Origin of the sequence: Lactococcus sp. (genome assembly GCF_036648155.1) — a bacterium.
Classification (GTDB): domain Bacteria; phylum Bacillota; class Bacilli; order Lactobacillales; family Streptococcaceae; genus Lactococcus; species Lactococcus cremoris.
Map to the genome: position 1 here is coordinate 57,672 of NZ_JAVXIY010000009.1, position 57,671 is coordinate 115,342.

Below are 57,671 nucleotides of genomic sequence, written 5' to 3' on the forward strand. Positions count from 1 at the left end.
ACCATTTAAATCAAGAATCGGTAAAATCGCCCCGTCATTTTTAGGATTAATGAATTTGATTGAGTGCCAACTGGTCATCAATGGACCAGTTTCTGCTTCTCCATCCCCAACAACAGCAAAAGCAATTTGTTCAGGTTGGTCAAGAATCGCACCCGTTGCATGAGAAAGAACATAGCCCAATTCCCCACCTTCATGGAGTGAACCAGGTGTTTGTGCGGTCATGTGTGAGCCAATTCCTCCGGGAAATGAGAAACGTTTAAACAAACGTGACATTCCTTCCAAGTCTTGCGTAATCTCTGGATAGGCTTCTGTATAAGAACCATCAAGATAAGATGGAACAACCATGGCTTGTCCACCATGACCGGGACCACCCATATAAAACATCTTTTGATTATACTTGTTAATCAGACGATTAGCATGAGCGTAGAGGAAAGTTTGTCCTGAAACTGTTCCCCAGTGCCCAATAGGATTTGCTTTAAGATTTTCTGCTTTAATTGGTGTTCCTGTCACAGAGAATAAAGGATTTTCTTTCAAGAAAATCATTCCTGCTCCAAGATAAGTGGCTGCACGCCACCATTTGTCAAGCTTTTGTAAATAAGCTTCTGAATTATATTCTGTCATTTTTTCCTCCTGATTTTCCTTCATTATAGGTCAATTGTGCTTGATATTCTAATTATTTGTTCATATATTCACTGGGAAACATTGCTACTCTTTTTCTAAATGATGGACCCGATGAACCAATTCTGCTTCGATTTGTTCCAGCGTTTTACCTTTTGTTTCGATGACTTTTTTACTGGTAAACCAAATCGAAAGAAAACAGCAAGCGGCGTAAATCAGGAAGATTTTCCCCGTCCCAAAGAATGACAGTAATGGTAAGAAAGTCAATGACACCACCCAGTTAGCCGCCCAATTGACCGCAGCACCAAATGAATTCCCTAAACCACGGATTTTAAGTGGAAAAGATTCACCAATCATGACCCACATGACTGGACCCCATGTTGCTGAGAAGAAGGCAATATAAACCGTTAAAGCAATAACCGCCAAATATTTACCAAAACCAATATGAGCATTTTCCGCTAAAATCATGCCGACAGACATCAAAACAAGTGAAATTCCCATTCCCCAAGCCCCAAAATTGAGCATCCAACGGCGATTGACTTTATCCATGACTCGCATGGCAATATAGGTCACAATCACATTGAAAATCCCAATCCCGATATGGGCTAAGAGTGCTGCGCTCGCTCCGAAACCGACTGAAACGAAGATTGATGGGGCAAAATATAATACTGTATTACAACCCATGACTTGTTGGAAAACCGCAAGTCCGATTGCCATAATCAAAACCGGACGTGACATTTTACCAAAAAGCTCTTGCAAGCCTCCTTGTTTTTCTTCTTTGGCCATCAGTTGAATATCAGAAATTTCGGCTTCAATTGAAGTTGGATCATCATTAATCATTCCCAAGATTTCACGAGCGCCTTTTTCATCATCATGACGTAGAAGAAAACGAGGAGATTCTGGTAAAAATAGGCCACCAATAAATAATAAAGCCGCTGGAACAGTCGCTAAACCAAGCATCCAATGCCAATTTCCTGAAACACCTTTTAAAGCATAATTTGAGATATAAGCGAGCAAAATCCCAGTCATAATCATCAATTGGAACATGGTTGATACGCCACCACGAATTTTTGCTGGCGAAAGTTCTGACAGATAAGTTGGAACTAAGGCCGAAGCCGACCCAACGGCCATCCCCAAAATAATACGTGAAATAATAAGAAATTCGGCACTGTTTGAAAGTCCAGAACCTAAAGCTCCGATGAAAAAGATAATTGCTGACAAGAGCAAGAGACGTTTCCGACCGAAACGGTCACTCATTGGGCCAATGACCACGGCACCGATTACTGCACCAATCAAAACGGCTGCTGTAATCCAACCTTCCATCCAAGCCCAAGAGCTGACCTGCCAGCTCTCTTTTTCAATGAAAAGCAAAGCACCTGAGATGACCCCAGTGTCATAGCCAAATAATAATCCACCTAAAGCACCAAAAAAGTAGATGAAAGTGGGAGAAAGTTTTCTCATGATAGTAACTCCTTAATTTTTATTTGCAAGTTATCCTTGCTTGTTATCACCTATAAATGATAGCGCTTCCTGGCTTCTTTTTCTTGTAATGCTTGATATTTTAAAAAGGAAATGTTGCTTATTTTAAAATAAAAAATACTCCTGATTAGGAGTATTTTCACTGACAGATTTATTTTTTCAAAAGACGCGCAGGATTTCCTGCAATCATAGAATGACTGGGAAATGATTTGGTCACAACGCTGCCAGCGCCAACGACAACATCATCCCCCAAAGTAACACCGGGCAAAATAATCACTGACCCACCTAACCAACAATCGTCACCGATTGTGATTGGAGCATCATATTGCCAAGCCGCACGCCTAAGCAACTTGTCTGTGCTGTGATGATTGACCGTAAATAATTGACAGTTCGGCCCAATAAAGCAATGCTTGCCAATCGTAATTTTTCCAGCACTGATGACCTGTAAGCCAGAATTAACAAAGCTGTCAGTACCAATTGAAAAATATTCTGGATATTCTAAACTCGTGATTGGAAAATAAATTTCTGTACTTGCTGACAGATTTGGTAAAAACTCTGTCAGTAATTTTCTGGCCTCATCAAAATTTTCTTTTGCTTTGTCATTAATTTCAGAGATTTTTTGACTACTTCTTTTAACAATTTCTTGTAATTGCTTTTCTTTGCTAAATTGGTACCAATCGCCATTTTTCACTTTGTCAAAAATAGACAATTGGCCAAGTCTTGAAATTTCTTCGTCAGTTAATTCTTTGTTCATTTTCCCTCCAAAAATTTGTTGTCGTTTTTACCATCTGTCAGCAGAATAATTTTCATCAGGCGCACCCATGACGCGTTCGCCTCTTTGTAATAAGTCAATCAACTGCTCATCTCTTGCCGTCAGCGCCCAATCAAATAGATTAATATTTTGCTTTTGCCGATTCGTATTCGTCGATTTGGGAATCGTTGCCACTCCTTTTTGATAGAGCCAGCGCAGAATGATTTGCCCCGTTGATTTATCATATTTTTCAGCTAAATTTTTGATAACTGGGTCAGTCAATTCTTGACCACCATGACCGAGCGGACTCCAAGCCTGATGCTGAATTCCCAACTTTTCAAGATAATCATGCGTGATATGATTTGAGAAATAAGGGTGTGTTTCCAATTGGTCGACTGCTGGCATGATTTTTGCTTTCGTCAGTAAACGGTCCAGATGATTGGCCTCAAAATTTGATAGACCAATGGCTCGTACCATGCCCTCATCATATAAGTGTTCCAAGGCTTTCCAAGTTTCAAAAAAAGGCTTTTCCTTTGGCCAATGGATTAAGTACAAATCCAAATAATCCGTTTGCAATTCTGTCAGTGTTTTTTGAAATGCTGACAGCGTTTTTCCGTAGCCTTGTTCAGATTGGGCCACTTTTCCAGTCAGAAAATATTCTTTTCGAGGATGGTCATAATTTTTCAGCCATTTTCCAAGAGCTATTTGGTTGCCATAACTGGCGGCCGTATCAAAAAGTCGGTAGCCTGCAGACCATGCATTTTCATAGACTTCCTCAAAATTTGCCACATCACTTTCAAGCACTGAGCCAAATCCAACCGCAGGAATTTCCAGTCCATTATTCAATGTAAAATACTTCATCATTCCTCCTAAAAATCCTGTCATGGCAGTCATAACAGGATTTATATTATTTAGTCAAATCTTGATTCGCTGGCTTTCCAAGTGTAAGAACCGTCTGACAAAAGTTTGTCGCCCAATTCTTTGTACTCAAAATCATAAAATTCAGCTTGTTTATCATATCCAGAATAATCTACGGCAGCAAGTCCTACAAAGGCTCCAGTGAAGAATCCACCATAAGTTTGTAGCACATAATCATCTGAAAGGACTGCTGCGTCTAGGACTACAGGAATTTCTATAAATTTTTTGCCGTCAAAACTATATTCATAAGAATATGATTCTTTACGGACTTTGGTGCGGAACCAGACATATTCAGTCCCGTCAGGAATTTTAATGGCCTTATCTTTCAAATAAGACGTGTAATTGCCGCGATTGTTTTCGCCCACTTCAATGACTGCGCCATTGATTTCATTCCAAGTGATAAAGGCAAAGCTCCAATGACGGTCATTATAATAGTTGGTCAAACCAGCCATTTGTTGATAAGAAAATGGGTCAAATTTGACTTTGACTTGAGCATCAAAGTAGAAGGCTTGCCAGCGTCGCGCAATCAATGATAAATCAAAATTATTTGCCAATGAACCCTGACCAATCAATGTTAACTTGCCATTTCCAACCGAGCCCATTTTTTCAGTAAATGGTACCCGTAAAGTATTCCAGTTGATATCCAAAGTCGAACTTGCAAAATCATCTTTTTGACTGTGGTCAGCAGGTGCAAGCGTTTTAATCGCGTCTTTTGGTCCTTCAACAAAAGTTGTTCCACCATGTCCTCCGACAATACGAGGCCAGCCAGCTTCGTCCCATTCCACTTTTTGGATAGAGGTTTCACGTCCTAAAGAACTCCAACCACGAGGGTCTGTGCTTGATTCATTTTCATGATTCCAAGGGCGGGCACACAATGAAGCATAATACCATTCACCATGAGGTGTTGATACTAGACCACCATGGCCTTGTTTTTGAATGTAATTATCAGGCGTGTCGAAGTTTGTAATAAATGGGTCACCGGGTTCAGTTTCAAAGGACAAAGTATCCAACGTTTTCGAGCGAGCCACAACTTCTTGGTGGGTAAAGACTGTCCCACCTTGTGCGGCAAAAAGGTAATAATAATCATTAATTTGATAAAGATGTGGTCCTTCAACCAATTTGACATTTGTACCATTGTAAATCGTTTTAGCTGTTTTAGGTTGTAACTTCATTGTTGTCACATCAAACTCAGTCAATGTGATCCCGTCAAATGGGTGTTTGTATTCACGGTGATCCCATGTTTGTTGAACTAAATATTTACGACCATTTTTATCATGGAAAAGCGAGGCATCAAATCCGACACCGTTGAGTTTAAGTGGGTCTGACCAAGGTCCATTGATATCAGTTGCTGTAGTCAGATAATTGGTCATATCCTTGAAAGCACCATTGACCACCTTAACATCTGTATAAACAAGCCAAAATTTACCGTCAGCATAAGATAAATCAGGCGCCCAGATTCCACCTGAAGCTGAGTTTCCTCTCATATCCAACAAAGTGGTTGTTGACAACGGACTTGGAAGTAGGTTCCAATGTTCTAAATCTTTTGATTCATGTAAGCGAACACCGGGGAACCATTCAAAAGTTGAATTTGCAATGTAATAAGTATCATCTACACGAATAATACTTGGGTCGGCATTAAAGCCGGGTAAGACAGGATTTTGAATTTTTGACATTTTATTTTTTCTCCTTATTTAGAAATTATTGAGCTTCTTTAAGTTGAACACGTTTTTCATCAAGTTGGCGATTAATATCATTAACATCTTTATCAGAAATTGGATAAAGTTGCATGATAATCATTGAGACAATGGCAAGAACTGCAGGAATCCAGATGGCTGTGAGATTAATTCCAGATAAAGCACTGGCGCCTTGAGTGGTTGCTTTTTCGTTGAAGCCGTAAAGTGCAAGGAAAAGTGCGGGTACAGCTCCACCAATAGTAAAACCAATTTTGAAGAATAGACCCATGATAGCATTGATAATAGCTGCATTACGGCGGCCAGATTTCAACTCACCCCAAGAAACGACTTCGGGAACAAGGGCCCACATGAATCCTGTTGCAGAGGTCAAGCCCCATTGTTTAAGGAAAGTGGCAATGTAGGCAAGCGCCAAATTATCATGCATGCCATTCATTGACCAAACCCAAGTCAAAAGTTCGCCCACAACAAACATTCCCAGAAAGAAATGGAAGAAGCCTTTTTTACCAAAAATTTTCTTTAAACGAGGCCAAAAGATTGGAAAGACAATCCCAGGAATTGAGGATACAAGACCGATAGCACCCATCCAAGGCGAATGTTGAACAACAAATTGGTTGAAGAAACCATTAACTGTATTCATGAAGAACATAAATGTAAAAGCCAACATGAAAAAGAGTCCTAAAATAACCAATGGGCGGTTATTTTTAAGTTCTACAAAGATATCTGTTGTCTTAACTTGTGCTGTTTGTTCGGCCGTGGCTACCACACGTTCTTTGGTAAATCGATAACAAAGAAAGAAGGCAATCGCACCTAATACGGCATAGACAAGATAGACAGAAAACCAAGCATTTCGTGCTGATGAGTCTGTATAAGTTCCCAAACTCAACTTCAAACCGAAAAGTCCAGTGTCTTGCAGATGATTGTCTTTTGGTGAAGCCATTTGGACAAACATTGGAAAGAGGGTATAGACAAGTAAGTTTGCCCCATTAGCAAGCATCATACGCGTTGAAGTTAATTTATCAACAGATTCTGCATCGCGGGTCAATGAAGCGTTGAGAGAGCCATAAGGAATATTGACCACCGAGTAAGTCAAGTCCATGACGAAATAAATGATAAAGGCCCAAGCCACATTTCCTTTAACAAATGGGAAAGGGGCAAAGAGTAAAAGGGCAAAAATCATGAGCGGAATTCCTGCTCGCAGTATCCAAGGACGATATTTACCAGATTTTGATGTATGTTTATCGATAAATGTTCCAACCATAGGGTCCCAAATGACATTGATAATCCGAACAACGGCGAAAATGACAGAAGCAATCCCAAGACCAATCGCATTGACCGTGGTCATATAAAGAAGTAAAAATCCTCCTACGGTTCCAAAAGTTAGGTTATTGGCAAAATCGCCAAAACCGTAAGAAACTCGCTCCCATAAGGTCAGTTTGTGATACTCCTCTTGCTGGAGCGCGTGTTGTGTATTGTCATTCATTGACAATTACCTCCCTTTTATTTTTATAAAAATAAATACATTTTTACTGACAAATCTGTCAGTAAATTTTTAATCAATTGTAAATAAATATTCTGTTTTGAAAACTTTTTTCTGACCAGCTCTAAGCTCAATTGTTCCCCATTCAGGATGATGAACAAGATCAGGAATTTCTTGAAATTCTATAGCAATTCCACGATTCTTCGACATGGTTCGACCATTGATAATCGAATTTCTTTCGGGATTTGTCGCCGTATAAATGACGACAGCTTGTCGGTCAGTTTTTGCGATTAATTTGCGACCTGACAGCGGATCAAAAAGTGTCAGACTCTGATGACCCTCAGGATTGAAAACAAAACAGTCGTCCAATCCTTGCGGATATTGCTTGAGCAAATCGCCAATCAAAATGTTTTCTTTGAGCGGATAAAAGTCATCATCAACACTCAGCAGACGACCAGTTGGAATATTTTCTAGATTGGTTTCGACAATCTGGTCAACATCAGCTTGTAAAATATGACCTTCAGTTGTCGTTACTTCTGCTGACAGATTAAAATAAGGATGCCAAGCAGGATTGAAAACTGTATCAGTTGCTGACAGGCCTGATAGAATGACTTCTAGCTTGCTGTCAGTCAATTTATAAGTGACTTCTGCTTGAATTTGACCCGGAAATCCTGATTCTCTGTCAGTCAGACTCAATCTAATGCCGGCAGATGATTCATTTTCAAAAGTTTCGTAATCCCAAAACTGTCTTTCCCAACCATGACTTCCTGAATGTAAAGTGTTCTTTCCTTCATTTGCCTCTAAGCTGACAGAATCATAAGTAGCGCCTGAAATACGCCCGGCTACTGGGCCACAAATTACACCGTAATATCCTCCGTCATTTACATAGGTTTCGGAATTGTCTTTAGATAAAAGGATATTTTCAAACTTTCCATTTTTATCAGGAGCGTAAAGTTGATGGACACGCGCCCCAAAATCATGGACAACGATGGTGAGTCGTTCATTTGATAATGTAATCTGACTGATTGATTTGTCAGCGCTAAAAGGCAAAGATTTTTTGGAAATAGTAAATGTCATTATCAGCCTTCGTCATTGAATTCTACTAATTGATGAGAAAGTCCTGCTGTCGTTTGATAGGCTTCTTTCCAAATTTGATAAATTTGCTCATAACGTGCTACATTTTTCGGATTGGGTAAGAAAGTCGCTTCTTTATAATGAACAAAAGCCTTAGTGACGGCTTCTAAACTATCATAAAGTCCACAGCCAAAAGCAGCAATCATACAAGCGCCAAGTCCCGGTCCTTGCTCAACAGTCAAACGAATCATTTCTGAATTAAAAACATCTGCTTGCATTTGCATAATGTCGGGATTTTGAGCACCACCGCCTACGGAAATTAAACGTTTAAACTTCTTGTTTTTCGTTTTTTCCATGATATCTTTAGAATCACGCAATGAAAAAGTAATTCCTTCAAGAACCGCTCTTGAAAAATGTTTTTGTTCATGATGAGCAGAAATCCCTAAGAAACTCCCGCGAATTTTTGAGTCAAAATGCGGCGTTCTTTCGCCCACAATATATGGTGTAAAGAGCAATCCTTCTGAACCAGGAGAAACCGTGTAAACTTCTGACAAAAGTTCATTAAAACTCAAGCCTTTTCCAAAAGTTTCCTTGTACCAGTTCAAAGAATTTCCGGCAGCCAAGGTTACACCCATTGAGTAATAAGCGCCCGGAACCGTGTGATTAAAGAAATGGAGTTTTCCTTTGTAATCCGCAATCTTTGGCTCGAAAGCTGACACGACTCCTGAGGTTCCCATTGAAATCAAGCCGACTTCTTCATTAATCAAGCCGACACCCAGAGCCGCTGCTGCATTATCGGCTCCGCCAGCAAATACTTTAACTTCATTTGCCAGTTTGTAGCGTTCGGCTATTTCTGCTTTGACCAATCCTGTTTGAGCAGTTGATTCAAGTAAGTCAGGTAAGATAGCCATGTCAATATCGAAAGTTTGAGCAATTTCTTTTGACCATTGTTTTTTCTCAATGTCCAAAAGCAAAGTTCCTGCTGCGTCAGAAAATTCGGTATAAATATTTCCTGTCAACCAGAAGCTCAAGTAATCTTTTGGCAACATGATTTTTTTAACTCGTGACCACACTTCAGGTTCATTTTCTTGGAGCCAAAGAATTTTTGGTAAAGTAAATCCTTCAAGAGCAATGTTTTTTGTAATCTCTAAGAGACGATTCCCAAGTCTGTCAGTAATTTCTTGACACTGTTTACTTGTTCTAACATCATTCCAAAGAATGGCTGGATAAACTGGCGTATTATTTTCATCTAAAACGACTAATGAATGCATCTGACCAGAAAAACTGATGCCTGCAAGTTGCTGACCAAAATCCGAAACTTCTACTGACAAACCTGTCAGTACTGATTCAAGGGCCACAACCCAATATTCTGGACGTTGTTCAGAATAGCCTTGTTTTGGCGTATCAATTTGGTATTCAGCAGATTTTGTCGTAATTAAATTACCAGCTTCGTCCATCAAAATTCCTTTAAGGCTTGATGTTCCTAAGTCAATTCCTAACACATAAGTCATATCTTTTTCCTATTTCTTATATTTTTTAATCAATGGTGAACTTCTATAATAAAATTTTAGAGTTACCTGTCATTTTTAATTTTTTGTAAATTTTAGATAAGTACAATCCAACCAACCAGATTCACCACTGCTTTCAACTAGAAAACTATTTTCTGTAACCTTTCCAATTGCTAGACCCATTTTTTGCCACTGAGCAAAATGCTGTGAAATAGAAAGGGTTCCTTTTTGTCTTGGACTTTGTCTAATCGCAAAATATTGAGTAAAAGTTTGATTTCCGTCAATAGAGGGCTGGTCTTCTCTAACATTTTTAATGACTTGATAAGTCGCTCCATCAAGTTGATATGTCCCAAGCACATTACCTTGCGTTGTAGCGGTTGTAATCGGAGTTTTTTCCGACTGAGCTCCATTACCAAACCAATCATCGACAATATAATACTCGACAAGCTTTTCATTAGGGTCAGTCGCAGTTTCATTACGAATCCAGCCATAAATCCCTATATAGTTATAATTTCCTGCTGTTCCTTCTCCAGATTTTTTATAACTAAACTGACAAGAAATATTTCCAATATTTTTAATGTCTTCTCCAGCATTCGTCCAACTATAGCCAACACGTGCTAAAAAATCATCCGAATCTGACCAAGTCGCCTTAAAAGCTGCACCACCTCTTTGTGATGCCCCATACCAAGAAAGCGTATGTTTTACCCCTCCCTGATACCATAAAGTATAGTCATAGGGGCTTGTGCCTAATGTTTGTGGACCATTACTTTGTGCTTGAAAAGTTTGTACCGTTGGATTTTTTTCATTTTTATCTAGTAATTTTTTATTTTTACAAGCTTGCAAGCCTAATAGAGCAAAGATGATTAGACTTATTAGAGTGAATTTTTTAGTTCCTCTTCTCATTGTTTTTCCTCAAACTTTACGGATTTTGTAAAGCTATTTCATAACAACAAAAAAATAAGTTATCTCGCAAGTTTGATAAAACCTCACGAGATAACTTTATCAAAGTTTAAACAAGATAGTCATTCAATACTGATTTGATATATTCTAAGTGGTTAGAATCAAGTTCGATGTCTTCCCCATGCTCAAGAGCATAAGCAGCAAGACTTTCAAAAGTTGCTGTTCCATTTTCGATAGATTGACCAACTTCTGTCTTCTTGTATGAACTATAACGTTCTTCAACAATATCAGACAAGAATTTGTCTTCAATGATGGCTGCTGCACCTTTAAGCGCACGTGCATAAGTATCCATCCCTGCAATATGAGCCAAAATCAAATCTTCTGCTTTGAAACTTGTACGACGGACTTTGGCATCAAAGTTAATTCCGCCTTTACCAAGCCCACCGTTCAAAAGAATTTGGTGCATAGCAAGCGTGATATCAATGACAAGTGTTGGAAATTCATCAGTATCCCAGCCGAGCAAATAATTTCCTTGATTGGCATCGATTGAACCTAAGGCACCAAAAGTACGTGCAGTATTTAATTCGTGTTCAAAAGTATGACCAGCCAACCAAGCATGGTTTGTTTCAAGATTGAGTTTGAAATATTTGTCCAAATCATATTTTTGCAAGAAAGCAAGAGCTGTCGCTGCATCAAAGTCATATTGGTGAGTCATTGGTTCTTTTGGTTTTGGTTCAATCAAGAAAATAGGCAAATGGTTAATTGATTTTGCATAATCAATCGCCAAATGGAAGAATTTTGCCATGTGATCCATTTCAAGACCCATGTCTGTGTTCAAAAGTGATTCGTAACCTTCACGGCCACCCCAGAAGACATAGTTTTCACCACCAAGTTTTTTAGAAAGTTCAAGTCCTTTTTTGACTTGAGCAGCACCATAAGCAAAAACTTCAGCACGGTTTGATGTCGAAACCCCATTCATATAACGTGGGTTTGAGAACATATTTGCCGTATTCCAGAGGAGTTTAATGCCTGTTTCTTTTTGTTTTTCAAGAAGATGGTCAGTAATTTCATCTAAGTTTGCATAAAATTCTTTCAAAGAATTTCCTGTAGGCGCGATGTCAATATCATGGAAACAATAATATTTAACACCCAATTTTTCGGCAATTTCAAAGAAAGCATCTACTCGACGATGAGCACGGTCAAGTTCAGAGCCACCTTCCAAATCCCAAGGACGTTCCATTGTGGCACTACCAAATGGGTCAGCCCCGTCCATCGTAATTGTATGCCAAAAAGCAAGGGCGAAATGAAGCTGTTCTTCCATTGTTTTCCCAGCAACCACTTCTTCTGGGTTATAATGGCGGAAGGCAAACATGTTTTTAGTTTTTGTACCTTCGTATTTGATAGGTGCGATGTCGTTAAAGTAAGCCATTTTTATAGCTCCTCCTCTTTATGATATTAATATTATTTTCAAACTCGAAATTACTACTATACATTTGTTGTAATGTATGTCATAATAATAGTGATTAGGAGAGAATGAACATGAAAAACGAATTAGAGAATATTTATCACTCAAAAATAAATAATCTTAATTTTTTACTTGTTGATATTACTTACCGTAAACCTCATCTTCATTTTGACATTGAATTAGCTTTTGTCTTAGAAGGGGTCGGTACTGTAACCACTCAAGAAAATTTCTTTGAAATCACTGCTGGACAAGCTATTATTTTTAATAGTTGTCAGGTTCATGAGCTTTCATCAAGTGACTCTATGAAACTGTTAATTCTGCAATTTTCATCAGAAATTTTTAAAATTATCTTCCCTCAACTTGATAAAATTTATTTTGAAAGTCACCCTTTCAATCTAGAAAATCAACCTGAAACCTTGAAATTACTCTTGCAAGCAGCCTTAAGTTATTTTGCTGATGATAAGAATAATTCTTTACGAACTCACGGCTATACTTCACTTTTACTAGACCGTTTGTTAAGTATTTCTGAGTACAGTATTTTAAGCAGCTCTGAACAAAATAAATTGATGGACCTGCAAGAGCGAATGGAGCGGATTTCTTCCTACATCCATGAGAACTACGACCACAAAATTTCTCTGGAAATGATTGCCTCACATGAAGGATTGTCCCGAACTTATTTTTCTCATTTCTTTAAAAGTAATTTTGGGATAAATTTTAATGAATATTTAAATAAAATCCGTTCAGAAAAAGCAAGAACACTCCTTTCTTCTTCCAAAGATAATTTACTAAACATCGCTTATATGTGTGGCTTTTCGGATATCCGAACACTCAATACTGCTTTTGTCAAATCCTATGGCGTTTTGCCAAAAGATTTTCGGAAAAACAATGTTCTCTTCCCCAATCTGAACTATATGACTTTCAATCAAGATAAAATTGATAATCAAGTTTTTTATTCTGATAGGGGTTCTCTTGATATTTTGCAATACTATCTCGAAAAACAATTTTGAAAAACAATTAATTTTAGCTCAATGTTTTTACTTGTTAATGATACCGCTTTCCAAAGAGTTTATCTTACTGATTTGTTCTTTTTTTTAGGGGAAATGTTGTCATTTTACCCTATCCAAAGTAAATAAAAAAAATACTTGATATTAATCAAGTATTTTTTAATCCCAAATTTTTGTGGCTTTAATTTCATTAATTGTTTTGTCAAAATCATTCGTTAAGATAGTAACATGTCCCATCTTTCGGTTATGTTTAGCATCAGGCTTTCCGTAATCATGTTGATGCCAATCCGCATGATTATGATTGAGCGCCTTAACGGCTTCCACATGTTGTCCTAAAACATTTAACATGATAGCCGCATTTAAGAGTTTGGGTTCTGGTAAATCTTCTCCTAAAATTCCTTTGATATGCAAGTCAAATTGATTGAAATCACAGGCTTCAATGGTAAAATGACCACTATTATGCGGTCTTGGCGCAAGTTCATTGACATAGATTTGACCCTCAGCTGTTAAAAACATCTCAACACAAAGCGTTCCAGAAAGTTTCAATTTCTCTGCAATTGATCTCGCAATTTTATTAGCTTCGTCAGTGATTTTGTCAGTCACACGGGCTGGTGAAATCGTCTGATGCAAAATATTTTCGCGGTGCTCATTTTCGGCCAAAGGAAAAGTAACATACTCATGACCATTTCCACTAATGATGACTGAAATTTCACGGTCAAATGAAATAAAATCTTCTAAAACACATTCGGAAATTTCTGTCAGTGATTGAGCAGCTGACAAGTCTTGGTCCGTCTTTAAAACTACTTGTCCATGTCCATCATAACCTCCCATCGTCGTCTTCAAAACTTGTTTTTTAGTGACGACTTGCGGAAGTTTTTCTTTTGAATCAATCAATTGCCATGGAGCAACTTTGACTTTTGCTTCATTTGTCAAAAATTCTTTTTCAAAGCGTCGGTTTTGTGTAATCTCTAGCAAACGAATTCCTTGAGGAATCTTGACGCAAGCTTCAATCTCATGGAGTGCTTCTGCTGAAACATTTTCAAACTCATAAGTAATAACATCGCAAGCATAGGCAAGTCGCAATAAATTTTCTACATCATCATAAGGAGCAACAATGAGTTCATCAGATACTTTTGCCGCTGAGCAATTTGGATTAGGGTCTAGAGTAATCACCTTATGCCCCGTATATTGAGCGGCAATTGCCATCATCTGTCCAAGCTGACCTCCACCAATGATTCCAATCGTTTGCTTTGTATTCTTTATCACAAGTTTTCCTACCCTTCATTTTTAGAAATCTAACCGCTTTTGTATTTTTATTAAATCATTTCAATTCATTGTTTGATTGCTCAACCATTTCTTGAGCGGCTGCCCGATAGTTCACTAATTTATTGTATAAATCATCATCATTATTTGCCAAAAGTTGCAAGGCAAATAATGCCGCATTTTTTGCCCCAGCCTCTCCAATTGCCATTGTCGCTACAGGAACACCTGCTGGCATTTGAACAATTGAATAAAGCGAGTCAAGACCGGATAAAGCCCGTGATTTGATTGGCACACCAATCACCGGAACAAGCGTTTGAGCAGCAACCATTCCTGGTAAGTGTGCAGCTCCACCAGCGCCAGCAATGATAACCTTATAGCCTTGGTCATGGGCCTGATTGGAAAATTCAGCCATTAAAGCCGGTGTCCGATGAGCTGAGACAACTTTTTTCTCATAAGCTAACCCAAAATCATCTAAAATCTTCGCTGTTTCTTTCATTGTGGCCCAGTCTGAACTTGAACCCATGATAATTGCAACTTCTGTCATTTTATTTTCTCCAAATATCTTAAAATTTCTTTTTCATTTAAATGAATATCTGCAAAATCTAATGCTTGATTACTTCCAACTGCAATTGAAAGCTCTGCATGCCGAAGTAATTGGACATCATTATCATCATTTCCAAAAGCAATATATTCTTCTTTAGGAAAATACTGACGCAATGTGGTGTATTTATTTACTCCTTTAGCGGTTAAATCAATACTTTTCGCTTCTTCATGCCTAACAATTTCAAGATTTAGTTTTTTCAATTCATGCAAGATTATTTCTGATTGAGGGTTGAGTAGGTTGCATTTGATTGCTCTGTCAATTTCTGATAGAGAAATATTTTTGGCTAAGTGACACTGGTCAACCTTGTCATTAATTTGCGCTCTTTCTTCATTCCTATTTAAGAGCGCATAGTTCCAATCAGAATCAACTAGATAGTCCAAATCTTGGTCAGTAATTATTTTTTTTATTAACAAAAAATCATGCGCTGAAATAGGTTGTACAATCTCAATTTGTTGCTGCTTATTTCTGACAATTGAGCCATTCCCACCTATCAACAGCTCTTTTGGAAAGGCTGATAAAAGTGGTAACATATCTCGAATGGGCCTAGCCGAAGCAAAAATCAGTTGATTTTTTAATGATAGTTCTGTCAGAGATTCTAAAAGTTCTAAGGAAATGCTTTTGCCATCAAAAGAGATTGTCCCATCAAGGTCAAAAACAAAAATCATGTCATCTCCATTTCTAGACTACTTTTCAAGAGTAAAAATTCTATCAGCAATCTTTCAAAACTTTGATTAAGTTATTTAACGGCTTTTGAACCAATGTCATGCCGATAAAAGAGCCCTTGATTATCTAATTTATCAAGTTTATCATAGAGTGATTTCTGCGTACTTTCGATATCTTTTCCACTTTCAGAAAGAAGATATACACGTCCACCACTACTTACAAGTTGATTGGCTTCATTCTCTATTACCCCTGCATAATAGACATTCAGCTCTTTAGGAATATCAGGAAGAATGCTTCCTGTTTTTGCTTGAGCTGGATAACCCTCTGAGGCGACAACGACTCCCAAAGTTACACCTGTTTCAAGCCATTCTAATGTTGGCACATCTCCAGCTAAAATATCAATGATTGCCTGTGCCAAATCACTTTTAAGCCTAGGCAGAACAACTTGGGTTTCAGGATCACCAAACCTTGCATTAAATTCGATTGTCTTGACCCCATCTGTTGTCAAAATCAATCCCGCATAAAGAACACCAGTAAACGAATTTCCCTCGTTAATCAATCCCGCAACCGTGGGTTTCACAACTTTTTCTAAAGCTTCATTTATCACTTCTTTAGGAAGGTGAGGGACTGGGGAGTAGGCCCCCATACCACCTGTATTTGGTCCTTTATCACCATCAAAAGCACGTTTATGGTCTTGAGCAATTGGCATTGGATAAATCTTTCCTTGATGAACAAAACTAAATAAAGAAAACTCCTCCCCATCAAGAAACTCTTCAATCACAACTTTCCCTTGGCTTTCAGAAAATATATCTGCTAATGCCGCTTGCGCACTTGCAATATCAAAAGCAACTGTTACTCCTTTTCCGGCCGCTAATCCATCTGCTTTAATCACAATGGGAACCCCATGTTGTTTAAGATGTGAGAGCGCTGGTTCTAAAGAATCAAAAGTTGCATAATCTGCCGTAGGAACACCATATTTTTTCATGATTGACTTTGCAAAATCTTTAGAGCCTTCAAGTTCGGCAGCTTTTTTTCTTGGTCCAAAGATAGTTAGATTTTTCTCTTCAAAAGCATCAACTAGGCCATTCATAAGTGCTGTTTCTGGTCCGACAAAACTTAAGTCAATGTTCTCTTTTTGAGCAAATTCAACCAATTCATCATTTGAAAGTTCGGAAATACCAACTATTTGAATTCCATCTTTTTTCATTCCTGAATTTCCTGGAGCAACAAATACTTTTTCAACTTGAGGGCTTTCCATAAATTTTTTTGCCAGAGCATGTTCACGGCCACCTGAGCCAATTACTAAAATTTTCATCATTTCTCCGATATTTTCGATTCTTCCAAATTCTTATGATTGCGATTAATACAGCAATTCATTTAAATATTTTATTGTTTTTTCACTTCTCTATTTGCTCTTTCTAAATTGTTAAAGCAGCAAGTTGAGACCCTTTTTTTAACGAAGAGTTATCGTCCTCGTTTTGTTCAGTCATAAATCTTATATTTCTATCTTAAAAGAATTACTAGAAAAGAAAAAGCCTGAGCAAAAATTTCAGAAAATAAGAGGTTAGATTGTTCGGAATTTACTTGGATTTCAATTCTCGTTTTTATAAAAATTTATAGATTACCTTTTATTTATTTTTTCTTCCTATCGCATTTTTCTTTAAAAACATGTAAAATAAATTTAAGTAGAAATAGAAAGTAGAATATCATGGCGACTCAACCAACAAAAGACAAAATTATTAGCAGTAGCTGGGAACTTCTACAAGAGCTTCCACTCACAGAATTTTCAATGCGCAAATTAGCTAGTCGGCTAGGAATGACCGTCTCTTCTCTTTACTATCATTTTTCAAGTAAAGAGGCACTTTTTGCTGAACTGATTGATAAAGCCAGCCTTGAAATTATTTTTCCAGCAAACGAAAAAACTTGGCAAAATCGCCTTTTGGTTTATGGAAAAAATATTTATACTGTTTTAGAATCTTATCCAAATCTTGCTCAATTGATGATGGATTATCCACCAGAATCCGAAAATTATCTGCGACTTTTTGACAAACTTTTGATGATTGTAGATGATCTTAATCTCACTGATGACCGTAAATTTTATACTGTTAACCTTTATCTAAATTTTATCTACAGCAGTAAAATAGATAGTGATCGCTTAGTAGAACAGCCCGAAAAACCTCTTTCGACTGTCAAAATTCCTCTTGTTCAACTTGCTCCTTTTCTCGATAAATATTGGCAGACAGAAAGTCTTACCAGCTTAAGTTCGTCTGAAAGTTTTGAATTTGGACTAGAACTTATCATTTCGGGCATCGAAAAAATGGTTCAAACTGATTAATTCATAAAAAACTTCTAAAAGGAAGTTTTTTTTCTTGACTTTGCTTTAGAACAATGGTATTATTTTTACCGAACAGTGTTCTAAAACAAAAAAAGAAGGTTCTTATGAATAATACAAGTGATTTTAATTTAAAAAAAGTCTTACCCGCAGTTTTAACAATTGCGATTGGGATGCTTTTAGTTATGATGGATACCACCATCATGAATGTGACACTTCCACATATCCAAACTGCTTTTCATCAAAATTTATCTAATAGTCAGTGGCTCATTACCGCTTATACTCTGGCTATGGCAACGGTTATCCCTTTTGCAGGTTTTCTGGGGGACCGCTTTTCAGATAAACGTATTTTTGCTCTGGCAATCATTTTTTTCACCATTGCTTCACTCTTGGCAGCAAATGCGCATTCTCTTCAGAGTTTAATTATTTGGCGAATTGCCCAAGGCTTGACTGGTGGCGTCGTTGCTCCAATAGGAATTGGGATGTCCTTTAAAGTTATTCCAATGGAAAAAAGAGGCTCTATGATGGGAATTTTGGGCTTACCCATGCTACTTGCACCGACAATTGGTCCAGCACTTTCTGGTTTTTTAGTAAAATATTTTAATTGGTCAACTGTTTTTTTGATTAATCTTCCTGTAGGAATATTGGCACTTATTTTCATCCTCTTATTTCTTCCTAACTTTCCAGCAAATAAAGCAAGTAAAATTGATTTAAAAGGCGCTCTTCTTTCTCCCTTTGCTTTTCCGATTTTAATTTATGGTGTGCATATTGGTGCAGATAAAGGTTGGTCAAATCCAAGCGCTATCGCTTTTATGTCCGTTGGTTTACTGATGCTCCTTTTGTTTATCCTCGTTGAATTACGTGTCGAAAACCCACTTTTACATTTGCGAGCTTTCACGATTCCTGAATTTACAAAAGGTATTTCACTCATGTGGCTCAATCAAATTGTTGTGTTTGGAGCCATGCTTCTTGTTCCTCTCTACTTGCAAAATATTGTGGGACTTTCCTCTGTTAATACCGGATTAATGATGGTTCCACAAGCGATTGCAAGCTTTTTAGGAATGACAATTGGTGGTCGAGTTTTTGATAAATTTGGTACGAAAGCCGCGGTTCTTCCTGGCTTTACACTTGGCGGAATCAGCCTCATCTTATTCGCGCAAATTAGTCCGCACTCTTCATTGACTTTTACGCTTTGTGCGATTATTTTACTTGGTTTAAGCCAAGGTCTGGTCAATATGCAAGTCAATAATCACGCACTACAAGCCGTTCCAATGAAAAACATTAGCCGAGTGACACCTTTAACCAACGAAATGATGCAAGTGGTCAACTCATTTGCAATTGCCTTTCTGACAGCATTTTTAAGTAGTCAAATCAAAAATCAAAGTAGTCTTTCTCCATTACAAGCTAATTTAACAGCCTTCCATCATACTTTCTGGCTTCTTCTTATCTTCGTATCCGTAGGATTTATCTCAAGTCTCTTTTTAAGAAAAAAAGTAAAAGTATAAATAAAAAAACACTGTTAAACAAACAGTGTTTTTTTATTACCAATTTTTAACCAATGATGGAATTTCTAGTAAATCTTGAATTTGTACATCTGGTTGTGCTTCGCCAGTCACTTCCAATTGTTTGGGGTTGTACCAGATTGTTTTAATTCCAGCTCTATTCCCACCTAAAATGTCGGTTGCTAGAGAATCACCAACAATTGTAAATTCCTTTTTGTTCGCTGCTTCAATGTGATCAAAAACGTAATCAAAGAAGGCAAGAGAAGGTTTATGATGACTAACTTCTTCGCTGATAAAGATTTCTCGAAAATGGTCAGAAATTCCAGATTCAAATATTCGTGGGCGTGAAACACGTGAAGTTCCATTGCTGACCACATACATTTCTGCTTCTTTTGCTGACAGTTCTGTCAGTAACTCATTTGCGTGATTGATTAGCTCGTGACCTTGTGATAAGTAAAGTTGGTATTCATCATCAACCGCTACTGGATTATAGTTTACTGACACATTTAAAGCTCGAAAAGCATGGTCAAATCGCGTGCTCAATAATTCTTCTCGAGAAAGCTTTTCCGATTCATGTAGGCGCCACAAGGCTTTATTTTCGCGTGAATAAGTCGCTCGGTTTTCTTGATTATCTTCAATTTGATAATGGGCAAAAATTTTCCCCAAAGCATCATATTCTGCTTTATCAAAATCAAGTAGAGTGTTATCGATATCAAAAAGTAGTACAGTCATTTCTATTTCCTTTGCTAAATGTATTCTTTGCATTCCTTACATTATAGCAGAAAAAAGTATCGAAAATTATTTTTTAGATTGTAGATGACAAAAAATCTACCCTAAGGCAGATTTTTAATTAATGTCTAAAATGGCGGAGTCCAGTAAAGACCATCGCAATACCATATTTATCACATGCTTCAATCACTTCTTGATCACGAACAGAGCCACCCGGTTGAACGATTGCCTTAATTCCCGCTTTGGCAATTTCATCAATATTGTCCGCAAATGGGAAAAAGGCATCTGAGCCAAGTACGGCATTTTCTTGAAGAAGGGCGTCCTTATCAGCAGTCGCTTCCAAGGCAATTTTTACCGAGCCGACACGATTAGTTTGCCCAGGGCCAACGCCAAGCGTTTGGTGGTCATTTGTTACAATGATTCCATTTGATTTGACAAATTTTACTGCTTTCCATGCAAATTTAAGGGCCGCCATTTGTTTGTCAGTTGGTTGAACTTTAGTCGCCACTGTCCATTCTTTCGGATTTTCGAGTATAACATCTTGATTTTGAACGAGAAGCCCCCCAAGTACCCCTGTCACGAGCGCTTCTTTTTCTGATTGCTCTTTTTTAGAAAAATCAACGGTCAAAAGACGAATATTTTTCTTTTTACTCAAAATATCCAAGGCCTCTTTACTATATGATGGAGCAATAATAATCTCAAGGAAAATCTTGCTCATTTTTTGAGCCGTTTCCTCATTGACTTCTCTATTTAAAACGATAATTCCACCAAAAATCGAAACAGGGTCCGCTTCATAAGCATAATCCCAAGCTTGTTCAATATTTTTGGCTGTTCCAATCCCACAAGGGTTCATATGTTTGAGTGCTACGACTGTTGGTTCTTCAAAATCTCTTGCAATTTGCAAAGCTGCATCAGCATCACGAACATTGTTATAACTTAATTCTTTACCATGAAGTTGATGACTTTGCGCAATAGAGTAAGTTGTTGGTAATCCTGATTCATAAAAATCAGCACTTTGTTGTGGATTTTCACCATAACGCATCCCTTGTTTAAGGTCATAAGTCAAGGTTAATTTTTCGGGTTTTGTATTTTCTACTGGAAATTCTTCTGTCAAATATTGCGCAATGAGGGCATCATAACTTGCAGTATGACGAAAAACTTTTGCTGCAAGTTGCTGACGAAGACCTAAACTTGTTTCGCCTGTTACTGACATCTCTGTCAGTACTTTTTCATAATCATTTGGGTCACAAACAACTGTGACTGCCGCATGATTTTTAGCTGCTGAACGCAACATTGACGGCCCACCAATATCAATTTTTTCAATCATTTCTGCTTGACTACCACCAGCAAGCAAAGTTTCTTTGAAAGGATATAAATTTACAACAACTAGGTCAATCGGAGAAATATGATGTTCAGCCATTGATTTCATGTGACTGTCCAAATCTCTACGTCCAAGGAGTGCACCATGAATCAGCGGATGTAATGTTTTAACTCGACCATCCATCATTTCTGGAAAGCCAGTCACTTCATCAATTGCAATATTCGGAATTTTTTCTTGGTCCAGAACAGCTTTTGTTCCGCCTGTTGAGATAATTTCCCAACCCAACTCCTGAATTTTCTTTGCAAATTCTACAATACCTTCTTTGTCTGAAACACTGATAAGCGCACGTTTTGACATGATTTCCTCCAAGTTTTTTACTGACAGTTCTGTAAGTCAAGATTTTTCTTCTAAAAGTACTGACAAGTCTGTCAGTAACTATTTATCATGTCTTTATTTTACATTTATCGTTTGGAAATAAAAAGCGCTAGTTTAACAACTAGGCCTTTTTTAATTTTATTGTTCGGAAATAACTTTCATTCTTTAATCAAGAATTCTTCATTGAAAATTCCAATATATGGCAATTGACGATAACGTTCTGCATAATCAATTCCATAACCTACGATAAAAGCATCTGGTACTTCAAAACCGACATAATCAGCGTCAATATCTACTTTACGACCACTTGGTTTGTCTAATAAAGAGATGATTTTTACTGAATGCGCTTGACGTCCTGTCAGCAATTTTTTAAGATAGAGCAGAGTATTTCCAGTGTCAATGATATCTTCAACAATCAAAATATCACGACCGTGAGCCACGGTTGATAAATCTTTCAAAATTCGAACTTCACCAGATGATGAAATTCCGTAACCATAACTGGTGACGTCCATAAAATCAACTTCAGCATCAATTGATAATTCTTTAAGAAAATCAACCGTAAACATGATTGAGCCCTTCAAAATCCCGACAACGAGGGGATTCTTTCCCTCATAATCTCGTGAAACAACTTCAGCAAGCGCTTTGACACGTTCAGCAATTTGTTCTCTAGTAAATAAAACTTCTTTTAAATGTGGATGCATTTTTCTCTCCAATTTTTTTCACAATATGTTTCTATTTTAGACTTTTTTAGAGAGAAGAAAAAGACCAGAAGTCTGACTTTGGTCTTTTTTAGCTTACAACGTTCGGAAATAGAAATTTTTCAAAAACATAATTTTCTTAATCAACTTTAATAACTCCCAAATCCAACATAGTTTGTGCCGTTTGAATGATAGCTGCTTCACCTGAACGTGGTTTCCAGTCTAAAAGTTTAACTGATTTTTCATTTGAACAAGCTGTGTTTTGCCCCAAAAATGTAGCTGGCATCGCCAAACTTTTATCAAATCGAGCTAAAATTTTAACTAAAAAGTCGGGAATTACCTGAGTAGATACTTTTTTAGCCTTTGTACCAAACTCCTTTTTCAAAAACTCAGCTTGCTTTTTATAAGTAATATTTTGGCCTGAAGTTGCAATGAAACGTTGACCAATCGCTTCATCTTTTTCAAGAGCTAGCAAATGTAAATCAGCAACATCACGAACATCAACATAGTCAAATGCTAAATTTAAAAGTCTGGGCATTTTACCTTCAAACATATTTTTTATAGCCGCGCTAGAATGTGAAAAATCATTCCCAAGAATCGGTCCCATAACAGCCGTAGGTAGAACTGAGGCTCCTTCAATACCATAAGATTTGGCAAGTTTCCAAAATTCCATTTCAGCCATCGTTTTAGACCGTTGATAAGCATTAATTGGAGCATCAAGCTTTGTCCAGTCTTTTTCTGTGAAGATTTCTGGATGATGCTTATGCCCCGCTAAAACAGCGCCCGATGCTGAGGTCAAAACCACTCGTTTAACTCCTGCTTCCTTAGCTGCTTTCATCACAAACTTCACTCCATCTACAGCCATTTTCACCATTAAATCATCAGCGTCAGGACGTTGCAAGGGTGTTGGAGAAGCGACGTGGATGACAGAATCCACTCCAGTCATTGCTTGACTCCATCCTTCTTCTTTAGTTAAATCCGTTTGAACAAAGTCTAGGTCAGTAAAATCAGCAATCCCTCCTTGCTTCATCATTTTCTTCACTTCTTCTTGTCTAGACATCGTCCGCAAGGTCGCCCGTACTCGATAGCCTTTTTTTAATAAAGCAATCATGATGAACATAGCAATATAACCCGAACCACCAGTTACTAGTATTAATTTTTTATTTGTATTTGTCATTTTTCTCTCCTTTTTCTCTCTCAACAACATCCGTTACACTTGAAACTCATGTGGAATTATTGTACGATAGAAGTAGTAAAAATACAAGCTTAAAATCCGCTTGTGTGACAACCTAAGGAGATGTGTAATGGCAGCGACGAACTATTCCCAAACCATCAAAAATGATACAAAAGATTTTATTACTACAGCTATTCTACAGCTTTTGGGCATTCAAAAAACATCTGAAAAACCAAAGACTCTTGCTCAACTGACCGTTTCAAACGTTTGTCAGCGGGCCGGAGTCAGTCGAATGGCATTTTATCGTAATTTTGATTCAATCAATCAAGTCATCTATCAATACTATCAACCACGAATTTCTGAAAGTTTTGAAATCATTCGCCAGAATGTGTCCGCAACAATAAAAATTGAGAACCAATTAAAATTTTTTGAAGACTTCAAAAATGACCTCTACCTTTCTGAAAGTCAAGGCTATGAGCCCATCATTCGTCAGATTTATATTGAAGAAATTGAAAAATTTTACGAAGAAACAAATGACGAATATTTCATTACTTTTGTGGCAACTGGAGTTTATGCTGTTTGGCGAAAATGGTTAATGAATGGTCAAGATAAACCAATTGAAGAAATTCATGAACTCATCAGAAAAATTGTCACGATTTAAGTAATAAAAAAAGACACAAAAGGTGTCTTTTTTTGATATAAAATTTATAGTCTAAGCAATTCCCTGACCTAAATGAATGATTTCATCCAAATAATTTTGAGTTTCATCATACAAATGGTGAGTAATCATAATCACAGTCAAATCGGGATTTTCTAAAATATTTTTTTCCACAGCCAGAGCCGTTTTCTTATCAACACTGGCAGTGCTTTCATCCATCACTAAAATCGGTTTTGTCCCCATTAATTCCCGCGCGACAGATAGTCTTTCTTGCTGACCTCCTGATAAATTTTTATCATAAATCGTATCAAGTTTATTAAACACAAAATCATCAGCACAGGCAATTCTAATCGATTTATCAAAAATATCTGGCGAAATCTTACGACCCAAAGTCAAATTTTCCTCTACCGTTTCCCTAAAAAGGTAAGGAAATTGCATAATTACGCTCATGACATGTGGTAAAGATTTTCGGTTAATTCCCTTATAATCTTTTCCATCAAGTAAAATTTCTCCTTCATAATCTTGCTTATTGCCGACTAGCAAATTAATTAAGGTTGATTTACCACTACCACTATCCCCGATAATCGCATATTTCTTCCCTTTTTCAATGACAATTTCTGGATATTCAATTTTTTGGCCATCAGGAAAAGCGACAGACAGATTTTTTAACTCCAGTTTACTTTCAAAGTCTGTCACTTCTTCTCCGTCAGTAACTTTTGATTCGTCAGCAATTTTTCCATATTTTTCTAGCAATTTCCCAGTCGCATTGAGCAAAATCAAGCTATTTGCTACACTTTTTGAGTAATTAGTAACTGTTCCTGACAGATTCCCCACGCTCATGACAACACCGATGCCTATCTGACCATTCATGATGAGAAAACCAGCAACAGCTAAAATCAAAAATTGTCCCAACATACTGGCCCCTAATAAAGAATATTGCATCCAAGCCCGAGTAAAAATTAATTTTACATTTGCCGTAGCCAATTGATTAAATTTACCCATGGTTCGCTCTTGCATCAGCCCCAGTTGTTTATTGTGATAGAGCACTTCATAGCCACGTAAGTAATCTGTAGATGTCGCTAAAGCATCATTAGCAACATCTGAAACCTGTTCTGTGTCTCGTTCCACTGATTTCTTAAAGACTTTTGGAAAATAGAACAAAATGGCTCCAACTAGAAGTGTTGTCAAAAGCAATACCCAGTGGAAAAAGATGATTGCAATTCCTGAGAATAGCATCGCAACGATTCCCGTATAAACAAAATAAATCTGATGGAAACCATTATCATAAAGTAATTTTGTATCATTATTTAACCAGGAATTATAATCTTCTTTACTGTTTTTTTCAAAATCAGAATAAGAAATTTCCGTCAGAGGTTCAATGATATCCCGACGTACAGCATTAAGCTGCTTTTGTATGGCAATTTCTTTCCAAACATCACGCGCTCCCTGAACAAAACTATCGACCACCCAGAGGACAATGTCAATAGCTAACCATAAGAAAAATTGATTCATTTCTCTAGCAATCAAAGAATTGAGTACATTGGCCAAAAAGACCGAACTCAAGACCGCAAGAGCAATGTCAATCGTGATAAGTAAGAAAACCATAAAATTTTCAAATTTGAATTCTTTAAGATACTTTACCATTTTTCCTTCTCTTATTTTACTTAAGATTATGTTACCACTACATTGTAGCATTTAAATTTCAAAAGTAAATAGCGCTTACAAAAGTTTTTTAGATGTTTTATTTTCTTAAAAGAACTGAAAATTTTCTCTTATTTTTATCTTTTTCAAGCCCTCATTTCTCATTTATTAATAGCCAAATAAAAAAACTTCATCATTGCTGATGAAGAATTATTTGACAAACAACTTTTGGATAGAGTTTATGTTCAGCTTCATGAACTCGCTCTTCATAAACTTCCAAACTTTCGTGATAAGCCACAGGCATTTGCGCGATAATTTCGCCAGTATCCACGCCCTCATCAACATAATGAATTGTAATTCCTAGACCATATTTTGCTTCATGTGACTCCTCAATCGCATGAGGAGAACCAGCAAAATCAGGCAGAAAAGAAGGATGAACATTAATAATCTTTCCTTTATATTTTGCCAACATCGTCGAACCAATGATTTTCATATAACCAGCCAAAAGAATTAAATCAATTTCTTGTGCTTCTAAAATTTCCACCAAAGCTTTCTCATAGTCAACTTTTGAAGTAAACTCTTTTAACTCCAAACTTGCATTTGCTACCCCTAATTTATCAGCACGTTCAAGTACATAAGAATCATGATGATCTGAAAAAACAAACTTCACTTCCTTAGGAAATTGTTCAGCTAGTGTTTGAAAGTTAGAGCCATTTCCTGATGCAAATACTGCAATTTTCATTCTATCCCCTATTCTTAATGAAAAAAGATTATTTTTTAATCACTACTGGAGCCTCTTGTCGATTAACCATTTGACCAATCTCAAAAGCATTCAAGACTTTTTTGAGAGCAGCAGCATTTTCAGGAGCAACAGCGATAACCATTCCAATCCCCATATTGAAAATTTCATACATTTCTTCGTGTTTGATGTTGCCATATTTTTCAAGAGCCTTGAAAATTGGTAAAACATCCCAAGAGCCTTCGACAATTTCGGCTGACAAGCTATTTCCGAACATTCTTGGTAAGTTTTCATGGAATCCTCCACCCGTAATATGAGCAATTCCTTTTATTTTATTTTGCTTAATCAAAGGCAAGAGCTCTTTGACATAGATTTTAGTCGGAGTTAAAAGAGTATCAATCAAAGATTGGTCAAGTTCAGGCAATGATTCATTCAAATCAAAGTCAGCAAAAACTTTCCGAACCAAAGAGTATCCATTAGAATGAATCCCAGACGAAGCTAGACCAAGCAAAATGTCCCCTGCTTCCACATTTTTTTCACCATCAATCAATTGTGATTTTTCAGCCACACCAACGGAAAAACCAGCCAAATCGTAATCATCTTCATCATACATTCCGGGCATTTCAGCTGTTTCTCCACCAATCAGAGCCGCTCCTGCTTGCAAGCAACCTTCGGCCACTCCAGCTACGACTTGCTCCAATTTTTCAGGAATATTTTTCCCTGTGGCAATATAATCCAAAAAATACAACGGCTCGGCCCCAGCAGCAATAATATCGTTAACGCACATGGCCACGCAATCAATTCCAATCGTATCATGTTTGTCTGCTTGAATGGCTAACATCAATTTTGTTCCCACACCATCTGTCCCTGAAATCAATACAGGCTCTTTGACATCAAGCACAGATAAGTCAAAACTTCCACCAAACCCCCCCAGTGCCCCAAGCACACCCAAACGTTCGGTTTTAGCAACGTGCTTCTTAATACGAGAAACCACCTCATATCCTGCTTCTACATCTACCCCAGATTTTGCATACGCATTCTCAGACACTGTCATTCTCCATTTTCTGATTTATTTTATTCTACTTCCATGTTAAATGATTTTCAAACATAAAAAAAGTTCCAGCAGGTAGAACTGAAACTTTTTGATTGGATTGTTCGGAAATAGATAATTACATGATACAACTGATCGAATCAGGCAGAACTAACATAGACGAAATTGTGTTACATTGTTAACTTGACACATAAGTATAGAGTGTACATTTACTTCTAATTATCTTTTTTAAACGTGATATATTTCTTATCCTGATATTTCATCAAATAAGTCCAATTGTTCAATTGGAGTTACTAAGCTTAATTCTAAAATAATCTGTTCATCTATTAAAACTGTTTCGTCAAATCCTCGTTTAATTATTTGTTCGTCAATTAACCCTTTTTCATTAAATAGGTCCTCTTTTAACCAAGAGGAATTCCATATTCTGATTTCTTCAGGACTAGACACTTTCGAACACAGATTTGTTATATAAGTTTTATTCCTGTCGACCGTCAATGATAATCGCTGTAACCAAATTTCTGCTAAATCAGTATTGGGGGTACTCTCAAATTTTCTAAGTATTTTGTTTACCACGATATCAATTTGTTCTTCTTTAACAAATGTCAATAGTTTTCCTAAAATTGCTACACAATGCTCGAATGTTCCTGGATTATTAACCATAATATTTACCGTAATGCTGATTAACTGCTCTAAATTTTTAGGAGCAGTTTTTAACTCAAATATCCTATTTTTATATATTTCAGTAAGAGCTTTTTTCAAGCTTCCACAATTTGGAAATTTATCTCCAAGTAATTTAATTTGGAACAAATGTTTTTGAATACCAAAATGATAAATGATCTCATTATTAACTCTTGAAAAAATTGCAGAAAATTTCATATCCCAATAAATTTTATCTGGTTTAACTGCATCAATTATTATGTCCTTATCAAGGTATGTTTTTTTCGAATTCATCTTAAAATTTAGTTCAGTGAGTATATTTGACAGTATTTTTATTGCCCGCTCAGCAATTTCTTGACTATTTGCAAAAATTCTATAGTCATCTCTAAATCTCAAAACTTTAACATTACTAAACTCAGGAGCTTTTAATGCTTTGCTTAATTCTGTATCAGCGTACCCCAAAACAAGTTCAGCTACAAAATCCATGAGTACACTCCCTTGCGGTATACCATTCGTCTGTCCCATTTGCATTCGTTGAATTTTATTATCAATATTTTCCCCTAATAAGTCAAGGGTAGATTTATTCTGTGTATTTTTTCCCGTCCAAAGTTCTTTAGCCCTTTTTTTCCCAGATAATGCCCATTGAATAGTATGAGTATATATCGAAGGATAACAATTTGTTATATCTGTTTAAATGCAATACTCGTAATCTAGGGCGTATTTAATTTGCTCCTGCTCAAAATTTTCCCACCAGTTTAAGATTGATGTAGCTGTATCATTTTTTCTTGAATTTGACTCAACGGGAATAGAAATACATTTTATTCTTTCATCACTTTGGAAAGTCTTAAACTTTTCTTTCAATGCGTTCCACGAGTTTTCTTTAGTAATCGTATTTACTAAATCAATATACAAAAGTGGATGAATTAACTGAATTGGTCTCCAACCATAGGCTCCATCTTTATTAACTAAAATCGTATAATTGATATTTTCTTTTTCTTTAAGTATATTTTTAGAAACCATCAATGTTGTCAAGTTGCTATCTCTTTTAGGTAATAACCGCAACCCCTCAGCAATCCCTTTTTCTATATTGATATACTTTGGAAGTGAACAATTTGAATAACTCTCAGCTTTTAAGAAAAACATTCGAGCCTGGTTTCCGTTCATATCAAGCACTGATTTTCTCTTGTTACTCACAATCAATCACTCCTTTCTTCCCTTCACTCTTCCTGTTCTCCCAGTCATCAATATCGTCTTCAAGCGAATATTTTGCTACCATTTCACTCCCCTTCTTCCATCAACCAATCAAGAACATTCTTCTTGATAATCCCATTATAATTAGCATTTTTATTAATTGTATCTAGCGTAAGCAGATACTTAGGATACATATCATCAATTGCTTCCAAACTTCTCAATTCACGCGCAAGAACTTTTTCATCCAAAGTCTGTAGCGCCACTTGATAGTAAACTTGATGATTTTCAGGGTCGATACAGACAAAATCAACCTCTGTTTTATCATTTTTTCCAACATAGACTTTCACATATCTTCTACGCAGCTCAAGGTAGATGATATTCTCTAAGATATGTCCTTCATCACCACCCGACAGTGGTAAAAGCAGTTCTCTAAACCCTAAGTCAACAAGATAATACTTTTCAAGTCGTTGTAAAATCTGACGCCCTTTGATATTATATCTTGGCACTTTATAAATAATCAAACCATTGACAAAAGCATCCACATAGCGTTCAACAGTGTTATTCGACTTCGCTACTTTTTCATCTTTTAAAAAATTATTGATTCTATTAATTGAAACTTCCGAACCAACAGAACTTGCAATGAACTGTAAAACCCGCTCTAAAATGTCTTGTTCAGTAATTTTATAACGCTGAACGATATCTTTTAAGACAATATCATTATAGGTACTGCGAATATAATCATTTCTTTCTTGAACACTTTCTTCGGAAACAAGACGAGGGAAAGCCGTATGTTTGTAACGCTCGTAAGTATCCGCTAGCGAGAGCTGGCTATATTGGCTTTGAAATTCTTTAAACGATAATGGTAAAACTTCCAAGTCAGCATGACGCCCTGTCAAAAGTGTTGCAAACTCGCCACTCATAAAAAAGGCATTAGAACCCGTCACATATATATCAATATTCTTTTGAAGATTTAGACTATTTACCACTTCTTCAAATTTTGTGACATTCTGTATTTCATCAAAGAAAAGATAATAATCTTGCTTTTCATTTGTACGCTCTAAGATGTACTCGTTAAGTTTCAAGAAATCACGTAAATCATAATAACGTAAATCTTCAAAGTTAAGATGAATAATCTGATCTTCTTGTACCCCGTCTTTTTTCAAAATTTCTTGATAAAGGGTAAAAAGCGTAGATTTCCCACTACGCCGAACCCCTGTAATAACCTTGATTAACTGGTCATTTCTATGCCTGATTAACCAATCTGTATATTTTTTTCTTTCAATCATTTATTTTCTCATTTCGGAAAGTATGGTATTATTATAGCATAAATTTTCTCATTTGGAAAAATAAAATATAATTATCAACAATAAAACCGCCAGCATCAGCTAACGGTTTATTCTATTTATTCAGCAATCGATTGAATCTCAAAGTCAATTTTGTTATCTACAAGCCTTACAATAACTTCTGATTTCGGTGGAATCTTTCCTCCGATAATCAGCTTAGCTAATGGATTTTCGATGACTTTTGTCAAATAACGTTTGAGTGGGCGTGCACCATAAGCTGGTTCATAAGCATTTTCGGCAATCCAAGTTTTTACTTCTTCACTCAATTCAAGCTCAACTTCCATTTCTTCAAGACGACGCGCTAGTTGACGAGTCATTTTAAGGATAATGTTCTTGATGTCTTCAAGCGCCAATGGTTTGAAAAGAATGGTATCATCAATCCGGTTCAAAAATTCTGGTTTGAAATGTGCGCGAAGTTGAGACATCACGTTTTCAGTTGTTTCTTCCGAAATTTCACCATTTTCTCCGACATTATCGAGCAAATATTGAGAACCGACATTTGAAGTCATAATCAATACTGTATTCTTAAAGTCAACGAGAACACCTTTAGAGTCGGTCAAACGTCCGTCATCTAAAACTTGCAACAAGATATTAAAGACATCTGGATGTGCTTTTTCGATTTCATCAAGCAAGATGATGGTATAAGGATTACGACGAACCGCTTCGGTCAATTGCCCCCCTTCATCGTAGCCGACATATCCTGGAGGAGCTCCGACTAAACGTGACACGCTGTGTTTTTCCATATATTCACTCATGTCAATCCGAACCATATGTTCTTCTGAATCAAAGAGGTTTTCGGCTAAAGCTTTCGCAAGTTCGGTCTTACCTACCCCAGTTGGCCCAAGGAAAAGGAATGAACCAAGTGGACGGTTAGGGTCTTGAATTCCTGCACGCGCACGGATAATAGCATCAGATACCGCTTCAACAGCTTCATCTTGTCCGACAACTCTTTGATGAAGTGTTTCTGGCAAATGAAGTAATTTTTCACGTTCACCTTCAACCAATTTGGTAATTGGAATACCAGTCATCCGTCCAACCACTTCGGCGATTTGTTCTTCAGTGACTGATTCTTGAACTAAAGATAAATCATCTGATTTTGCTTTTTCTTCAATAGCTTTGAGTTCTTTTTCAATTTCAGGGATTTTACCATAACGAAGGGCTGCTGCTTTTTCTAAGTTTCCTTCATTTTGAGCTTCTTCCAATTCGTGGCGAGCATGTTCTAATTCATTTCGTTTTTCAGAAATATTACCCACTTCTTTTTTCTCAGCTTCCCATTGGGCTTTGAGTTGATTATTTTCTTCTCGAAGTTCAGCAATTTCACCACGTATAATTTCAAGACGTTTCTTAGAAGCATCATCCCGTTCTTTTTTGAGGGCTGCTTCTTCAATTTCTAATTGCATCAAGCGACGATTGGCTTGGTCAAGTTCAGTTGGCAGTGAATTCATTTCCACCCGAATCGTTGCACTGGCTTCATCAATTAAGTCAATGGCTTTATCTGGTAAGAAACGGTCTGTAATATAACGATTTGACAATGTAGCTGCTGCAACTAAAGCATTATCATGAATGGTCACTCCATGGTGAATTTCAAAACGTTCTTTTAGACCACGCAAGATTGAAATTGTATCTTCAACGGTAGGTTCAGTAACCAATACCTTTTGGAAACGACGTTCAAGTGCTTTATCTGTTTCCATGTATTTACGATATTCATCCAAGGTAGTTGCCCCAATCAAATGGAGTTCCCCGCGCGCAAGCATTGGTTTCAAAAGGTTACCAGCGTCCATTGAACCTTCTGTTTTACCAGCACCGACAATCGTATGAAGTTCATCAATGAACAGGATAATTTGTCCATCAGCTTTTTTTACTTCATTGAGAACAGCTTTCAAGCGTTCTTCAAATTCACCACGATATTTTGCACCTGCAATCAAGGCACCCATATCCAGCGAAAAGATTGTTTTATCTTTTAGATTTTCAGGAACGTCTTTTCTGACAATCCTTTGTGCCAATCCTTCGACAATGGCTGTTTTACCAACCCCAGGTTCACCAATAAGAACGGGATTATTTTTTGTTTTACGAGAAAGCACTCGAATGACATCCCGAATTTCTTCATCACGTCCAATGACGGGATCTTGATTGCCTGATTTAACTTGAGCAACGAGATCCACCCCATATTTTTCAAGTGCTTTGTATGTTTCTTCTGCATTTTGACTGGTCACTTTATCACCTCCACGTAATTTTTCAATCGCAGCTTGCGCTTTTGCTTTTGTTAGTCCATGGCTGACCAAATACTCGGTCAATGGATTTTGTTTTAATTCAAAGAGGGCAAGGAGAATAATCTCAGTTGATAGGTATTCATCGCCCATTTTTTGCGCAATTTTGTCTGCTTCAGTAAATACTTGGAACAAATCTGGACTTAGGTTTTGACCATAAGTAATATTTGAACCTTCTACCGAATTAATTTTGTCAATTTCTTTTTCAATTAAATTTGTAAAGTCATTTAGATCAATGCCTAGGTCTTTATAAAAGTTCGCCCCAAAACTATTGGGTTGAACAAAAATTCGCCATAAATGTGGAACTTCAATCACTTGGTGATGACGAACTTGCACAATTTGTTGCGCTGAACCAAGTGCTTTTTGCATCGTTGTTGTCATTTTTTCGATGTCCATAAAAACACCTCATTTCGATTTCATAGTTGGTAGTGATTGTTATCTTTTTCTCACTACATTCTAATTATAATACATTGGTCAGTAATGGTCAAACTTTTTGATTCGTTTTTTTGACTTTTATTATATACAAAAACTACTGACAGATTTTTTGTCAGTAGTTTTAATATTTATAAGTAAATAAGTTATTTTAGGGATAAACAATGCTTGCAACAAGGCTTCCATCAGGGTTTCTGAAATTATACTAAATTGATAAATTGGAAATCCCCGCATTTTGGAAAATTAATTGATTTTCAGATAATAAATGAGCCATCTCTTTTTTAACTCTTTTACTTCATTTGAACTTAGAGAACCCATATTTTGAGAAAACATAAAATCAACAGCACAAGTTGATCGCATTCCACAAGCGCCTGTTTCAAAAAGGTGTTTTCTACATTTTGAAAGACGCTCCTTACTCGTATTTTAGTGTCTATTTTATTTGAGATTTAGCATTTTGCCAATATTTTTGATTACAATACTCTTTTTCGTAACTCATCTCTGACACCGCGCGCATCCCCATTGACATAAAAATGGACACCCAGAAGTCGAACATTATCATCTTCCACCAGAACTTCTGATCTATTTAATGATTGAAGCAAGTCCTCTTTCCATTGGTCTCGCTCTAAAAGTTGCTCTCCTTTAGGTTCGATATAGACCTGTACAATCTCACCAAACGAGCCTAAATATAACACAAAGTCAGGCATGAAACCTGCATAATGCCCCCCGTCAGCCACAAATTCATGCAATTTTAAGCCATTTGTACGTTCATCATTACGAATCAGATAAACATCCTCATATTTTTCCTGCAGTTGTTCCACATACCCTTCAATCAAATCAATTAAACTCTCTTCAAGTCCATCCACGATTGCATCCAAATGTGGGAACCAATCCTTGCCTCTCATGTCTTTTGCACGAATGATTTGAGAAATAACCTGCCCAGAAACTTGATGACTGAATTTTTTATCGTAATCTTGAACTATTTCACGCACAGGCACACCGATAAAATGATTTGTTCCACGCTGTTTTTTGTAATTCATTAAAATACTACGCTGAATATAAGCCAAATACTGCTCCACAGCTTTAAGTTGTAACTCCACTGTAAATGTCTGTCCCTCCGCCAAAGTTACTTTTAGCTCAGGAATTGCTCCCAACCATTCTCCATCTTCCAAAAAACTTCGGATAGATTTTAAATTTGGCAAATATTCTCTCAGACGATTGAAACGATAAAAAGGATTACGAGCAATCGCTTTTTTGAGCAAGCGATTGGACATATCTGCATCGAGTTCTAATATTTTTGTCGTAGTTTGTACATCCCCTAAAATTACACCACCATTCTCCTCAATGACACTTGATGATAAGTCAACCTCAGGAAGTTCAGCTACACGCACACCATATTTTGCAAGTGAATCCCAATCATGAGTCGGAATATCTTCAACGGTATTGTAATAAAGTTTTCCAGATTGGTAAAACTTTGTTTTCTTGAACTTCTCTTTTACGGTAGTAGATAATAGTTCAAAACTTGAATCATCTTCCACTGGTAAGTCCATCTCATCAAGTGATTTTCGGAGATTTTCCAAATATTTTGGCTCATTAATCGTATGATAATCCAAATATTCCAAGACTGAACAATCACTATCAGAATTATCAAAACGTCGGGTAAAGGATTTTCTTCTCTCATATTCAAAAGGATAATAGCGTGCACCACGCCCTACGAGTTGCGCTTCCGAGTTAGTTGCCGTTTTTGTTGTTGCTTTTTCAGCACCTTCAGAAATCCGCACAATATCATAAAGATTAAGTACGTCCCAACCTTCAGATAGTTTTGCTACTGCAAAAATCACCCGAAAAGGATTATCCGCTTCTTCTAGTGAATTAAGATTTTTCAAGTCATTCAAATCGCCTAAAATTCCATCAGAAGCTGTATCATTGACATTAATTGTATTCAGGGCATTAAAATCTCTTTGTAGCTCAACCACTAATTGCGCAAGGTTTTTATTTGAGAAATAGTCATAAACTTTCTTCAAAATGATAGAGTTTGTTGACTTTTGACTTTGCTCAATAAAACTTCTTAACTCTTCTACCGTTAATCCGTCCATTAACTCTAAAAAGTGGTCTCGCGTTGCTTTAGAAATATCAATCTTGTTCGATTTAAAAAGAATGACAGGTTTAAAATCAGCTATTTCATTCTCACGTGCGATATGTTTTCGGTATTGTGAAAGCAACACAGCATTGAGCATCTTCTGCTCATCATCTGCATTCGCCTGCAAATAACGAACTTTTTTAGAATAACCATCTCGTACAAAGCGTGAAAGCTCATATTGTGCCACGATTTTATTCGCATATTTGTTACGAATCGCTTCATTTTGCAAATCAATCGTCGCGGTAAATTCAAACTGACGATTGGCCGGATTGATCTGACGAATACGATCAAGGACATTTTCCCAGGCGCGGTCTTTTTTCTCACCAGCCGACTTTGTCCCTGCCGAGAAATGATGCGCCTCATCAGCTAAAATAACGAGCTTTTGCCCAGCAAGTTCTTCATAAGTTAAGCCATTTTCTCGATAAGAGGATAGCTCATTTGCCAAAGTTTGTACTGTTGACAAACGCAGATAAATAACACCCTTTTCAGAGCGACTGGGAAAACGGTCGACTTCACGAATTTCAAGTTTTTCTCCTTCAAGCATCAGATTGGATGAAAAAAGATATTTAGGAGAGCTGCTATTAATGAGATTCTCTCGTGTTTTTGCAACAACGGCATTCGTATTAACCACAAAAAGGAAGTTTTGCATCCCAGCTTCATAGTACATATAAAGCATGAGCGCCGCCATGACATCCGTCTTTCCCGAACCCGTCGCCATGTGAAAAAGGAGTTGATTAAAACGACTATTGGCATTACTGTCTTTTTGTGTGTAGTTCAAATTACGGATGCTGCTCTCTTGATAAGCGCGCAAATCATGTTTGAGGTTTGAGCGGATATATTCAGGAAGATGTGGGACACCAAAAGACCATCTCGAATCATCTTGACGGAAAATGTCTTTGTAGAAATCTCCTATTTCTTGTAAAAGAGGAAGTTCAATTTTTTTGGCAATGACTTTCTTTTGTGGCATGGTTTAACTTTCTAGTAGTTATGGTGTACAATGTTAGTACAAACTTCGGAGGGAATAATCATGGGAAATATGATTGAAAAAAATGATCGAATTGCCATTCGCACCAACAAATTATTGAAGGAAAAAGCAACCGCTGTTTTTGCAAAAAATCAGGTGGATTTATCAACTGCTATCAATATGTTTTTGAACCGCGCTGTTGAAGAAGACCGGATTCCACTCGATTTACGCACACCTGAACAACTTGAGGCTGAATATCAATGGCTAGGGCGCGAAGGAAAAATGAGACAGCTGTGTATTACACGCTAGACGATGTAGAGAATATGTTGGACACACGAGCACACCATGCTCAAGTGGCTGAGCCAACTGTGGAGTACAAAGCAGATGACAAAGATTGACTTTGATGCTGAAGCACGAGAGCAAATTTTTGCCATTCAAGATTATATTGCTCATGAACTTGAAAGCCCGCGCGCTGCTTTGAAGAAAGTCAGAGAAATTATCCAAGCGATTCGTCCCTGACTCAGGCAATCTCCTCAGCAACATTTATGAGAAAGAATAACTCTAATTTGAACTATCTGTAAATTCCGGATAGTTTTTTTATTAAAGATTTAAAAAATTTGTTATAAAAAACTATGCGTTATCTTACCCGTAGTATCATATACCTGATTTTTTCTTATCTGAGCTTTGTTTATTTTTAAGAGTTTCTCCGTTCACCATAGACTTTCTATATTCTTCAACTGGTTTTTCATAAAGTACAATATATACGAATCCTGCTAAGCAAAATATTAGTGCTAATAGCAATATAAAACCCACCATATTAAACATGAATCCACTAATAGTCCATTGTTCAATAAAATATTGTTTATAAACGCTTGTAAAAAATTTTATTATTTGATTTTTGTTGGTATCAGTCTCAAAAAATTTTCTAAGATGTTCAAATATCAAATAACTAAAAGAAAAGCTGACAATTCCTAATCTAATTAGGTTCCATTGTCGTTTAATTCTAACAATACTATCCTCAGCTTTTCCATCATTTATATACAACTTATCATCATACCAGTTCAAAGCCAGCAAAAGAGCTATAGCCCCTCCCATTACATCAGCAGCATTTAAGTTAAGAAAAACTATAACTGTAAAAAGTAGTACAACACTTATTGATAATACGATAAGACGAGATTTTAAATAGCCTCGAAGAGAGCCTTTTTTTTCTTTTTTGTATTCATTATAATCTTCTATAATTGATTGAGAATCCATACTTAGCATTAAGATAATAATATTTCCAAATAATAATATCATAAATGAGAATACTAAATTATATAGTGAAGTTACAGCTTCTCCCTTTGTACCTATACCAAAGCTTCCCAGTAAGTATAAAATACTAAAACCATTTACCCATAAAAGTGCTGTATAGCTTTTCTTTCTTTTTCCTTTCCCCTTTTTGCTTATTCCTCCAATTTTGTCTTTTCTATATCTTTTTTGCCATAAAAATATTTTCACACAAAAGATAATTTGAATCACTAACTCTGCCAAAAGAAATAGCTTCGTTGTCAAGATTCCTCTTGGTAACACTCTTAGAATTAACAACATTAAAAAGAGAAAAGCTATTGGGATAAGTGGCAAATATGATATTTCGATTTTTATTTTATGATTTTTCATTTTAATGCTGTTTGCAAAAATTGAACTAATGCAGTTACTGCTGCTCCAAATTCTACTGTGCCTTTAATCCCTTTTAGTCCTAATAAAGCTGTCCTTATTAGGCTCTTCTTTGGTTTTTCTGGCTCCTGCAGTAATTGAATAGTTTCTACAAAATCATGCACTTCCTCTTGCTCTTCGCTTGTTAAATTTTTAGCAAGTTCCTGTACTTGTACCAGTAATTTTGCTAATAGTTTCGTATCAATTCCATTGTTTTGTGTGGCATTAATGGTGGAACTATCAGCAGCTACATTTACTTGTCCGCCGTTTGCAGTGATATTATATTTTATTGTTTCATCAATTCCCATGTCAATTCCTATCTTCGTCAAATGTATTTCAATATGTGTTATCAGCACCATAACTACCCTAGCATTAAAACTATCCAATTTATCTTGATATTTATTAGAATTTGAATAGCCAAATGTAATTCCATGAGAGAAAATAATGTCATTTTCCGTACAATATTTAAGCAGATGAAAAATATTAGTTACTTCTTCATCGTTGGAATTACCTAATTCAAAAATACTACCATATAAATTCTGAACAGTTTCGACTTCTGTTTTAACATCATAAGAAGGACTGCCACAATCTTTGATATACTCATAAATTAGTTCGTTTCCCATTAGAAAAGAAATAAACTTCTTCAAATTATTTTCGTAGTCATTAAAATCAGATTTTATTAGCCGATTACAGATACTATTAAAATCATACATAATTTTTCTGAGTTCTTTTTTATTCAGTTCCAAAATCTTTTACCCCACAAAACGGACAATAGCTACTCGTCATTTCTAATAATGGTTTTATTTTTGCAGTTCTGGCACAGCATTGATAAAGATGAACATTCATTGCTTCAATAGTTGAACGTATAGGAACTTCATATTCCTCTGTTGGCTTTTTGCCAGCTTTAAAACTCAACCCACTTCCTGAAAATTCTTGTTCCCACTTTTTCATTTCTTGAAACATCAAATTATTTGCGTAATTTCCCACCTTTGAAAGTGCAAGTTCAATGATATCATCAGTAAGATAATTTTCACTTGATAATCCACAAGTTGGACAAAATATTTGAAGAATTCCATCATCTTCTACATCACTCGGCTTCACTTTAAAGTAGTTTGTACATTTTGGACATTTGAACAGTATGTATCCATCATTATCTGTCGGGATTTTTATTTCAAAGTTTGTATCAGTCACAACTGTCCCTCATAAAATTTATCATTAAATTCATAATCCACATCACTCACCAAATCACGAACATCTGTATCGTCTATCTCCGAATATTGATAATAGAGTTGATTTTTGTCAATAATTTGGAGGAGGAGTTTTTTGCGGTCGGTGAAGTTCATGTCTTGCGTGTCGGTTTTAAATGTGTCAAGGTCAACTCGAAAATCAAGGTCAGTAGTGCCTTCAACCATGCGGTCATAGACAACTTCAGGAGCTTGATTGTCTTTTGATGCTAGTATATCTTTAAGATAGCCTTGGTTTTTCTCGAAAAGTTCGGCGTAAACAAAGCTGCCGCCACCTTGCCAGTTGACTACTTTAGAGATACCACCTTGTTCGCCTGCAATAACCTTTTTCAAGCGTTCTACGGAAACGGTATTGATATAATCCATTTGCTCAATTCCGATAAAACGACGCTGCATTTTCATAGCGACGGCTTGTGTCGTTGCGGAACCCATGAAGAAATCAAGAACAAGATCGTTTTCTTTCGTTGTAATAGAAATAATTTCTTTTAACAGTTCTTCTGGTTTTGCATATCCAAAATCATCACGACTTTCAAGTGCATCAAGCTGGTCGTTACCTAATTTGTTCACAGCATTCCCTGTAATAATCTGAGCAAAATCTTTTAGTAAAAAATCCGAAGGGACTGATGATGCCTTGCTGTTTGCCTCATCTTCGTCTTTAAATACTCGGCGAAATGGTTGTTCTCCACTCATAAAGTCATAATCATCAGGAAAGCCAATGCCACCATTATTATATGTTTCTTCAAAATTTTGTTTTGGCGTAGCCCATGAACGTTTCGGATTAACCAGATATTCTTTTCCAGTTTTAGGATTAACCATTGTGTAGTTAGAATTTGGTCTTTCAAGTATTGTTCTTTGGCTTGTTAAATCTGCTTTCCGCCACGGACGATTTGGAAAATCAGATGTTTCATAATATTTTCGTTCAACTGTTCTCCCCACTATTTCATTGCCTTCGTTTCCTTTCGTGTAAACAAGTAGCCAGTCAAAATCCTGCGAGAGATTAAATGGAACATCAGATTTTCCATTTCTCGTTTTGCGTGGAATAGTTGCGACAAATTTATCAGTGCCAAAAACTTGGTCTGCTAAAACTTTAAGATAGTGCATCCATCCTCTGAAATATTTATCCAGATTGAACCTGTGTTTGACATCAATTCTTTTGCAATCTCTAAACGATTTTTCAAAAACGTCAGCCAAGTTGAAAAATGGAAATTTGAATTATACCTAAACGCGTCATCTCCTATATTTTTCTTGAAATAATAAGGAACATCAATATAAATCAGCTTCACTTTTCCAGCATAACGTTCCTTGATACTGTGCAAGGCAATCAAATTATTCCCTTTGATAATCAGATTGTCGTCATCAGAAAAGCTGCTAACAGGCTTTCCGTCAAGATTTTCAGCATCATATTTTCTGGTACTGACAAAAATCTTCGGCTCAAGGAGCGTATCAATCTCTGATTTTGCAATCACTTCATTAAGAAAGGGTTCGTTCGCGTCTTTGTCGTCTTCCTTGGTCATACCAGCTTTCAAAACAGTATCTTTAAAGGGAAAGTCGAGAACAACATCAGCCGTTTCGTCGATAAACTTACCACCTGCAGTGAGACCAATCTTGTTTGAATACTTGGTGTAGCTGTCTTCCCAGTATTCTTTGTAGGTAAACATTTCGATGAATTGGTTAAGCTTGAAAATCGTGGTATCACCGATAGCTTCGGTGTAAGTCTTTGCTATGAGCGGACTTGCGAGAAGCTCTTTCATGAGAATTGGCGTGTACTTGTCAAGATCTTCGATAAGTTTTTGACGTTTAAGTGCGCCTGTATCTGTCAGGTAGGTGTCACCAAAGCCTTTCAGAACTTTTTTGACTTCTTGAATGATTGCTGAATCTACGGTCATAAGTCTCCTAATTTTTTGTAAATATAAAATTTTTTATTCTAATTTTGTAATCATTTTTTCTACATAATTAGACCACATTACTTCTTCGTAGTCAGGCTCAAACCAATAATAGCAGTGTTCAAATTCACTTATCTATTACTAATATCTATAATTGTCTCCAATAAAAAAACTGCAGAGAACTTTCTGCAGTTAAAGATATTCTTATAATTTTTATTTCAGACCATTTTTTGCCAAAGATTCCAAATAGTCTGCTTCATAATCATAAAGCGGTGTTGGATATTCGCCGTCAAAATATGACAAGCAAAGTTTATCATGACCGATCGCCTCGACGAGTCCTGCTTGACTGAGATAGGTCAGACTATCTGCCCCGATGGCTTCTCTGATTTCATCTGTTGTGTGAGTGGCTGCAATGAGTTCATCACGATCTTGGATGTCAATGCCGTAAAAGCAAGGATATTTGAGGGCGGGACTGGCGATTGCCACGTGAACCTCGGCTGCGCCTGCATCTTTAAGGAGCTTGACAATGCGACGGCTAGTTGTTCCACGCACAATGCTGTCATCAACCATGATGACACGTTTTCCTTCTACAACACCTCGAACAGCACTCAATTTCATGCGAACGCCTTGTTCACGAAGTTCTTGAGTCGGTTGAATAAATGTTCTTGCCACATACTGATTTTTAATCAGACCCATTTCGTAAGGCAAGCCAGATTCTTCAGCGTAGCCTGAAGCAGCACTGAGTGATGAATTGGGTACACCGATGACAATATCAGCATCAATTTGGGCTTCTTGGGCTAAAATTTTTCCTGAGCGTTTTCTTGCGGTATGAACATTAACACCAGCAATATTGCTATCAGGACGAGCAAAATAGATGTATTCCATTGAACAAATGGTCATGTTGGTGCTGTCAGTAAATTGGTCCACATGAATGCCATCGTCATTAATTTCAATGATTTCACCGGGTTGAACATCTTGAATCCAAGTGGCACCAACGACATCAAAAGCACAGGTTTCTGAGGCCACAACAAGCGCACCGTTGCTCATTTTACCGATTGAAAGTGGCCGAAATCCATTAGGGTCAAGGGCCGCCACAATTGATGTCTCAGTCATAATGAGATAGGCAAAGCCCCCTTTGACCGTATTGAGCGCTTCTTTGACTCTGCCCATAAATTCTGGATGATGACTACGGCGAATCAAATGCATGAGGATTTCTGTGTCCGAATTACTGGAAAAAATCGCCCCAGATTTTTCAAGTTCACAGCGTAATGATTGGGCGTTGGTTAAATTTCCATTGTGAGCAAGTCCAAGTGCTCCGTCATGAAATTCAAACTGGAATGGCTGAATATTATTAATATTTGCCGAACCAGCCGTCGCATAGCGGACATGACCAATGGCTGCTGATCCTGTCAGTTCTTCCAAATCTTTTTCGTCACGGAAAACTTCAGTGACCAAACCTAAACCACGATGACGATTGAGCTTGCCGTTGTTATTGACCAAAATCCCTGCACCTTCTTGCCCGCGATGTTGCAAAGCGTGAAGGCCAAAATAGGTCAGACGAGCGGCATCAGGATGTCCCCAAACGCCGAAAAGTCCACATTCCTCATTTAATGTCTTCGCTTCAAACCGCGACCAGTCGCGGAGCTCATCGGCTTCAGTTTGATTCAAACTTTTTTTCTCAAAATGCGACCACTCTTGTTCAGTAAATGTTACACTTGTCATTTCATCAGACATGGGAGGGCTCCTTCATAAATGCTGACAGCTTCGTCAGTAGAAATAGAAAGTTCATTAATTTTCAAAATTCCGTTGTCAGTAACTTTTCCGATGACTTCGCTACTAGCAGAACTTTCTGTCAGTAATTTTTCAAAAGAAGCTTGATTTTCTGGTGAAATTGAAAGTACAAAGCGCGATTGCGTTTCTGAGAATAATTGAGCATTGCTTAAATCAACTTTCACATCGACGCCTAAGCCATTTGCAAAAGCCGACTCAGCTAAGGCAATCGCTAATCCACCTTCTGACAAATCGTGCGCTGAATTGATTAATCCGTCAGTAATTGCTTTTAAAACAAAGTCTTGATTGGCTTTTTCAGTTTCTAAATCAAAATCAATCTTGCCAGAAATTTCGCCTGTCAGCATTTTTTGAAGTTCAGAACCTGAAAAATCATCAAAGGTTTGACCGACTAGCACAATCAAATCACCTGCTTTTTTAAATTCTTGAGTCGTAATATTTTTTACATCTTCAATCAAACCAACCATTCCAATCATTGGGGTAGGTAAAATAGCTGAACCGTTTGTTTCATTGTAAAGACTGACATTTCCTGAAATAACAGGCGTATCAAGAGCCAAACAAGAACGTGAAATTCCATCAGCGGCAGTCGTCAATTCCCAAAATTGTTCTGGTTTTTCCGGATTTCCAAAGTTCAAACAGTCCGTAATCGCGAGCGGTTTTCCACCAGAGGCTACGATATTACGAGCCGCTTCGGCAACCGCAATCGCTCCTCCTTTTTCTGGATCAAGATAGAGATAACGAGCATTACAGTCAGTCGTCATCGCAAGTGCCTTATTCGTACCACGCACCCGTAAAACAGCGGCATCAGAGCCTGGTGCGACCACAGTATTGGTCATCACGCGCGAATCATAAGTTTCATAAATTGATTTTTTGCTAGCAATGGTCGGTTGAGCCAAAAGTTTTTTGAAAATTTCACTGACCGCGCTGTCAGTAATTTCTGGAAGATATTTCTCGCTGTCAGTAAATTTTTGAATACGCTCAGGGACTTTTGCTTCACGGTAATAAGTCGGTGCATCTTCTGCCAATGAATCAACAGGAACATGAGCTACCATTTGCCCTTTATGATAAAGCGTATAAAAACCATCATCAGTCACTTCCCCAATATTCACAGCATCAAGGTCGTATTTTTTAAATAAATCAATAATTTCTTGTTCATGTCCTTTTTTGACACAAAGCACCATACGCTCTTGTGACTCAGACAACATCATTTCATAAGGAATCATTTCTGTTTCACGTTGAGGTACGTTATCCAAGTTAAGACGCAGGCCTGACCCAGCTTTTGAAGCCATCTCTGAAGTCGATGAAACCAAGCCAGCGGCACCCATATCTTGAATTCCAACTAAAATATCGCCATGATTTTGGATAACTTCAATACAGGCTTCAAGCAATAGCTTTTCCATAAATGGATCACCGACTTGAACCGCTGAACGTTGTGTTTCTGAGCCCGAACCAAATTCTTTTGAAGCAAAAGATGCCCCATGAATGCCGTCACGTCCTGTTTTCGCTCCGACATAAAAAATAGAATTTCCCACACCTTTAGCTTGTCCTTTTTGGATATGTTTATGCTCAATTAAGCCCACGCACATAACATTCACCAAAGGATTTCCAGCGTATGATTCATCAAAAGCCACTTCGCCACCGACCGTTGGAATGCCAATACAGTTTCCATATCCTGCAATTCCAGCCGTTACTTGGTCCACAATATGACGTGTTTTTCCATTGTCAATTGGTCCAAAACGCAAACTATCCAAAATTGCAATTGGACGAGCCCCCATTGAAAAAATATCACGAATAATACCACCAGAACCTGTTGCTGCCCCTTCATAAGGTTCAACATAAGACGGATGATTATGAGATTCAGCTTTGAAAACCACTGCCAAATCATCTCCAATATCTACAACCCCAGCCCCTTCACCAGGTCCCATCAAAACTTGTGGACCAGTCGTCGGGAACTTTTTTAAGACAGGTTTTGAATTTTTGTAGCAACAATGTTCTGACCACATCACGGCGTACATTCCTGTTTCCGTATAGTTCGGCAAGCGTCCACCAAGAATCTCATCCTTGATTTTCAAATACTCTTCATCCGTCAGTCCCCACTCACGGTAAATTCCAGTACTCTGGATTTGCTCAGGACTCAGTTCCTTGGTCATTTTTATCTCCATTTTCTTATTTTTTGAGAAATTTTTTTATTATCTATAACCTCATTTTCCACATTTAACGAGGCACAATAGTTACATATAAAAACCATAATATATATTTGATAAAATTTGTTAATAAGTCTATAATCTTAACTAAAATTAACAAATTGGAGGATTTATCTATGAAAAAATCCACATGGCGCAAATTTCTCGCCGGTTTCATGATTGCTATAGGTCTTGTCATCATGATTAAAACTCTTGTTAGACTCAGTAATGCCAGTTTTGGTAGTTATGGCTTTGGTCTAGCCTTACTGATTCTTGGTCTGTTTATTTCTGGAATTTTTCCGAGGAAACGGGACAAAGATAAGAAATAATTTCATGCTGCTGACAATTTATTAGCATTATTTCTATATTACTGACAGAAATTAAAAAGAATCATTTTTATTCCAAAATGGAAAATCTAAATTCTGTCAGTAATTTTTTTATTTTCCAACAAAGTTTTTCAAAACAGAAGCAAATAAATGTACTCCGTCAGCTCCACCAAGCAATTCTTCCATGGCCCGCTCAGGATGAGGCATCATCCCAAGTACATTTCCTTCTTTATTGACAATTCCAGCAATATTTTCAACTGAACCATTAGGATTTTCATCTGCATAAGTGAAAATAATTTGACCATTTGCTTTAAGTTCAGCAAGCGTTGCTTCGTCAGCAACATATTGGCCTTCGCCGTGGGCGATGGGTAAATTAATCAAGGCATCTTTAGCATATTCAGTCGTAAAATTACTTTGATTATTTTCAACTTTAAGGACTTGCCATTTGGAAACAAATTTCAACCCCTCATTGCGAATCAATACACCCGGTAAAAGCCCAGATTCAACCAAAATTTGAAATCCATTACAAGTGCCAAAAACAGGTTTCCCTTCTTTAGCCAAACGTTTGATTTCAGGCATAATGTTAGCAAATGAAGCAATCGCACCACAGCGCAAATAATCGCCATAAGAAAATCCACCAGGAATCAATACTCCATCAAATCCTGCAAGTGACTTCTCGTCATGCCAGACAAATTCAGCTTCTGCCCTCATGACATCACGAATTGCCCAAAGTAAATCAAAATCGCAATTTGACCCTGGAAATTGAATGACTGCAAATTTCATTTTTTGACTCCTTCACTTTGTTCAGTCAAAATTTCAACTTTGTAAGTTTCCATATTTGGATTCGCCAACAATTCATTGGCAATTTCAGTCGCTTTTTCTTTAGCAAGCTCAGCTTCCACATCAAAATCAAAATCGAAAAACTTACCAACATTCAAGTCTGAAACTTCTTGATAACCCATTTTATGAGTGGCTGCTTTAATTGCTTGAGCTTGAGGATCGAGAATTGAGGCTTTATAAGCCACGTAAACACGTACTTTTGTCATTTTTAAATTCTTTCTATATAAGATGTGAGGGACGCTCTTTCAAAAGTGACGAAAATTGCCATTTCGACTAACTGTTTCAGCAGTTTAGCGAGAATGGACAGCGCAGCAGCTTGCTGCACAGATAGGAAAATGTGGTTCTGCGCTTGCGCAGGTTCCAGTTGCCATTCGCCTTGCGACTTTAGTCGCGTAGCAAGAATGGACAGCGTAGCTATCTATTTTCAGAACTTTTAGCGGCCCGAACTCAGTTAATATGAGATGTGAGACCTGCCCTAAAGACTAGAACATTCTTATTTTGTCTTTTCCAGTAGATTTAAAACTTCAGTATAAGTTTCAATCAAATCTCCAATATTACGTCTGAAAACGTCTTTATCCATGTGTTGCCCTTTCGCGTCCCAAAGACGTGAAGTATCTGGTGAGATTTCGTCAGCAAGAATAATGCTTCCGTCAGCAAGACGACCAAATTCAAGTTTAAAATCAACCAAAGTCAAGCCAATTTCAACCCATATTTTTTTCAAAATCTTATTAATTTTACGTGTTTCTTTTTTTAAAAACTCAATTTCAGAATCACTTGCAATGTTCAGGAATTTGACATGTTCATCATTGATAAATGGGTCATCTAAAGCATCATCTTTATAATAAAATTCAACAATAGGTTCTTCCAAAACAATTCCTTCTTCAAGACCAAATCGTTTGGCAAAAGACCCAGCAACAACATTTCGCAAAACAACTTCCAAAGGAATTATTGATACTTTTTTATTCAATTGTTCGGTTTTTGATAGCTTTTTAATAAAATGCGTTTCTAATCCTTCAGCATTTAATTTTTCAAAAATCAATGAAGTAATTTGATTATTTAGAGCACCTTTCCCAGTAATTTGTTCTTTACGAGCACCATTTAATGCTGTCGCTTGGTCACAATATTCAACCCAAAGCACATTAGAATCGTCTGTAAAATACAGTTTTTTGGCTTTTCCTTCATAAAGCAGCGTTTCTTTTTCCACAATATCCTCCATCCATTTAAGGAATTCTTTATGCTTCTTATTCTATTCTAATGAGACAAATAAAAAAAGCTCTAGCGGATAAAACTAGAACTTTTTCATTTCATTGTTCGGTTTTGCTGAATGTTCGGAAATAACACCTATTTCTTTTCTAAATACATGATTTCTTTTCCTTCTGATTCAGCATAATTGATTTCTTTGCGTGTAGACTCGCCGATATATCCATCTTTGTTAACTACAAAAATTGTATCAGACAAATCAATTTTTTTAAAATGTGCACTTGAAAAAGCGGTAATTTCAGTAGGTTTATAGTCACTAATCGACTTCGTTGGATATATTACACTCAACACACAATTTCCCGCCAGTTCCAAAAGTTCAGCTTGAACTTTCATCTCTTCAATAAATTTCAAACTACCACAAATTGTAATTATTTTCATCTCGTTTCCTCTTAGAGAGTATTATACCACCCATCAGAAACTTCTTCCAACCAAACAGCTTCCCCCGCTGTAATGGCGACATGACTAAACCAACTATCCTTAGTCGCTCCATGCCAATGTTTAACTCCTGCATGAGTGACAATCATATCTCCCGCATGTAAAAGTTGAGCTGCCTTACCCTCTTCTTGGTACCAACCCTCACCGGCTGTAACCAATAAAACTTGATAGCCATCTTTATGAATATGCCAATGATTACGGCATCCAGGCTCAAAAGTCACATTTCCCACCCCAAAAGGCAGTGAACTATCCGCAACCATTCCTTGCAAATAAGACTGTCCCGTAAAATAGGCTCCATAAGGATTTTTTTCACCTTGCGGGAAAATAAGTGCTTCTTCTAGTTCTTTTTTGTTCATTCCATTCTCTCTTTCTTAATCAATCTCTTGATAGCGAGTCACTTTCAATCGAAGCTGATATTTTTTTCTTAACTCAGCAATTTGAGCCATCATCTCACTTTTATGATGAAGATCAATAGCTTCTTGGTTTTCCCACTCATCAATCAATAAAATCGCTTGTTCATTATCAAAGGGAGCAAAATACTCATAACACAAATTTCCACTTTGCTGACGAATTTTATCAACAAGACCTGAGCTTATCATTTCATCAGCAAAAAGATGGGCCTTATTCCCGTCACCTTGATACAAAATGTTGACCGTTATTGTCATAGTTTCCCTTTCTTATTTCCAAATCGTTTTAGCAATATTAAAAGCTGACCAAGCCTTTGGCCATCCCACATAAAAGCTCAGATGGGTAATTATTTCTGAAATTTCTTCTTGACTAATTCCATTTTCTTTTCCTTTAGCCATATGAAAATTTAATTGTTCAAAATTTCCACCAGTAATCAAAGCCGTAATCGTAATGACACTACGTTCATGTGCTGAAAGTTCTTTTTCACGACTCCAGACTTCTCCAAAAAGAATATCGTCATTTAATTCAGCAAATTTTGGGGCAAATTCTCCAAGTTGTTCATGTCCTGCGGTTTGTTTTTCCATTCTAGCCTCCACATCTCTTCAATATCTAATTTTTTTATCTTGTACTTCTTCCAAGCTCTTCCAAAAATTTCAGACGCATCACTGTCGGTCTAAAATTTTTCTCCCAAGCAGGATCCCAGCTATAGCCTGAACGTTGTCGATAAGAATCAATAAATTTATCAATACTTACTTTATCTGTCACTGGCTCAAATTCTACTTGATAAACTTTCCCATCAATGTGAACTTGCCCCTTTTTTGAAATCATAGCCGAATTCCACCAACTTGACGCCATTCCGCGACCTGCCGCCACCGCTAAATCATCATCGATATAAGCAAACCAAATCCAAGCAGGACGATGCTCTTGCGGGTCTGGGCTAATATAAATATCTTGTATCTTAGAAAACTTTTTTACATCAATTTCCATTTTTTCTCCTTTTATCTTACCAAGGTTGGCTTGTAGGTCCAACAGTAAACTCGCTGACGTTAACATCTGCAGGTTGTTCAAGTGCAAAGGCAACTATTCGAGCAATGGCCTCTGGACTAATACCATACTGTTCATAAAGCGCGGTCATTCCTTTGGCTGCCTCTGTGTCCGTAATTGTATTCAGTAACTCAGTATTTATAGCAGCCGGATAAATAGTAGCCGTTCGAATGTTTGTCCCTTCTTGAGCAGATTCCATTCTAAGCACTTCCATTAATTCACGAACTGCCCATTTTGTTGCCCCATAAACGCCACCATTAGGGTAGGCTTTTAGCCCGGCAACCGAACTCGTTGTAATCACATGCCCAGATTTTTGAGCAGTAAATTCAGGTAAGACAGCAGCAAGTCCATTAAGAACCCCTTTAAGGTTAATATCGACCATACTCTCCCATTCTTCAACATGGAGCGCTGACAAAGGGGAACTTGGCATAATTCCTGCATTCAAGAAAATCGCATCAACTTTCCCAAATTTTTCTTTGGCATATTGCACCAATTTTTTACTGTCTTCTGGATTAGTCACATCTGTCACTTGATAAATCGCTTGACCACCAGCCTTATTAATTTTATCAGCCAACTCTTTCAAACGACTTTCTCGTCTTGCTGCTAAAACAATTTTAGCGCCTTTTTTAGCAAGCAATTCGGCAGTTGACTGACCAATACCACTTGATGCCCCCGTGATTAATACTACTTTGTTTTCAATATTGTTTGACATACTTTCTCCATTCATTTTTAACTTCTATTTTCATTATATTCCTTGAAGTCCACTTCAAGTCAACTTAAAAGTCTCACATCATTTCATCTTTTCGATGATTTTATTATAAAATAATTTTTTACTGACGTGAAATGCTTTTTCTAGTAACAATTATGCTTCCTGAGCATATTTTATAAAGATATAAAAAAAGTTTCGCTTTAACACGAAACTTTCATCAAAATTTATTTTATTTTTTTATTCAAAATCAAAGTATAGAAAACAAAGTTAAGTAAAGCAAGACAAAGGAAAAACATAAATACATGTTGAGTTCCGGTTGTTAAATTACTTGATTTTGTTGCAATCAGACTGGCCGTCGCCGTCCCTGCTGATGCCGCAAATTGAGAAGTCGTAGTAAACCAAGCATTTCCAGAAGCGGCTTTATCATGTGGGAGTTGAGCTAGACTATTGGTCATTGTCGTTGCAAAGCTTGACGAACGTCCGATTGTGAATACAACATAAAGTCCCATCACACCCAGTAAAGTTAGATTTTTAGTAAAAATCGTTAACAATACAAGTGCAATGAAGAAAACAGTGTTTCCGCTATATAAGATACCCTTAGCCCCTTTTCGGTCGTAAAGTGCACCGATTGGTCCTTGCGCCGCTGAACCAATTAATGAACCAGGTAATAAAGCAAAACCTGCCAAGGTACTTGTGGCACCAAGAGAAACCTGTAAGAAATTAGGGATAATAAAGTTAATACCCAAATTTACAAATTGTAAAATACAATAAACAAGGACTGACAAAGTAAAGGTTGGACTCTTAAAGACATTGATATCTATAAAATTCAAAGAACTTGTTTTTGAACGCCAAATAAAGGCAATTAATCCAATAATAAAGAGGATTAACCAAATCCATGAAAAATGAGCACTTGATAATGAATCTAAAGCTAAAAGGGCACTGGTCATCACAAGTGATAAGAAAATAAAAGCGATAAAATCAAATTTACCTGGACGAGTTTTTTCACTCTTTTCAATAGCCCAAGCTCCCAAAGGAAATAAGCAGATTGGGATAATTAAAATAATTGCAAAAATCATTCGCCAGCCAAGAGTTCCCGTTAAAAGCCCCCCATAAGTTGGGCCAAGTGCGGGTGCAATACTCAAAATCATACCAGCAAATCCCATCCAAAGGCCGACCCGTTCACGAGGAATTTTAGTCAAGACAAGATTAAACATTAAAGGAATTGCAATCCCAGTCCCAATCCCTTGAATCAAACGTCCAGCCATCAAAATAGTAAAATTTGATGAAATCAAACTCAATAAATCACCGATAGTAAAGAAGATTAATCCTGCAAAAAACAAGGTTCGGTTTTGAAAACGTTGGCTGATGTATGAACTTGTCGGCATAACAATAGCAACAACAAGCAAATAAGCTGTCGTCACCCATTGAACCGTACTTAGTGGAAGTCCAAAAGTTTTCTCAAGCGTGGGGAAAGTCACATTCAGACTTGTTTCCGCCAATATCCCCATAAAGGCCACAAGAGCCACAGCGACAATCGAAAAGCGCGTTTTCGCGCTAATTTTATGATTGGCTGTATTTGTTTCTAATTCTCTATTCATTCTTTTCCTTTCTGCACGCTAAAATTATTAAGAAATTTTTCAACCGCAGCAATCTCTTCTGTTGATAATCCTGTCAAAGCTTTTTTATTATGTGCTTGGATATAAGCCCTGATTTCAGGTAAATACCTTTTCCCTTCTTCAGTTAATTCAACTGATTTTTGGCGGGCATCGGTCAGGCTTGCTCTTCGATTAATTAAGAGCCGCTTTTCCATGCGCTGTAAAATTTCCGTCGTTGTTGAACGTCGGATATTAAATTCTAATTCAATCATCGTCTGACTAATTTCTTTTCCTGAACCTTCTTCACTTTGATTTCCAAGAAAATCTAAAATTGACATTTGCTGACCCGTCAAATCAAGTTGAGCTGCAAAATTATCAAATTCTCGAGACATTTGGTTGCTGGCCACTTTTAAAAGTCGACCAATCGCTTCTTTTTTAGTTCGCATACGAATTATTATAGCATAGTTTTTTTCGTTCGTCAACGAACGTTTTTTGAATTTTAGTCAATAAAAAAGTTACTGACAGTTTTGTCAGTAACTTATAGATTAATTTAAATTGCTAAATCAAATTTCAATTGAGGTTTTACTGGCTCATAGTCCACAAGTTCAAAATCTTCAGGTTTAATATCGAAAAAGTTTGTACCATCAGGAACATTAAGGACCAAACGAGGCTCTTTTTCAGAAGCTGTTCGCTTCATTAATTCATTTGCCTGCTCAAACTGATTATCATAAATATGTAAATTATTTACAAAATAAAAGAATTTCCCAACTTTCCAAGAAAAATGTTTTGCAATCATCATTTGCAAAGCAACATATTGCATCGCATTGATATGGTGGGCCACAAGCATATCGTTTGAACGTTGAATCAGTGTGGCATCCAAATAAATCTGACCATCTTTTTCTCGACGGACATCAAACATCGTTTGGAAAGCACATGGCAAAAGACCTTCTGTTTCCTCAAAATCTTCATACTGCCAAAGGTTAATGATATTACGACGATTCCATGGATTTTTGGCCAAGCCTTCTAATAATTTACCAATGATATTATATTTTTTGACTGTTGCACCATAACGTTGCCCAATCGTACCGTCGCCAATTCCCCATTCTCCCCAGTATTTGACTCCATACTTCTCTTCAAGAACAGAAAGCTCACTTTTTTGGTCTTGGTATATCCACATCAATTCTTTAATAGCAGATTTGATTGGAATTGGACGCAAAGTGGTAATTGGAAACTCCCCCTTTTGCAAATCATAAGTAACGAATGAACCAGTGACATATTTGCTATTCGCCGTTTGACCATCCTTATACTTAGGACGTGCATTTTCTGAAAAAACACCATTATCAAGGATATTTTGGATATTTTGTTTAAAAATCTTGTCTGCGTAAGTCATGAAATTTCCTATCTTTTTATTCCTTTCATTATAACACAGTCTGCTATTTTGATTCAATAGCATTTATCAAATATTTACTTGTAAAAAATAAGATACTAATTTGTATTCTTTCTTCTATTATCAAGAATATCAGGATAGAGTTTTCGCAATTTTCTCGCTGACAATAGTGCAAAAATAGCAGCTAAAAATTGTAAGATAAGCGTCACCAATCCCAATAAGACCCCCACCGCTAACTCCAAAAGATTATGCGCATGATTTGCAAAAATAATCAAAACAACACCAATCACACTCAAGATATTAAGACTATATACTAAAATCGAAGCAATACTTTTTATTTTTAATTTATGATTTTGGGTATGAAGCGCAATCGCATAAATTAAAATAATTAAACCAAAACCTAAAGTTAAATATTGATCTGTAATAATTTTTGTTATTTGTAGCAAAAAAATGATGAATACAGCGATAATCCAGATTCCAAGAAAGATATTATATTTATATGCTTTTTGAATCACTTCTTTTTCTTTATTTTCGTCAATCTCTTCTTTCATTTTTCAATTTCCTGTTCTTTTTTTAATTCCATGAGAGCTAAAGTTCTAAATTTTCTTGCCCTCTTGAAATAAAACAAGTAGGTATATACAAGCATATTGATAGCAATTAAAACAGTAATATAAATTAACCAAATTCCCATATCACCTGAGTCGATATAAAAACCAGCTAATGCTATCCCTACACTTCCACAAATTACAGCAAGAAAAATCAAAACGATTTCCCCCGCTTTAGTCGCCTGTATTTGATAGAGTTTTTCTATCTCTTTACTATCTTCTAATTTTTCAAAGTTTTTATAATTAGAAAAGTTTTCTGAAAGAAATAATAAAATTCTTGCTAAGACAAAAGATAAAAGTAAACAGACAAACGTTGTCAAAATCATCCATCTTACAGGAGAAATAGTGATAGAATGCTGCTCTGCAAAATTCATCGCAGATGCTGGAAATGCTACTGCTATTACCAGAACAGGTATCATACCCATGCCTGTCGTTTTTTTATTACTCTTTATAAACAGCTCTTTGTTTTTAAAGTTATAGCCATATCTGTTATCCATGTTTCCACCAATATCAACTATCACTTCATCGGAGCGTATTGATCTCATTTTTTACCCTTTCTATGGTCGTATAGCCAATCATAACCAAAAGATAGAGCTGAAGAAATCACAAGTCCCACTCCAATGGCTACTACTGCAGGTGCAGCTACTGCAAGAAGTCCCCCAGTAATTAATGTGCCAACGGCCAAGGTGATTCCCGCATTGGCAAAACCTTTCGCCATAGCATCATTCGCATCATGCCCAGTCGCTAGTTCCACTCCTGCGGTTAAAAATCCTCCTCCGATACCACCGGCGAAATCAGAGGCTCCTGCTAATTCAGGACCATATTTAGCCCAGCCGATAGCTCCGCTAATCCCGATTGATTGGCTCCCTACCTCACCTTCTAGCCAATTGTCACTATCTCCTCCGCCTGGAAGTTCTCCGCCATATCCTCTTTCCTCCGCCACAAGTTGAGCTTCTTTTGTATAATAAGCAGATTGTGGTACATAATTTGGATAGTAAGTTCCGTTAGAATTACTATATCCTCCTCCTGATGAATAACCATAACCACCAGAGTAAGAAGTGCCTCCACCGTAATAGCCATAAGTGGACACATAATAAACAACTGGCGCAATGTAATTCGGTACATATTCATAACCATTGGCATAATAAGTCGTCGCATAAGGATTGCTCGTGTTGTAATAAACAATCGGTGGAACATATTTGTAGTAAACGTTTAGCGTTTCATCAGTTTTCGGATAAAGTCCTGACCGTGTCGTGCTTCCTTCGATGTAGTAATTACCAAATTTATAAGGGACATTGACCGAATAAGGCTTGTTATAAAGTCCACTGGTTAATTGTTGTCCTAGATAGGTACCGTCCGTACCATAGTAATCATAAGTGACGGTACTTTGGATGTGATAATAATCACCAACTATTATTGTGTTCCCATTTCTGTGCTGACTTTCTTGTCCATAAGCATAATGTGGGAATTTGCTAGCTGGAACATTCCAAGAAACATTTGGAAACCAAATAAATTGATGTTGGGGAACGATAAGCTGATTGTTTTCGTCCGCATCATAATAGTTAAGATAAACAATATCTCTGACTTGTGTCGTCAAATGTGCTTGAAGTGCTGACCCAAAGAGGTCATAGCGCACGCCTTGTGAATATTGATAAGAATTTTCCGCCCGAGCGGGTGCTGGACTGTAAAAATCATAATCAAAGTTCGACAAGAAACCAACACCCAGATAACCGCCATAAGGGAGACTAGCTTGACCATTCAAATCCGTATAGGGAGTGGTGGTATCATAAATGACACCACTTGAATCGGTCGCAAGATTAGTGGTCTTTGGAATGACCGTTAAAAGGTTGGCAAGATTGGTCTTGACTCCTTGTGCCATATCAATATCCGTTGTGATAAATGAGGCAAGGACAGGCACTTGAAAATCTGTGTTATGTGCGACGATTTGATAGTTAATATTGACATTGTTTGCCCCAAAATAAAGAGCAACAATCGAGTTTCCGTCGGAGTTGGCGATGTTTTGTTCGCCTGTAAAAGCCAATCCAATCGGACAGTCAGACGTATTTTCTGCAAGGGCTTGCCAGCTTGATTCATCTGTCGAGATGACTTGGTATATCAAATCTAGATTCGTTCCGGCTAGGGTTGTTCCAACATTGGTAATTCGTCCAGAATCTCCAGCATTCATAGTATAAGTGGTCGCAGGTATGGTTGGGCCATCCGTTTGTCCAAAGTTTTCAGCACTGATTTGACCTGTTGTTTGACCTTTGATTGGTATAACCTGCGTATTTGCCGACCAATGTAACCCAGCCGGAGTCAGAAAATTATTGGGAACAAGGTTGTTAGCTTTGATTGTAATATTGACATCATCCAGTGTGGCTGGCCCTGTAATATCATTGGCGACTGAACCGGTCGCTTCAATACTGCTGATTGCAGGGTCTTGACTATTAGCTTGACTGGCAATTGAACCATTTGTGGGAGCAGGATTTATGATTGTTCCACTTGCCGAAAGACTTGATGCAAGTGTGACTTTTATTTTTGACGAATCAAGAGGAATACTTGGGGATTTTGAAGTCGAGGCGTTTGAACTCAATGAAGTTGAAACCTCTGAAGAATTAGAGCTTGCTTCTACACTTGAAGCCTGAGCCTAACTTGCCAAAGATGATGAATCCGAACTGGGACTTGGACTTGGGGCTGTGCTTGCCTGTGAAGGTTGCGTGGTCGCCTCTTTAGTTTGCATTTCTGCCTGTGAACTTCCTGTATTTCCTTCGGTTGTCGAATCAGACACGGCAAGGGAAGAATTTACAGTTGGATTGTTGACAGCTTCAGCTTGGCTTGTTTGTGTAACAGCTAGATTTTCATCTGCTTTTACTGCTAAAGGCAAACTAGTAACTAACAAACTTAAAAGAATTCCAGTGCTAAGCAACCAAAATTTGCTTGGTGACTTCATCTGAAAGGGCTTTTTCTGATTTTCCAATGTAAAACCTCCTTTTAGTGAATATTTTTTGTTTTCTGATTGTTTAATATTATACGCTTGATTAGAAACTTTTGTCAATATAAAGCAATGATTTTAACCAAATTTATAAACAAGACTTTTAGAATACAAAAAAACCTACCAAAAGTGGTAGGATTTTCTATTGTTGGTCTCTAATTTATCCCTCTGAAATTCTCAATAGAGATTTAATTGCTGTACGTTGATCCATTGCTTCATAAGCCTTTTGAATTTCGTCTAAGGTAAATTCTTCTGTAAAGACACGACCAGGATTAATCTCCCCATTTAAAACTGCCTCAAGTAAGATTTCTTTGTCCCAGCGTGCGACAGAGGCCACTCCACCTCCAAGTTGAATATTTTTCCAGAAGAGAGAATCAATCCATTCATTATAGTCAACATCATGAGGAACTCCCACGCGACCTACACGTCCTCCCGCTCTTACTGCTTGGAAAGCAGATTCAATGGCTTCTTTTGTTCCGACACATTCTAAGGCAGCATCAGCACCATAACCATTGGTTAAGGCCATAATTTTTTGAATCGCTTCTGCACCACGCTCAGCAATGATATCTGTTGCCCCAAAATCACGCGCCAATGCCGCTCGATCTTCATGGCGACTCATTGCAATAATCCGTTTTGCACCTAAAAGTTTAGCCG

The 57,671-nt window shown here is 37.1% G+C and carries 51 protein-coding genes and 3 pseudogenes (2 of these 54 cut by a window edge); 7 read left to right on the forward strand and 47 right to left on the reverse strand.

Features of this window, described 5'->3' with window-relative positions; genetic code table 11:
- From RSC39_RS09895 to xylA, 10 genes are all read right to left on the reverse strand, one after another.
- On the reverse strand, positions 1 to 621 hold the 5' portion of the coding sequence (locus tag RSC39_RS09895) for a phosphoketolase family protein (RefSeq protein WP_332536885.1). Its footprint begins 1,848 nt before the window's first position; the window shows 621 of its 2,469 coding nt (coding positions 1-621); it begins with the start codon at positions 619 to 621; its stop codon lies beyond the left edge, outside the window.
- 84 nt (positions 622 to 705) lie between these two features.
- Entirely contained in the window at positions 706 to 2,079 is a 1,374-nt protein-coding gene (locus tag RSC39_RS09900; protein WP_063282232.1) for a sugar porter family MFS transporter, read from the reverse strand.
- A 169-nt stretch (positions 2,080 to 2,248) separates the two neighbouring features.
- Positions 2,249 to 2,851, reverse strand: coding sequence for a sugar O-acetyltransferase (locus RSC39_RS09905; protein WP_063282233.1), 603 nt, complete (start codon positions 2,849 to 2,851; stop codon positions 2,249 to 2,251).
- Positions 2,852 to 2,878: 27 nt separating this feature from the next.
- On the reverse strand, positions 2,879 to 3,709 hold the full coding sequence (locus tag RSC39_RS09910) for an aldo/keto reductase (protein ID WP_332536889.1): 831 nt from the start codon (positions 3,707 to 3,709) through the stop codon (positions 2,879 to 2,881).
- A 50-nt stretch (positions 3,710 to 3,759) separates the two neighbouring features.
- Positions 3,760 to 5,439, reverse strand: a complete 1,680-nt coding sequence (locus tag RSC39_RS09915; protein WP_332536891.1) for a glycoside hydrolase family 43 protein — start codon at positions 5,437 to 5,439, stop codon at positions 3,760 to 3,762.
- 25 nt (positions 5,440 to 5,464) lie between these two features.
- Entirely contained in the window at positions 5,465 to 6,940 is a 1,476-nt protein-coding gene (locus RSC39_RS09920; RefSeq protein ID WP_332536893.1) for an MFS transporter, read from the reverse strand.
- A 69-nt stretch (positions 6,941 to 7,009) separates the two neighbouring features.
- Positions 7,010 to 8,014 (reverse strand): aldose epimerase family protein, encoded by a 1,005-nt coding sequence (locus RSC39_RS09925; RefSeq protein WP_332536895.1) that lies wholly within the window; start codon positions 8,012 to 8,014, stop codon positions 7,010 to 7,012.
- A 2-nt stretch (positions 8,015 to 8,016) separates the two neighbouring features.
- Positions 8,017 to 9,522 (reverse strand): xylulokinase, encoded by a 1,506-nt coding sequence (gene xylB, locus RSC39_RS09930; protein ID WP_332536897.1) that lies wholly within the window; start codon positions 9,520 to 9,522, stop codon positions 8,017 to 8,019.
- 75 nt (positions 9,523 to 9,597) lie between these two features.
- Positions 9,598 to 10,422 (reverse strand): glycoside hydrolase family 11 protein, encoded by an 825-nt coding sequence (locus RSC39_RS09935; RefSeq protein ID WP_332536899.1) that lies wholly within the window; start codon positions 10,420 to 10,422, stop codon positions 9,598 to 9,600.
- Positions 10,423 to 10,528: 106 nt separating this feature from the next.
- A complete protein-coding gene (gene xylA, locus RSC39_RS09940) occupies positions 10,529 to 11,848 on the reverse strand; it encodes a xylose isomerase (RefSeq protein ID WP_332536901.1) in 1,320 nt (439 codons plus the stop codon).
- Between the two features lie 110 nt (positions 11,849 to 11,958).
- On the opposite strand from xylA, the gene RSC39_RS09945 reads away from it, so the two are divergent.
- Complete coding sequence (locus tag RSC39_RS09945; protein WP_063282240.1) at positions 11,959 to 12,891, forward strand: AraC family transcriptional regulator; 933 nt, start codon at positions 11,959 to 11,961, stop codon at positions 12,889 to 12,891.
- A gap of 156 nt (positions 12,892 to 13,047) precedes the next feature.
- Here RSC39_RS09945 and purK read toward each other — a convergent pair whose 3' ends face one another.
- The 4 genes from purK to purD all read right to left on the reverse strand — a co-directional run bounded on the left by purK (position 13,048) and on the right by purD (position 16,733).
- Entirely contained in the window at positions 13,048 to 14,154 is a 1,107-nt protein-coding gene (purK, locus tag RSC39_RS09950; RefSeq protein ID WP_332536903.1) for a 5-(carboxyamino)imidazole ribonucleotide synthase, read from the reverse strand.
- Between the two features lie 55 nt (positions 14,155 to 14,209).
- On the reverse strand, positions 14,210 to 14,695 hold the full coding sequence (purE, locus tag RSC39_RS09955) for a 5-(carboxyamino)imidazole ribonucleotide mutase (RefSeq protein ID WP_021037489.1): 486 nt from the start codon (positions 14,693 to 14,695) through the stop codon (positions 14,210 to 14,212).
- Complete coding sequence (locus tag RSC39_RS09960; RefSeq protein ID WP_332536906.1) at positions 14,692 to 15,420, reverse strand: HAD-IIB family hydrolase; 729 nt, start codon at positions 15,418 to 15,420, stop codon at positions 14,692 to 14,694. Before RSC39_RS09960 ends, purE begins: the two co-directional genes overlap by 4 nt.
- 71 nt (positions 15,421 to 15,491) lie before the next feature.
- Entirely contained in the window at positions 15,492 to 16,733 is a 1,242-nt protein-coding gene (gene purD, locus RSC39_RS09965) for a phosphoribosylamine--glycine ligase (protein WP_332536908.1), read from the reverse strand.
- Between the two features lie 393 nt (positions 16,734 to 17,126).
- Here purD and RSC39_RS09970 point away from each other — a divergent pair, with 393 nt between their 5' ends.
- Positions 17,127 to 17,753: a TetR/AcrR family transcriptional regulator gene (locus tag RSC39_RS09970; RefSeq protein WP_063282244.1), complete on the forward strand. Its 627-nt coding sequence runs from the start codon at positions 17,127 to 17,129 to the stop codon at positions 17,751 to 17,753.
- 104 nt (positions 17,754 to 17,857) lie between these two features.
- Positions 17,858 to 19,255 carry an MDR family MFS transporter gene (locus tag RSC39_RS09975; protein WP_332536911.1) on the forward strand — a complete coding sequence of 466 codons (1,398 nt, stop codon included), beginning with the start codon at positions 17,858 to 17,860 and terminating at the stop codon, positions 19,253 to 19,255.
- Between the two features lie 36 nt (positions 19,256 to 19,291).
- Here RSC39_RS09975 and RSC39_RS09980 read toward each other — a convergent pair whose 3' ends face one another.
- From RSC39_RS09980 to RSC39_RS09995, 4 genes are all read right to left on the reverse strand, one after another.
- Positions 19,292 to 19,984: a YjjG family noncanonical pyrimidine nucleotidase gene (locus RSC39_RS09980; RefSeq protein ID WP_332536985.1), complete on the reverse strand. Its 693-nt coding sequence runs from the start codon at positions 19,982 to 19,984 to the stop codon at positions 19,292 to 19,294.
- A gap of 118 nt (positions 19,985 to 20,102) precedes the next feature.
- The gene (gene purH / locus RSC39_RS09985; RefSeq protein WP_332536913.1) at positions 20,103 to 21,659 is read right to left on the reverse strand and encodes a bifunctional phosphoribosylaminoimidazolecarboxamide formyltransferase/IMP cyclohydrolase; all 1,557 of its coding nucleotides are present in this window, start codon (positions 21,657 to 21,659) and stop codon (positions 20,103 to 20,105) included.
- Positions 21,660 to 21,835: 176 nt separating this feature from the next.
- A complete protein-coding gene (gene hpt, locus RSC39_RS09990) occupies positions 21,836 to 22,378 on the reverse strand; it encodes a hypoxanthine phosphoribosyltransferase (RefSeq protein WP_332536915.1) in 543 nt (180 codons plus the stop codon).
- Positions 22,379 to 22,514: 136 nt separating this feature from the next.
- The gene (locus tag RSC39_RS09995; RefSeq protein ID WP_332536917.1) at positions 22,515 to 23,552 is read right to left on the reverse strand and encodes an NAD-dependent epimerase/dehydratase family protein; all 1,038 of its coding nucleotides are present in this window, start codon (positions 23,550 to 23,552) and stop codon (positions 22,515 to 22,517) included.
- 127 nt (positions 23,553 to 23,679) lie between these two features.
- Here RSC39_RS09995 and RSC39_RS10000 point away from each other — a divergent pair, with 127 nt between their 5' ends.
- Positions 23,680 to 24,210 carry a TetR/AcrR family transcriptional regulator gene (locus RSC39_RS10000; RefSeq protein WP_011834925.1) on the forward strand — a complete coding sequence of 177 codons (531 nt, stop codon included), beginning with the start codon at positions 23,680 to 23,682 and terminating at the stop codon, positions 24,208 to 24,210.
- Between the two features lie 51 nt (positions 24,211 to 24,261).
- Here the strand turns inward: RSC39_RS10000 and RSC39_RS10005 are convergent, their stop codons facing one another.
- From RSC39_RS10005 to RSC39_RS10035, 7 genes and pseudogenes are all read right to left on the reverse strand, one after another.
- Positions 24,262 to 25,851: an ABC transporter ATP-binding protein gene (locus tag RSC39_RS10005; RefSeq protein WP_332536919.1), complete on the reverse strand. Its 1,590-nt coding sequence runs from the start codon at positions 25,849 to 25,851 to the stop codon at positions 24,262 to 24,264.
- A gap of 190 nt (positions 25,852 to 26,041) precedes the next feature.
- Positions 26,042 to 26,590: a phosphoribosylglycinamide formyltransferase gene (purN, locus tag RSC39_RS10010; RefSeq protein WP_332536921.1), complete on the reverse strand. Its 549-nt coding sequence runs from the start codon at positions 26,588 to 26,590 to the stop codon at positions 26,042 to 26,044.
- A gap of 28 nt (positions 26,591 to 26,618) precedes the next feature.
- On the reverse strand, positions 26,619 to 27,641 hold the full coding sequence (purM, locus tag RSC39_RS10015) for a phosphoribosylformylglycinamidine cyclo-ligase (protein WP_332536923.1): 1,023 nt from the start codon (positions 27,639 to 27,641) through the stop codon (positions 26,619 to 26,621).
- Positions 27,642 to 27,884: 243 nt separating this feature from the next.
- A pseudogene (locus RSC39_RS10020) lies at positions 27,885 to 29,459 on the reverse strand (RNA-directed DNA polymerase).
- A gap of 113 nt (positions 29,460 to 29,572) precedes the next feature.
- Positions 29,573 to 30,772, reverse strand: a complete 1,200-nt coding sequence (locus RSC39_RS10025; RefSeq protein ID WP_332536924.1) for an ATP-binding protein — start codon at positions 30,770 to 30,772, stop codon at positions 29,573 to 29,575.
- 116 nt (positions 30,773 to 30,888) lie between these two features.
- Positions 30,889 to 33,492: an ATP-dependent chaperone ClpB gene (gene clpB, locus RSC39_RS10030; protein WP_332536925.1), complete on the reverse strand. Its 2,604-nt coding sequence runs from the start codon at positions 33,490 to 33,492 to the stop codon at positions 30,889 to 30,891.
- A gap of 506 nt (positions 33,493 to 33,998) precedes the next feature.
- Entirely contained in the window at positions 33,999 to 36,632 is a 2,634-nt protein-coding gene (locus RSC39_RS10035; RefSeq protein ID WP_332536926.1) for a DEAD/DEAH box helicase family protein, read from the reverse strand.
- 60 nt (positions 36,633 to 36,692) lie between these two features.
- Between RSC39_RS10035 and RSC39_RS10040 the strand changes: the two genes are divergently transcribed.
- Both RSC39_RS10040 and RSC39_RS10045 read left to right on the forward strand, forming a co-directional pair.
- Positions 36,693 to 36,938, forward strand: coding sequence for a type II toxin-antitoxin system RelB/DinJ family antitoxin (locus RSC39_RS10040; protein ID WP_332536928.1), 246 nt, complete (start codon positions 36,693 to 36,695; stop codon positions 36,936 to 36,938).
- 75 nt (positions 36,939 to 37,013) lie between these two features.
- Entirely contained in the window at positions 37,014 to 37,148 is a 135-nt protein-coding gene (locus tag RSC39_RS10045; RefSeq protein ID WP_332536930.1) for a hypothetical protein, read from the forward strand.
- Between the two features lie 135 nt (positions 37,149 to 37,283).
- Here the strand turns inward: RSC39_RS10045 and RSC39_RS10050 are convergent, their stop codons facing one another.
- The 6 genes and pseudogenes from RSC39_RS10050 to purL form a co-directional block, all read right to left on the reverse strand.
- Entirely contained in the window at positions 37,284 to 38,285 is a 1,002-nt protein-coding gene (locus RSC39_RS10050; RefSeq protein WP_332536932.1) for a hypothetical protein, read from the reverse strand.
- A complete protein-coding gene (locus tag RSC39_RS10055) occupies positions 38,282 to 39,067 on the reverse strand; it encodes a hypothetical protein (RefSeq protein ID WP_332536934.1) in 786 nt (261 codons plus the stop codon). Before RSC39_RS10055 ends, RSC39_RS10050 begins: the two co-directional genes overlap by 4 nt.
- Positions 39,054 to 39,512, reverse strand: a complete 459-nt coding sequence (locus RSC39_RS10060) for a TFIIB-type zinc ribbon-containing protein (protein WP_332536936.1) — start codon at positions 39,510 to 39,512, stop codon at positions 39,054 to 39,056. The genes RSC39_RS10055 and RSC39_RS10060 overlap by 14 nt, the downstream gene beginning before the upstream one ends.
- Positions 39,509 to 41,451 (reverse strand): annotated as a pseudogene (locus RSC39_RS10065) (site-specific DNA-methyltransferase). Before RSC39_RS10065 ends, RSC39_RS10060 begins: the two are co-directional and overlap by 4 nt.
- A 210-nt stretch (positions 41,452 to 41,661) precedes the next feature.
- Entirely contained in the window at positions 41,662 to 43,182 is a 1,521-nt protein-coding gene (gene purF / locus RSC39_RS10070) for an amidophosphoribosyltransferase (protein ID WP_332536937.1), read from the reverse strand.
- Positions 43,167 to 45,386 (reverse strand): phosphoribosylformylglycinamidine synthase subunit PurL, encoded by a 2,220-nt coding sequence (purL, locus tag RSC39_RS10075; RefSeq protein ID WP_332536939.1) that lies wholly within the window; start codon positions 45,384 to 45,386, stop codon positions 43,167 to 43,169. Before purL ends, purF begins: the two co-directional genes overlap by 16 nt.
- A 170-nt stretch (positions 45,387 to 45,556) precedes the next feature.
- Here purL and RSC39_RS10080 point away from each other — a divergent pair, with 170 nt between their 5' ends.
- Complete coding sequence (locus RSC39_RS10080) at positions 45,557 to 45,748, forward strand: hypothetical protein (RefSeq protein ID WP_063282262.1); 192 nt, start codon at positions 45,557 to 45,559, stop codon at positions 45,746 to 45,748.
- 108 nt (positions 45,749 to 45,856) lie between these two features.
- Here the strand turns inward: RSC39_RS10080 and purQ are convergent, their stop codons facing one another.
- The 16 genes and pseudogenes from purQ to RSC39_RS10160 form a co-directional block, all read right to left on the reverse strand.
- Entirely contained in the window at positions 45,857 to 46,528 is a 672-nt protein-coding gene (gene purQ, locus RSC39_RS10085; RefSeq protein ID WP_332536945.1) for a phosphoribosylformylglycinamidine synthase subunit PurQ, read from the reverse strand.
- A complete protein-coding gene (purS, locus tag RSC39_RS10090) occupies positions 46,525 to 46,791 on the reverse strand; it encodes a phosphoribosylformylglycinamidine synthase subunit PurS (RefSeq protein ID WP_332536947.1) in 267 nt (88 codons plus the stop codon). The genes purQ and purS overlap by 4 nt, the downstream gene beginning before the upstream one ends.
- Before the next feature lie 287 nt (positions 46,792 to 47,078).
- Positions 47,079 to 47,789 carry a phosphoribosylaminoimidazolesuccinocarboxamide synthase gene (purC, locus tag RSC39_RS10095; RefSeq protein WP_332536949.1) on the reverse strand — a complete coding sequence of 237 codons (711 nt, stop codon included), beginning with the start codon at positions 47,787 to 47,789 and terminating at the stop codon, positions 47,079 to 47,081.
- A 137-nt stretch (positions 47,790 to 47,926) separates the two neighbouring features.
- A complete protein-coding gene (locus RSC39_RS10100) occupies positions 47,927 to 48,223 on the reverse strand; it encodes a hypothetical protein (RefSeq protein ID WP_332536951.1) in 297 nt (98 codons plus the stop codon).
- An 11-nt stretch (positions 48,224 to 48,234) separates the two neighbouring features.
- Positions 48,235 to 48,636 carry a cupin domain-containing protein gene (locus tag RSC39_RS10105; protein WP_332536953.1) on the reverse strand — a complete coding sequence of 134 codons (402 nt, stop codon included), beginning with the start codon at positions 48,634 to 48,636 and terminating at the stop codon, positions 48,235 to 48,237.
- A 15-nt stretch (positions 48,637 to 48,651) separates the two neighbouring features.
- Positions 48,652 to 48,945 carry a putative quinol monooxygenase gene (locus tag RSC39_RS10110; protein WP_332536955.1) on the reverse strand — a complete coding sequence of 98 codons (294 nt, stop codon included), beginning with the start codon at positions 48,943 to 48,945 and terminating at the stop codon, positions 48,652 to 48,654.
- 12 nt (positions 48,946 to 48,957) lie between these two features.
- The gene (locus RSC39_RS10115) at positions 48,958 to 49,272 is read right to left on the reverse strand and encodes a carboxymuconolactone decarboxylase family protein (RefSeq protein ID WP_011834911.1); all 315 of its coding nucleotides are present in this window, start codon (positions 49,270 to 49,272) and stop codon (positions 48,958 to 48,960) included.
- 34 nt (positions 49,273 to 49,306) lie between these two features.
- The gene (locus RSC39_RS10120; RefSeq protein WP_332536958.1) at positions 49,307 to 49,675 is read right to left on the reverse strand and encodes a DUF2255 family protein; all 369 of its coding nucleotides are present in this window, start codon (positions 49,673 to 49,675) and stop codon (positions 49,307 to 49,309) included.
- A 16-nt stretch (positions 49,676 to 49,691) separates the two neighbouring features.
- Positions 49,692 to 50,444 (reverse strand): SDR family oxidoreductase, encoded by a 753-nt coding sequence (locus RSC39_RS10125; RefSeq protein WP_021037519.1) that lies wholly within the window; start codon positions 50,442 to 50,444, stop codon positions 49,692 to 49,694.
- Between the two features lie 221 nt (positions 50,445 to 50,665).
- Positions 50,666 to 52,039: an MFS transporter gene (locus RSC39_RS10130; protein ID WP_021037520.1), complete on the reverse strand. Its 1,374-nt coding sequence runs from the start codon at positions 52,037 to 52,039 to the stop codon at positions 50,666 to 50,668.
- Entirely contained in the window at positions 52,036 to 52,482 is a 447-nt protein-coding gene (locus RSC39_RS10135; RefSeq protein ID WP_332536962.1) for a MarR family winged helix-turn-helix transcriptional regulator, read from the reverse strand. The genes RSC39_RS10130 and RSC39_RS10135 overlap by 4 nt, the downstream gene beginning before the upstream one ends.
- Positions 52,483 to 52,586: 104 nt before the next feature.
- Positions 52,587 to 53,426 carry a thymidylate synthase gene (locus tag RSC39_RS10140; protein WP_332536964.1) on the reverse strand — a complete coding sequence of 280 codons (840 nt, stop codon included), beginning with the start codon at positions 53,424 to 53,426 and terminating at the stop codon, positions 52,587 to 52,589.
- 95 nt (positions 53,427 to 53,521) lie between these two features.
- Complete coding sequence (locus RSC39_RS10145) at positions 53,522 to 53,974, reverse strand: hypothetical protein (RefSeq protein ID WP_332536966.1); 453 nt, start codon at positions 53,972 to 53,974, stop codon at positions 53,522 to 53,524.
- Positions 53,971 to 54,525, reverse strand: a complete 555-nt coding sequence (locus tag RSC39_RS10150) for a hypothetical protein (RefSeq protein WP_332536968.1) — start codon at positions 54,523 to 54,525, stop codon at positions 53,971 to 53,973. The genes RSC39_RS10145 and RSC39_RS10150 overlap by 4 nt, the downstream gene beginning before the upstream one ends.
- Positions 54,526 to 54,569: 44 nt before the next feature.
- A pseudogene (locus tag RSC39_RS10155) lies at positions 54,570 to 57,002 on the reverse strand (cell wall anchor protein).
- Between the two features lie 175 nt (positions 57,003 to 57,177).
- Positions 57,178 to 57,671 carry the 3' end of a zinc-dependent alcohol dehydrogenase family protein gene (locus RSC39_RS10160; RefSeq protein WP_332536970.1) on the reverse strand. 553 nt of this gene lie beyond the right edge of the window, so only the last 494 of its 1,047 coding nucleotides appear in the window; its start codon lies off the right edge, out of view; it ends in the stop codon at positions 57,178 to 57,180.

Bases quoted from the DNA above. Each gene is read 5' to 3' on its own strand.
- RSC39_RS10080 (WP_063282262.1), top strand. From the start codon at position 45,557: ATGAAAAAATCCACATGGCGCAAATTTCTCGCCGGTTTCATGATTGCT.
- RSC39_RS10000 (WP_011834925.1), top strand. From the start codon at position 23,680: ATGGCAGCGACGAACTATTCCCAAACCATCAAAAATGATACAAAAGAT.
- purL (WP_332536939.1), bottom strand. From the start codon at position 45,386: ATGACCAAGGAACTGAGTCCTGAGCAAATCCAGAGTACTGGAATTTAC.
- RSC39_RS09910 (WP_332536889.1), bottom strand. From the start codon at position 3,709: ATGAAGTATTTTACATTGAATAATGGACTGGAAATTCCTGCGGTTGGA.
- RSC39_RS10130 (WP_021037520.1), bottom strand. From the start codon at position 52,039: ATGAATAGAGAATTAGAAACAAATACAGCCAATCATAAAATTAGCGCG.
- RSC39_RS10045 (WP_332536930.1), top strand. From the start codon at position 37,014: ATGACAAAGATTGACTTTGATGCTGAAGCACGAGAGCAAATTTTTGCC.
- RSC39_RS10035 (WP_332536926.1), bottom strand. From the start codon at position 36,632: ATGCCACAAAAGAAAGTCATTGCCAAAAAAATTGAACTTCCTCTTTTA.
- RSC39_RS09900 (WP_063282232.1), bottom strand. From the start codon at position 2,079: ATGAGAAAACTTTCTCCCACTTTCATCTACTTTTTTGGTGCTTTAGGT.
- RSC39_RS09920 (WP_332536893.1), bottom strand. From the start codon at position 6,940: ATGAATGACAATACACAACACGCGCTCCAGCAAGAGGAGTATCACAAA.
- RSC39_RS09915 (WP_332536891.1), bottom strand. From the start codon at position 5,439: ATGTCAAAAATTCAAAATCCTGTCTTACCCGGCTTTAATGCCGACCCA.
- RSC39_RS09960 (WP_332536906.1), bottom strand. From the start codon at position 15,420: ATGATTTTTGTTTTTGACCTTGATGGGACAATCTCTTTTGATGGCAAA.
- RSC39_RS09905 (WP_063282233.1), bottom strand. From the start codon at position 2,851: ATGAACAAAGAATTAACTGACGAAGAAATTTCAAGACTTGGCCAATTG.
- xylB (WP_332536897.1), bottom strand. From the start codon at position 9,522: ATGACTTATGTGTTAGGAATTGACTTAGGAACATCAAGCCTTAAAGGA.
- RSC39_RS10140 (WP_332536964.1), bottom strand. From the start codon at position 53,426: ATGACTTACGCAGACAAGATTTTTAAACAAAATATCCAAAATATCCTT.
- purD (WP_332536908.1), bottom strand. From the start codon at position 16,733: ATGAAAATTTTAGTAATTGGCTCAGGTGGCCGTGAACATGCTCTGGCA.
- RSC39_RS09975 (WP_332536911.1), top strand. From the start codon at position 17,858: ATGAATAATACAAGTGATTTTAATTTAAAAAAAGTCTTACCCGCAGTT.
- RSC39_RS09980 (WP_332536985.1), bottom strand. From the start codon at position 19,984: ATGACTGTACTACTTTTTGATATCGATAACACTCTACTTGATTTTGAT.
- RSC39_RS09935 (WP_332536899.1), bottom strand. From the start codon at position 10,422: ATGAGAAGAGGAACTAAAAAATTCACTCTAATAAGTCTAATCATCTTT.
- RSC39_RS09970 (WP_063282244.1), top strand. From the start codon at position 17,127: ATGGCGACTCAACCAACAAAAGACAAAATTATTAGCAGTAGCTGGGAA.
- clpB (WP_332536925.1), bottom strand. From the start codon at position 33,492: ATGGACATCGAAAAAATGACAACAACGATGCAAAAAGCACTTGGTTCA.
- RSC39_RS10040 (WP_332536928.1), top strand. From the start codon at position 36,693: ATGGGAAATATGATTGAAAAAAATGATCGAATTGCCATTCGCACCAAC.
- RSC39_RS09945 (WP_063282240.1), top strand. From the start codon at position 11,959: ATGAAAAACGAATTAGAGAATATTTATCACTCAAAAATAAATAATCTT.
- RSC39_RS10025 (WP_332536924.1), bottom strand. From the start codon at position 30,772: ATGATTGAAAGAAAAAAATATACAGATTGGTTAATCAGGCATAGAAAT.
- hpt (WP_332536915.1), bottom strand. From the start codon at position 22,378: ATGCATCCACATTTAAAAGAAGTTTTATTTACTAGAGAACAAATTGCT.
- purQ (WP_332536945.1), bottom strand. From the start codon at position 46,528: ATGAAATTTGCAGTCATTCAATTTCCAGGGTCAAATTGCGATTTTGAT.
- purH (WP_332536913.1), bottom strand. From the start codon at position 21,659: ATGTCAAAACGTGCGCTTATCAGTGTTTCAGACAAAGAAGGTATTGTA.
- purM (WP_332536923.1), bottom strand. From the start codon at position 27,641: ATGACAGTGTCTGAGAATGCGTATGCAAAATCTGGGGTAGATGTAGAA.
- RSC39_RS10105 (WP_332536953.1), bottom strand. From the start codon at position 48,636: ATGAACAAAAAAGAACTAGAAGAAGCACTTATTTTCCCGCAAGGTGAA.
- RSC39_RS10145 (WP_332536966.1), bottom strand. From the start codon at position 53,974: ATGAAAGAAGAGATTGACGAAAATAAAGAAAAAGAAGTGATTCAAAAA.
- purN (WP_332536921.1), bottom strand. From the start codon at position 26,590: ATGAAAATTGCAGTATTTGCATCAGGAAATGGCTCTAACTTTCAAACA.
- xylA (WP_332536901.1), bottom strand. From the start codon at position 11,848: ATGGCTTACTTTAACGACATCGCACCTATCAAATACGAAGGTACAAAA.
- RSC39_RS10110 (WP_332536955.1), bottom strand. From the start codon at position 48,945: ATGACAATAACGGTCAACATTTTGTATCAAGGTGACGGGAATAAGGCC.
- purS (WP_332536947.1), bottom strand. From the start codon at position 46,791: ATGACAAAAGTACGTGTTTACGTGGCTTATAAAGCCTCAATTCTCGAT.
- RSC39_RS10125 (WP_021037519.1), bottom strand. From the start codon at position 50,444: ATGTCAAACAATATTGAAAACAAAGTAGTATTAATCACGGGGGCATCA.
- RSC39_RS10115 (WP_011834911.1), bottom strand. From the start codon at position 49,272: ATGGAAAAACAAACCGCAGGACATGAACAACTTGGAGAATTTGCCCCA.
- RSC39_RS10135 (WP_332536962.1), bottom strand. From the start codon at position 52,482: ATGCGAACTAAAAAAGAAGCGATTGGTCGACTTTTAAAAGTGGCCAGC.
- purE (WP_021037489.1), bottom strand. From the start codon at position 14,695: ATGACAGAAGTTGCAATTATCATGGGTTCAAGTTCAGACTGGGCCACA.
- RSC39_RS09995 (WP_332536917.1), bottom strand. From the start codon at position 23,552: ATGACAAATACAAATAAAAAATTAATACTAGTAACTGGTGGTTCGGGT.
- RSC39_RS10005 (WP_332536919.1), bottom strand. From the start codon at position 25,851: ATGGTAAAGTATCTTAAAGAATTCAAATTTGAAAATTTTATGGTTTTC.
- purF (WP_332536937.1), bottom strand. From the start codon at position 43,182: ATGTCTGATGAAATGACAAGTGTAACATTTACTGAACAAGAGTGGTCG.
- RSC39_RS10100 (WP_332536951.1), bottom strand. From the start codon at position 48,223: ATGAAAATAATTACAATTTGTGGTAGTTTGAAATTTATTGAAGAGATG.
- RSC39_RS10050 (WP_332536932.1), bottom strand. From the start codon at position 38,285: ATGAAAAATCATAAAATAAAAATCGAAATATCATATTTGCCACTTATC.
- RSC39_RS10150 (WP_332536968.1), bottom strand. From the start codon at position 54,525: ATGGATAACAGATATGGCTATAACTTTAAAAACAAAGAGCTGTTTATA.
- RSC39_RS09925 (WP_332536895.1), bottom strand. From the start codon at position 8,014: ATGACATTTACTATTTCCAAAAAATCTTTGCCTTTTAGCGCTGACAAA.
- RSC39_RS10120 (WP_332536958.1), bottom strand. From the start codon at position 49,675: ATGGAAATTGATGTAAAAAAGTTTTCTAAGATACAAGATATTTATATT.